This is a genomic window from Azospirillum sp. UENF 112521 (genome assembly GCF_058780665.1).
Window position 1 is genome coordinate 772,663 of the sequence record NZ_JBSNCI010000005.1, and the last position, 57,671, is coordinate 830,333.

Consider the following 57,671-nt stretch of genomic DNA (forward strand, 5'->3'; position numbering starts at 1 on the left):
CCAGCGGCCACGGCCCGGCCTGGGCCAACTCGCTGTTCGAGGACAATGCGGAGTTCGGACTCGGCCTGCGCGTCGCCATCGACGGCATGGCCGAACAGGCGCGCGACGCGCTGGCGCTGCTGTCCGCTCAACTGGAGCCCGGTCTTGTCACCGAACTGCTGGAGGCCGGCCAGACCGACGCCGCTGGCATCGCCGCCCAGCGCGCCCATGTCGTCACGCTGAGGACGCAGCTCGCACCGCTGAAGGACCCGCTGGCCCGTCGGCTTGAGCAGCTGGCCGACTATCTGGTCCGCAAATGCGTGTGGATCGTCGGCGGCGACGGCTGGGCCTACGACATCGGCTATGGCGGGCTCGACCATGCGCTGGCCTCGGGCCGCGACATCAACATCCTGGTGATGGACACGGAGGTCTATTCCAACACCGGCGGCCAGCAGTCCAAGGCGACGCCCATCGGCGCCTCGGCCAAGTTCGCCACCGCCGGCCGGTCGGCGGCCAAGAAGGATCTGGGGCTGATGGCGATGGCCTACGACCATGTCTATGTCGCCCGCACCGCCTTCGGTGCCCGCGACAGCCACACGCTGAACGCCCTGACGGAGGCCGAGGCCTATCGCGGCCCGTCGCTGGTGCTGGCCTACAGCCACTGCGTCGCCCACGGCTTCGAGCTGTCGCACGGGCTGGAGCATCAGAAGCTGGCGGTGGACAGCGGCCACTGGTCGCTCTACCGCCGCGACCCGCAGCGGCTGGCCGAGGGCAAGACTGCCCTGCAACTGGACAGCGGCGCCCCATCGGCTGGCCTCGCCGCCTTCATGGCCGGCGAATCCCGCTTCAGCGCGGTGGAGCGGGCCAACCCGGAGCGCTTCCACGCCCTGCTGGACGAAGCCGAGGCGGAGATCCGCCGCAAGCGCCACCTGTTCGAGCATATGGCGGGGTTCAAGGAGTGATACCCCGCCCCCTTGCGCCAGTTTCTCCGCTTGCTTGAAGGGGGCGCTTCCAGTTGAACCGTGGACGGCCATGACGGTGGATCCGGAATGGCCGCGCGCGGTCAGAATGCCGGTTCACCTGTCCGGTCCGCCGCAGGACCGCTCTGCCGCCATCCGTCGGCAGCCTTTCCTTTGTTCCTGTCCACCGGTCCGCAGAGGCACCGAAGCCGAGCACGGGAACCTGCCACGCCATAGCCAGAATCCGGGCGATTTCCCGCAGTAACAATTGCCTGCCTGTGGTAACTGTCATTGCGAACATCGCATGGAGATTAAGATACATGACGGATAGGAAAACCCATATCCGCAATCGACCACTTTCCGTTTTCAGGGAATTTCTGGAGAGCGAAACCGCTGGTGGCTTGCTCCTGATGGGAGCCGCCGCTGCTGCTCTTGTTGTCGCGAATTCTCCGTTGTCCACCGTTTATTTCCAGGCGCTTCATTCCTATGTGCTTGGATTGAGCATCGGGCATTGGATCAATGACGGTCTGATGGCGGTCTTCTTCCTGCTCGTGGGCCTGGAGATCAAACGCGAGATGCTGGATGGCCAGCTCTCCACATGGTCGCGCCGCATCCTGCCCGGCCTGGCGGCGGCGGGCGGCATGCTGTTTCCCGCTCTCATCTATGTGGCATTCAACCGCGGCAATCCGGAAACCATGAGCGGCTGGGCCATTCCCACCGCGACGGACATTGCCTTCGCCTTGGGAGTGTTGTCCCTGCTGGGGCCCCGCGTTCCGACATCGCTGAAGATTTTCCTGACGGCTCTCGCCATCATCGACGACCTCGGCGCCGTCGTCATCATCGCGCTGTTCTACACGGCGGAGCTGTCGCTGACGGCGCTCGGCATCGCAGCGGCCATTCTGGCCGTGCTTGTTCTCCTGAACCGGGCCGGAGTCGAAAAGCTTTGGCCCTACCTGATCCTCGGTGCCGGGCTATGGGGGGCCGTGCTGGCCTCCGGCATCCACGCGACGCTGGCCGGTGTCGCCCTGGCGCTGACCATCCCGCTGCGCCCGGCCCCGGGCCGGCCGGATGACATGCACTCGCCGCTTCACCGGCTGGAGCACGGCATCCATGGCTGGGTTGCGTTCTTCATCGTGCCGCTCTTCGGTTTCGCCAACGCCGGCGTGTCCTTTGCCGGCATGGAGGCCTCGATCCTGACCGAGCCTCTGCCGTTGGGCATCGCCCTCGGCCTGTTCCTGGGCAAGATGGTCGGTGTGTTCGGTACCGCTTGGATCACCGTGAGACTGGGCTTTGCCGACATGCCGGCGGATGCCTCGACCGTCCAGCTCTTCGGCGTGGCTCTGCTGTGCGGCATTGGCTTCACCATGAGCCTGTTCATCGGCGCGCTTGCCTTTCCGACCTCGCCGGAGCTTGGGGATGCGGTCAAGGTCGGCGTATTCGCCGGCTCGCTCCTCTCGGCGACGGCCGGAGCCGTTCTGCTGCGCTTCGCTCACCGGGAAATCCGGCCGATGACGGGGGCCGCCTGATCCACCATGCCGTCCGCCCCTCCATCGCATGAGGTGGAGGGGCCCCGCTCCGCCCTGGAGTGTGATCGGTGGTCGCACCATGCCGTCGCCTCGGGCCTGCTGTGGCAGCCTGCCGCCGCCCCGATGACGTTCATGGCGCCGTTTGCGCGGAGCCGACCCATCCTCCGCCGGGCCGTTTCTTATCGTGAGGTGTTTGCAACCCCGGACATAGACGGCCTTGTCACGGGAGCGCCAATGAACGACAGGATTCGTCATTACTGGGAGATCGTTCGTACAAGCCTCTGGCTGGTGCCGGTCCTGATGGGGTGCGCCGGGTTCGGACTGGCCGTCCTCCTGTTGTCCTGGGGGCGGGGCATCATCAGCAATGCCGGCGAATATTGGCTGATCTATGCCGGAGACATTGATAGCGCCCGTCAATTGCTGTCCGCGCTGCTGTCCGGCATGATCACGATGACCTCTCTGGTGGTCTCGATCACCATGGTCGTGCTGACGCTGGCGGCCGGCCAGATCGGTCCGCGTTTGATCCGCACCTTCATTCAGGATCGTACGACGCAGGGCGTGCTTGGCCTCTTCCTTGCGGACATCGTTTACCTGCTGGTGGTGTTCCGTACCATGGACGGGGAGCGGATCGACAGCGTCCCGCATTTGGCGGTGAGCGTGGGGACCGGTCTCACCACCCTTTGCCTGTTCGTGCTCCTCTATTACGTCCACAGTCTTGCCCGGTCGATCATCTACGACAACGTGGTGCAGAACGTGGCGTCGGAACTGTGCAGGATGGTGGATGCCCTGCTTCCCGAAAAGGCCGAACCGCCGATCCCAGCCGAAAGCCCCGGAACGGATTTCACGTGGCTCGCCCTGCATCAGGACGGCTATATCCAAACGCTCGATGCGGAGGCGCTTGTTACCGCGGCCCGACGGGCGGATGCCGTCGTTCGGATAGAGGTCCGACCCGGACATTTCATGATCGGCGGTGGCGAGCATATCGCCGTCTATCCGCCGGAAGCCTGCACGGACGACTTTTGCCGGGCCATCCGCTCCGCCTTCATCGTCGGGCCGGAGCGCACACCCACCCAGGATGTGGAGTTCGGCATTCGTCAGTTGGTGGAGATCGCGACCCGGGCCTTGTTTCCGGGCATCAACGACGTGTTTACCGCTCTTGCTGTGATCGACAACCTGTCCGCCGCGCTCGCGCATATCTTCGGCCGCGGGCTCGAACCATCGGTGTTGCGCGACGGTGACGGAGTGGTCCGTGTCATCAGGAACATTCCGGACTATGACAGCTTCGTCGGCGCCGCTTTCGATCAGATCCGGCAGGGAGGCAGCGGCAGTCCGGCGATCTTGATCCGGCTGGCGGAGGCGCTCGGAGAGCTTGCGGCACGGGTTCATGCGGAGGAGATGCGGGGCCCGCTGCTTGAGCAGCTCGACTCCGTGCTGGCGACGGGTGAGCAGACAATCTCCATCGATCGGGACCTTAGGATTCTAAAAGAGCGCTGCCGACAGGCCCGCGACCGTCTTTCGTGCTGACTATGAAGCCGTACCCGCTCATCGAACGGTAGAGGCTCGGGCACTTCCTTGCGCGGAAACCTGTCTGGACCCAGGGAAGGCTGAAGCGGGAACGGTGAAGCGCAGCATGAGGGGCGCGGTGTAAATGCCGCACCCTTTTCCCCTTGCTCCGCCCATTAATATATTAGTATATTGAACTCATCGCCCGTGCTTGCCCTCCTGGCGCCGGGCCCGGATTTTCAGCTCCCCTCAAGGATGCCCAGTCATGCGTTTCCTGACCCGTGACCAGCTTGCCGGCGGCGCGTTCGACGTCGCCCACACCGACGGCGCCCCAACCCTGCCCGTGACCATTCTCCAGGTGGGGGACGGCAATTTCCTGCGCGGCTTCGTCGATTGGATGGTCGATGTCGCCAACGGGCAGGGACTGACCAAGGCCGGCGTCGCCATCGCCCAGCCGCTGGACCAGGGCATCGCACCGCTGCTGAAGGCGCAGGACAACCTCTACACCGTCCTGCTGCGCGGCATCGAGAACGGGCAGGAGGTCGAATCCCGCCGCGTCGTCTCCTGCGTGTCGGAAGCGCTGAACCCCTATGCAGACTGGGCACGGATGGTCGAGCTGGCCGTGTCGCCGGCGCTGCGCTTCTTCGTCTCCAACACCACCGAGGCCGGCATCGCCGACCGTGAGGAAGCCTATGCGCCCGGCACCTGCCCGGACAGCTTCCCGGCCAAGGTCGCGGCCCTGCTGCATGCCCGCTACACGGCGCTGGGCGGCAGCGCCGACAGCGGTCTGGTCTTCCTGCCCTGCGAGCTGATCGAAGCCAACGGCACCAACCTGAAGCGCATCGTCCTCGCCCACGCCAAGCGCTGGGGCCTGGAGGCCGGCTTCGCCGACTGGATCGAGACGCACAACCACTTCCTGAACACGCTGGTCGACCGCATCGTCCCCGGCTACCCAAAGGACGAGGCCGCGGCGCTCAGCGCCAAGTGGGGCTATGAGGACAAGCTGGCCGTCGCCGCCGAGCCCTTCCATGTCTGGGTGATCGAGGGGCCGGCCCATCTGGCGGACGAGCTGCCGCTGCACAAGGCCGGCCTGAACGTGGTGTGGACTGACGATCTCCAGCCCTACCGCACCCGCAAGGTCCGCATCCTGAACGGCGCCCACACCGCCAGTGCGCTGGCCGCCTATTGCGCCGGGCTCGACACCGTCAAGTCGATGATGGACGACCCGACCGTCTCGGCCTACCTGAACACAGTGATGTTCGAGGAGATCGTCCCCTACGTGCCCTTGCCGGAGGCCGAGCGCCAGGATTACGCCCGCACCATCATGGAGCGCTTCGGCAATCCCTATATCCGGCACGAGCTGATCTCGATCACGCTGAACTCGGTGTCGAAGTGGCAGGTGCGCGTCCTGCCCAGCCTGAAGGACGCGGTGGCCCGCAACGGCTCGGCTCCGGCCGGCCTGTCCTTCTCGCTGGCGGCGCTGTTGCGCTTCTACCGCGGCGAGCTGTCCGGCGGCGCCTATGCCGGCACGCGCGAGGCCGGGTCCTACCCGATCAGCGACAATGCCGAGGTGATCGCCGCCATGAGCGCCGCCTGGGCGGCCAACGGCAGCGATCCGAAGGCGCTGGTTGCCGCCGTCCTGTCCGACGTCCGCCTGTGGAAGGAGGATCTGACCGCCGTCCCCGGCCTCGCCGCGCGGGTGGCCGACAGCCTCGCCGCCATCGAGGCGAAGGGCATGAAGGCCGCCATGGCCGATCTGGTCGCCGGCTGATCCGGCAGCTTTATTGTGGGAAAGCGGGGCGCGTCCATCGGGGCGCGCCCCGAAGGCATGACATCGATGACACCCCTTCTCAGCCGGCGTATCGCCGAACTGGAGCTTGACGCGGCCGTGCTGCGCCATCGCCTGTTGCATATCCCGCTCGCACTGCAAGAGGATTGCGGTCTGTGGGCAAGCCATAGGATCATCGGGCGTGAGGCGTTGAGCCTGTTCCGGGCGGTGCGCCAGGAGACGCGTGACAGCGGGGAGGATTGCGATCCGGCGCTCGGCCGGATCGAGGCCGCCTATCAGCTCGTTCACGACGCGATCCTGGCGCTGTCCGAACTGGCTCTTGCCGACCCGCCGACGCGGCACTGAAACGCCGCACTCCGATGCGTGAGGAAGACCGACGATGCAGACGACCGAAACCAGGAAGCGGACACGCCGCGGCACCCAGCGGGTGACGATGACCGACGTGGCCACCGCCGCCGATGTGTCGGCCAGCACCGTCTCGCTCTATCTCCGCCGGCCGGAGGCGGTGTCCCGCCATCTCGCCGAACGCATCGCGCGGGTGATCGACGAGATGGGCTATGTGCCCAATCTGGTCGCCGGCAGCCTCGCCGCCGCGCGCAGCCGCACCGTCGGCGTCATCCTGCCGTCCATCCTGAATTCCTTCTTCGCCGAGACCTACAACACGCTCCAGGGCATGTTCCAGGCGGCGCATTACCAGACCCTGCTCGGCGTCAGCGAGTTCAGCCCGGAGGAGGAGGAAAGCCTGATCCGCGCCTTCCTCGCCTGGTCGCCGGCGGCGATGGTGGTGACCGGCTTCCATCACACCGAACGGACGCGCGCCATGCTGGCCTCCTGCGGCGTGCCGGTGGTGGAGATGTGGGACATGCCCGGCCACCCCGGCGAGGCGGTCAACATCAGCGTCGGCTTCTCGCATTTCGAGGTCGGCCGCATGCAGACCAGCCACCTCTACGACCAGGGCAGCCGCAAGGTCGCCTACATCGGCGCCGCCGCCCACCAGGATCTGCGCGTCCGCAGCCGCACCGACGGCTACGAGGCCGAGGTGATGCGCCGCGGCCTGCACGATCCCATCGACTTCACCGTTCCCGACGCCGCGACGACGGAGGTCGGGCGCTGGCTGATCGACGAGATCCTGACCCGCCATTCCGACATCGACGGCGTCGTCTGCTCCAACGACGCGCTGGCTCTGGGCGTGCTGTTCGAGGTCACCCGCCGCGACCTGAAGGTGCCGGACGATCTGGCGGTGGTGGGATTCGGCGACCTTCCCTTCAGCAGTTCCTGCCCGCCGCCGCTGACCACCGTCCGCCCGCCCCAGCGTGAGATCGGCCGCCTCAGCGCCACGCAGATCCTGGCGGCGCTCGACGGTGTCCGCGTCACGCCGAAGCACCACAATCTCGACTGCGAACTGGTGGTCCGCGGCAGCACCCGGCCGGTGGTGGATGGGCCGGCAGCGAAGCGCTGACGTCCGCGCCTTGCCGTTTCCCGATTGCGAGTCATACCCTCGATTCCAGCTATGGCTTTCGGCGTAATCCCGCCGAGCCGCTCACTGGACGGGGGCAGGGTGCATGCGGACGCAAGGACGGGACGATACCGGCGGCTTTTCCGGCCGCACCGGGCGGTTGCGCCGGCTGATGCCGGGACTGGTGCTGCTGTTGGCCCTGGCGATCCCATTCTCCGAAGCGGCAGCCGCCAAGCCCGACCGGTTACAACGGCTGCTCGACCGTTTCCTGGCCGACGAGGAGTTGGACGGCGGCATCCTGCTGGTGTCGGGGCCGGACGGGCGGCGGCTGGTGGTGTCCGGCATCGCCGACCGCAAGGGCGGACGGCCGGTGACGGAAGACACCCGCTTCTACGTCGCCTCCGTCGGCAAAATGGCGACCGCCGCCGCCGTGCTGCAACAGGTGGAGGAGGGGCTGCTCTCGCTCGACCAGCCGGTGCGGGAACTGGCTTCCGACCTGCCGCTCGACAGGATCGCCAACGCCAACCGGGCGCGTCTGGTCCATCTGCTCGACCACAGCTCGGGCATTCCCGATTACATCACCGACGCCTATAAGGCGGATGAGGCGGCCAGGCCGGAACGGCTGCCGCGCGACGGCACCCTGCTCGCCTATGCGGCGGGGGAGAAGGCGACCGGTCCGGTCGGCGGGCATTACGAATACTCCAACAGCAACTATGTCCTGCTCGGCCACATCGCGTCGCGGCGCGACGGCGTTCCCTTCGCGCAGGTTCTGCGGACCCGCGTGCTGGAGCGGGCCGGAATGGCCTCGACCAGCGTCGGGGCCGATCCGCGTGACCGCAGCCTCGCCCATGGCTACACCGAGGAGGGCGACGTCAGCCGGCGGTCCTGGGCGGCGACCACCGGCGACGGGCCGCTGGTCACCACCGCCGGCGATCTGGAACGCTTCGTCTTCGCCCTGTTCCGCGACAACCGGCTGCTGGGGGCGGCGACCGTCCGCCGCATGCTGACCCCGTCGGAGAATGAGGACGGGCAGGGGCTGGGGGTGGCGCTGTGGAAGGACAGCTGGGGACGCGGCGCCGGCCATGACGGGCGCTATGACGGGTTCGAGGCCGATGTCCGCTATTACCCCGACCGCCGCACCGCGCTGATCTTCCTGACGAACGGCAACCAGCAGAGCGACGATGCCCTGCTGGATGCGGTGGCCGAGGAGGTGTTCGGCCCCTGAGCCGGCTGCGGTTGACGATTATTATTATCAATAGGATAGTAAATGTAGAAAAACACAACTTATTAAGCAGGGTGGACAGGCCCATGGCGCTCGGACTGCATGCTTCCCGTCGCAATTTTCTCGTCGGAGCCGGCCGGTTCGCCGGTGCCGCCGCCGCGGTCCGGCTCATGCCGGGTTCCGCTTTCGCTGCGGAGGCGGGCGCGGCCTATTGCCCGCCGCCGTCCGCTTGGTCAGATCTGGCGAAGGGGGTGAAGGGCGGGGTGCTGCGGCCGGAGGATCCGTTCTTCGCCGATATCTGCCGGCCCAACAACCTGCGCTATGGCGCCACCCTGCCGGCCGGCATCGCCCGCTGCTCGCGGCCGGAGGATGTCCAGGCCTGCATCGCCTGGGTGAAGCAGCAGGCCATGCCCTTCGCCGTGCGGTCAGGAGGCCACAATTACGCCGGCTTCTCCACCACGCCCGGCCTGCTGATCGACATGACGCTGATGGCCGGGGCGGAGCCGGTGAAGGGCTCCGACGGGCTGGTCAGGGTGCTGGGCGGCACGCTGAATTCCTACGTCTACAAGCAGATGGAGCGGCTGGGCCGCACCATCACCCATGGGCGCTGCGATTCGGTCGGTGCGGCCGGCTTCCTGCTCGGCGGCGGCATCGGCTTCAACATGCGCAAGTTCGGCATGGCGTCCGATCTGCTGCGGGGAACGGAGCTGGTCAAGGCCGACGGCAGCCATGTGAATGCCAATGCGGATAGCGAATCCGCCCTCTACTGGGCCTGCCGCGGCGGTGCCGGCGGGAATTTCGGCATCAACACCTCCTTCACCCTGGAAACCCGCCCGGCGGAGCCGGTGACGGTGTTCAATCTGGTCTGGACCAACAAGGATCTGCCGAAAATCCTGAAGCTCCTGCTGACCGAACTGGCGGCGGCGCCCGACGAGTTCGGCAGCAAGATCAACGTCACCATCCCGAGCTGGCAGGAGCGCTGCGCCAACGTGCCGCTGAAGCTGTCGATCCTCGGCCAGCTGCACAAATCCAAGACGACGCTGAAGGAAATCTTCAAATCCACCTGGGAGTCGATCGACTGGAGCCAGTCCAAGCTTGAGGAGAATGTGCCCTACTGGACGGGGCAGGATTTCCTGACCGAGACGACCTTCCCCTATTATTACCAGGAAAAATCCAGCTACATGAAGGCGGCGGACATCGGCGACGAGGCCATCGCCGCAATGTTCGACTGGGCGGCCAGGATGCCCGCCACCTCGATGCCGGTCGCCTTCAAGTTCTTCCAGGTCGGCGGCGCCATCAACCGCGTCGGCCCGACGGAGACCGCCTATGTCCACCGCGGCTATGACTGGCTGTTCTCGGTCGAGGCCAACTGGTGGCGGCCGACGGATTCGGTGCTGCTTGTCGAGCAGGCGCTGGAGTGGCAGCAGCGCTTTTATGACGACGTGAACCGCCGGACCAGAGCGCAAGGGGCGTTCCAGAACTTCCCCGATCCGTCGCTGGCCGACTGGCAGCGGGCCTATTACGGCGAGAATCTCGCCAAGCTGGCCGAGGTGAAGAAGGCGGTCGACCCGACCATGCTGTTCACCTTCGCCCAGGCGATCCGCCCGGCGTAACGTTCCAGGCCAGGGTTGCGGGTCAGTCGGCCCGCAGCCCCTGCGCCTGGAACTGTTTGCGCACCCGTTCCACCAGTTCGCGCGACGGCGGTTCGGTGTCGGTCAGCATGTATTTGCGCCCCAACGCCTTCCATTTGTGTTCGCCCATCTTGTGGAAGGGCAGCACATCGACCCGGTCGACCACGCCCAGCCCGGCGACGAACTCAGCCAGCCCGTCGATCTCGGCCGCGTCGTCGGTCAGGTTGGGAACCAGCACGTAGCGCAGCCAGATGCGCTTGTTCAGCCCGGCCAGCCGTTCGGCGAATTCCAGCGTCGGGCGCAACGGAACGCCGGTCAGATGGCGGTAGGTCTTCTCCGAAAAGGCCTTGATGTCGAGCAGGACGAGGTCGACGTCCTCCAGCAGATGGTCGTCGGCATGGTTGCCGAGGAAGCCGGAGGTGTCGAGGGCGGTGTGCAGCCCCAGCGCCTTCGCCCCGCGCAGGATGGCGGCGGTGAATTCCGGCTGCACCAGCGGCTCGCCGCCGCTCAGCGTCAATCCGCCATGGGCGCGCTGCAGGAAGGTGGCGTAGAGCGCGATGTCGTCGAGCACCTCCGCGGAGGTCGTCCGCGTCCCGTCATGCATGTGCTGGGTGTCGGGGTTGTGGCAGTAGAGGCAGCGCAGCGGGCACCCCGACATGAACAGCACATAGCGGATCCCCGGCCCGTCCACCGTGCCGCCGGTCTCGACCGAATGGATCCAGCCGGAAACGGAGCCGGGGCGGGTTTGGGGGAGGGGGGATGTCATAACCGATCCAATTTTAAAACTCTGTGCCCGGATATCCCCCTCTCCCCAGGGGGGAGAGGGGATTTTACCGGGATGAGTGGAACAGCCCTCAATGCTTGTCGTGGAACGTCCGGCTGATGACGTCGAGCTGCTGCTCGCGCGTCAGCTTGATGAAGTTCACGGCATAGCCGGACACCCGGATGGTCAGCTGCGGATACAGCTCCGGATGATCCATGGCGTGCAGCAGCGTCTCGCGGTCGAAGACGTTGACGTTGATGTGGTGGCCGCCCTGGGCGGCATAGCCGTCCAGCATGCCGACCAGATTGCTCACCCGCTCGTCTTCGGTCCGGCCGAGGGCGCCGGGGACGATGGTGAAGGTGTAGCTGATGCCGTCCTGCGCATGGGCGTAGGGCAGCTTCGCCACGCTGGCCATCGAGGCGATGGCGCCCTTCTTGTCCCGCCCATGCATCGGGTTGGCGCCCGGCGCGAAGGGCTGGCCGGCCTTGCGGCCGTCCGGCGTGTTGCCGGTCTTCTTGCCGTAGACCACGTTGGAGGTGATCGTCAGCACCGACTGGGTCGGCATGGCGTTGCGGTAGGGCTTCTGCTTGCGCAGCGCCGTCATGAAGCGCTCGACCGCCCACACCGCGATGTCGTCGACCCGGGCGTCGTTGTTGCCGAAGGCCGGATAGTCGCCGTCGATCTCGAAATCGGTGGCGAGGCCGTTGGCGTCGCGGATCACCTTCACCTTGGCGTGCTTGATCGCCGACAGGCTGTCGGCCACCACGCTGAGGCCGGCGATGCCGCAGGCCATGGTGCGCAGGATGTCGCGGTCGTGGAATGCCATCTCCATCCGCTCGTACATGTACTTGTCGTGCATGTAGTGGATGGCGTTCAGCGCGTTCATGTAGACCTTGGCCAGCCACTCCATCATCGGCTCGAAGCGGGCCATGACCTCGTCATAGTCCAGCACGTCGCCGGTGATGGGCGCGTAGGCCGGGGCGATCTGCTCGCCCGAAACCTCGTCCTTGCCGCCGTTGATGGCGTACATCAGCGTCTTGGCCAGATTGGCGCGGGCGCCGAAGAACTGCATCTGCTTGCCGATGCGCATGGCCGACACGCAGCAGGCGATGCCGTAATCGTCGCCCCAATAGCCGCGCATCAAATCGTCGCTCTCGTACTGGACCGAGCAGGTCTTGATCGAGGTGTCGGCGCAGAAGCGCTTGAAGCCATCCGGCAGCTTCTCCGACCACAGCACCGTCAGGTTCGGTTCCGGCGCCGGGCCCAGGTTGTGCAGGGTCTGCAGCATGCGGAAGTTGGTCTTGCTGACCAGCGTCCGGCCGTCCAGCCCCATGCCGCCCAGGCATTCCGTCACCCAGGTCGGGTCGCCCGAGAACAGCTGGTCGTATTCCGGCGTGCGCAGGAAGCGGACCAGACGCAGCTTCATGACGAAATGGTCGATCATCTCCTGGGCTTCCGCCTCGGTGATGACGCCGTCCTTGAGGTCGCGCTCGACGTAGATGTCGAGGAAGCTGGACACCCGGCCCAGCGACATGGCGGCACCGTTGGCTTCCTTGACCGCCGCCAGATAGGCCAGATAGGTCCACTGCACGGCTTCCCGCGCGGAGGCGGCCGGGCGCTTGACGTCGAAGCCGTAGGAGGCGGCCATCTCGACCAGCTCCTTCAGCGCGCGGATCTGCTCGGAGATCTCCTCGCGCAGGCGCAGCACGTCCTCGTCGATCCGGCTGACTTCCAGCGAGGCCAGCTGGGCCTTCTTGTCCTTGATCAGGAAATCGGCGCCGTACAGCGCCAGCCGGCGATAGTCGCCGATGATGCGGCCACGGCCATAGGCGTCGGGCAGGCCGGTGATGACGCCGGACTTGCGGCAGCGCAGCATCTCGGGCGTGTAGACATCGAACACGCCGTCATTGTGCGTCTTGCGCAGGACCGGGAACACCTCCTCCAGCTTCGGCGACGGGGTGTAGCCATAGGCCTCCAGCCCGGTCTTGACCATGCGCCAGCCGCCGAACGGCATGATGGCGCGCTTCAGCGGCTTGTCGGTCTGCAGGCCGACGATCACTTCCAGCTCGCGGTCGATATAGCCGGCGGCGTGCGAGGTGATCGAGGCGAAGACTTCGGTGTCGGCGTCCAGAACGCCGCCCTTGGCGGCGCGTTCCTGCTTCAGCAGGTCGGTGACCTTGGCGAACAGCGCGGTGGTGCGGGCGGTGGGACCGGCGACGAAGCCCGCGTCCCCTTCATAGGGGGTCAGGTTGCGCTGGATGAAATCGCGGACGTCGACCGAGCGGCGCCAGACGCCCGGGGCGAAGCCGCGCCAGGGGTCGGCGGCGGACTGCTGCTCCGTGGCCTGGGCAAGTCCGTCCATCAGCAGGGTGTCCATGATGACTCCTCAGAGATATAGCCGTCGGCGCGGGTCAATGGCCGTGTCGGCGGTCTCGTGGTGCCCGCGAACCGCGCGGGACGATTGGAAGCATAGGCGCAATCGGCGCCGGATTCGTTGATACACGTCATATTTTCAGACCGGGCGCGGGGCGGTCGATGCGATGACCGATGCCGTGCGTTGCGCCCGCTCTGTAGTTTTACTACATACTCCCGGACGGGCTTCCGGACAAGGCGGACAGGCCCGGCATTTTGTCGCAGGGCAGGGCTGGAGCGGTTGGAAACGCTCGGAAAGGAGAGGCCGCACCCGCGACGGAATCGGTCGTTCGCAGCGCTGTATATGTAGCTTTGCTACATGTGCTAGGCTGACCCGAAATCAGAAGGGAGCGTCCCCCACATGCTGGCGAGAATCGCCGCCGTCCGCGACCAGATCCGGCCTTCGGAACGCAAGCTGGCCGACTATGCGATGGCCCATCCGGGCGACGTCATCAACCTGTCCATGGCCGAACTGGCCGACCGGGTCGGGGTGAGCGAGCCGACGGTGGCGCGCTTCTGCGCGGCGCTGGGCTGCCGCGGCTTCCGGGAATTCAAGATCAAGCTGGCGCAGGACATCGCCGGCGGCATGCCGTTCCTGCATCAGGACCTGTCGGTGGGCGGGGAGCTCGATGCGGATGGGGGCGTGCCGGGGGCGGTGCTGGCCGGCAAGCTGTTCGACCGCACCATCGCCACGCTGATGCAGGTGCGCAACAACCTGCCGGCCGACGCGGTGGACCGCGCCGCCGACGTGCTGGCCTCGGCCCGGCGGATCGAGTTCTACGGCTCCGGCAACTCCGGCACGGTGGCGGAGGACATCCAGCGCAAGTTCTTCCGGCTGGGCATGCCGACCGTCGCCTACACCGACTCCCACGTCTATTTCGCCTCGGCCCTGACCCTGGCGAAGGGCGATGCCGTGGTTGCGGTGTCCAGCACCGGCCGCACCCGCGACATCCTCGATGCCGTGCAGAACGCCCGCAAGGCCGGGGCCGACGTGGTGGCCCTGACCCGCTCCGGGTCGCCGCTCGCCGACATGGCGACGGTCAGCCTCGTCGCCGACGTGGCCGACGATTTCGACATCCACTCGCCGATGACCGTGCGCATCGCCCATCTGGTGCTGGGCGACATCCTGTCCATCGCCGTCGCCCTGCGCATGGGCGACACGCTTCAGGAGCGGTTGAAGCGCCACGACCGTGCCGTGGATGCCCATGTGTCGGAGCGTTAGGCGGCAACGCAGTCCAAGCGGCAGGGGGATAGTTAAGACAGGTCAGAGGTTTTTGCGGACCGGAGCCGCAAGCCGGGCAATTCGACAAAAACCCCGAAAAAGGATGGAAGTCCTATAAGCTGTGGCAGGTCGAACCCATTCACGGAGGCCCGCCATGCCGCTCGACAGTCAGACCGCCGCCGATTGGGCCGGTTCGCCCGAGCGGATGGAACGACAGCCGGGGAACTGTCTCACGCCGTTCCACCGTCCCGGCGAGGCCCTGTCGCAACCAGGGGCAGGGCCCGATAGGACGCGGTGCGACATGGAACGACAGGCGGGGTCCTGTTCCACGCTGTTCCACCGTTCCGGCTGGAGTCTGTCCCGGGCGGGCAACGGCCCGGGTATGGAACGGACGCCGGAAACCTGTTTCACGCCGTTCCATCCCCAGGCCTGGACGGCCATCGCATCACCTGCCCGGCAGCTTCGCCCCTTCGCGGGCATAGACCTGGATCGGCCGGCAATCCTCGTCGAGCGTCACCACCAGCGAGCCCGGCTGGTCCTTCAGATACACCCAGGCATCCCAGCGGACGATCTTGTCGCGGTATTCGTCGCGATAGATGCCGTAATTCACGCCGCGGACGTTGCTCGCGGGCAGGCCAATGCCGGTCAGCACCGCGGCGGTCTGCGGGTTGCAGTCGTTGGTCACGTTGCTGTTGATGACCGAAAGCAGCGCCGGATCGGGCTGCGCCACCGGCGGCGGCGAGAGGGTGGAGGCGCAGGCGGAGACCAGCATCGTCAGCGCACCGGCTGCGGCGAAAGCCACGAAGTTCGGCGTTTTCATCGGGAAGGCACCATCCGTTTTCTTCGTCTTATCGGAAATATGGGTGCGGTTGCGCCGGCGTCGATTGCACGTTCGGCAAGTCTCCTGCGTCACGTTCGCCGACCTGCCGCCATCGCGGCGCGCGGCCCTTGCCTCCCGCCTACCTTTGGCGCAAGAGGGGGGCGAGAAAGTCCCCGTACCGTTCACGCTGTGGAGTGCGAAGCCCCATGACGATTGACCAGAGCGCCGCCATCCAGACCGCCGCCCCATTCACCCCCACCTGCGACCTGTTCGACCGCTTCAAGGACGACGCCCGCTATGTCCTGCCGGGCTTCCGCGACTTCGGCGCCGTCACCTGCTTCACCGGTGCGGTCGTCACCGTGAAGTGCCTGGAGGACAATTCCCGCGTCAAGGAGCTGCTGGCAACCCCCGGTGCCGGCCGCGTTCTGGTGGTGGACGGCGCCGGCAGCCTGCGCTGCGCCCTGATGGGCGACATGATCGCCGCGTCGGCGGTGAAGAACGGCTGGGCCGGCGTGGTGATCTGGGGCTGCGTCCGCGACGTGGCCGAACTGGCGGCCCTGCCGCTCGGCATCAAGGCGCTGGCGTCGATCCCGCGGGCCTCCACCCGCAGCGACCAGGGGCTGGTCGACGTGGCCGTAGACCTGCCGGGCGCCGCCGTCCGGCCGGGCGACATCCTGTTTGCCGACGAGGACGGCATCGTGCTGCTGACGCCGGAGCAGGCGGCCGCGCTGAAGTAAAGCGGGGAAGACGAAGTGGTCATACCAAGCGCCGGTAATACCAGTGCAAAAAGAATGGCAGCTTCGTCCTGTCCGCTTCACGTAAGCGGGGCGCCCCCTTGCACTTTCATTTAAGCAGGCATATAAACCCGACCTGAGTTCAAGCGGGCCGTCTCACGGTTCCCATCCAAGGGCCGGCCTTTCATTTATGAGGAACCCTGCCGTGCTCGAAGCCTACCGCCAGCACGCGGCCGAACGCGCCGCCCTCGGAATCCCGGCCCTGCCCCTGACCGCGAAGCAAACGTCGGAGCTGATCGACCTGCTGAAGGCCCCGCCGGCTGGTGAGGAGGCCTTCCTTCTCGACCTCATCACCCACCGCGTTCCGGCCGGCGTCGACGATGCCGCCCGCGTCAAGGCCGGCTTCCTGGCCGCCGTCGCCAAGGGCGCCGACAGCTCGCCGCTGATCTCCAAGGTCAAGGCCACCGAACTGCTGGGCACCATGCTCGGCGGCTTCAACGTCCAGCCGATGATCGACCTGCTGTCGGACGCCGAGTGCGGCAGCGCCGCGGCGGAAGGCCTGAAGAAGACCCTGCTGGTCTTCGACTTCTTCCACGACGTCAAGGAACTGGCCGACAAGGGCAACGCCAACGCCAAGTCGGTGCTGCAGTCCTGGGCCGATGCCGAGTGGTTCACCTCGCGTCCGGAAGTCCCGGCGTCGATGACGCTGACCGTCTTCAAGGTGTCGGGCGAGACCAACACCGACGACCTGTCGCCGGCCCCCGACGCCTGGAGCCGCCCGGACATCCCGCTGCACGCGCTCGCCATGCTGAAGAACCCGCGTCCGGGCATCGAAGCCGACGAGGCGGGCCAGCGCGGTCCGACCAAGCAGCTGGCCGAGCTGCAGAAGAAGGGCAACCTGATCGCCTATGTCGGCGACGTGGTCGGCACCGGCTCCTCGCGCAAGTCCGCCACCAACTCGGTGCTGTGGTTCACCGGCGAGGACATCCCGTTTGTCCCGAACAAGCGGTTCGGCGGCGTCTGCCTCGGCACCAAGATCGCCCCGATCTTCTTCAACACCATGGAAGACGCCGGCGCCCTGCCCATCGAACTCGACGTCAACAAGATGGAGATGGGCGACGTCATCGAGCTGCGCCCCTATGAGGGCAAGGCGCTGAAGAACGGCGAGGTCATCGCCGAGTTCACCGTGCGCTCCGAGGTGATCTTCGACGAGGTGCGTGCCGGCGGCCGCATTCCGCTGATCATCGGCCGCGGCCTGACCGCGCGGGCCCGCGAGGCGCTCGGCCTTCCGGCGTCGGAGCTGTTCCGCCAGCCGGCCTCCCCGGCCGACACCGGCAAGGGCTATACCCTGGCCCAGAAGATGGTCGGCCGCGCCTGCGGTCTGCCGGAAGGCAAGGGCGTCCGTCCGGGCACCTATTGCGAGCCGAAGATGACGACGGTCGGGTCGCAGGACACCACCGGCCCGATGACCCGCGACGAGCTGAAGGACCTGGCCTGCCTGGGTTTCTCGGCCGATCTGGTCATGCAGTCCTTCTGCCACACCGCCGCCTATCCGAAGCTGGTGGACGTCAAGACCCACCACGAGCTGCCGGACTTCATCTCTACCCGCGGCGGTGTGGCCCTGCGTCCGGGCGACGGCGTCATCCACTCCTGGCTGAACCGCCTGCTGTTGCCGGACACCGTCGGCACCGGCGGCGACAGCCACACCCGCTTCCCGATCGGCATCAGCTTCCCGGCCGGTTCCGGTCTGGTCGCCTTCGCCGCCGCCACCGGCGTGATGCCGCTGGACATGCCGGAATCGGTGCTGGTCCGCTTCAAGGGAGAGATGCAGCCGGGCGTCACCCTGCGTGACCTCGTCAACGCCATCCCGCTCTATGCGATCAAGGCCGGCCTGCTGACGGTCGAAAAGAAGGGCAAGAAGAACATCTTCTCCGGCCGCGTGCTGGAGATCGAAGGTCTGCCGGACCTGAAGGTCGAGCAGGCGTTCGAGCTGACCGACGCCTCGGCCGAGCGTTCGGCGGCGGGCTGCACCGTGCTCCTGAACAAGGAGCCGATCATCGAGTACATGACCTCCAACATCACGCTGATGAAGTGGATGATCGCCAACGGGTACGCCGATGCGCGCACCCTGGAGCGCCGCATCAAGGCGATGGAGACGTGGATCGCCGATCCGCAACTGCTGCGTCCCGACGCCGACGCCGACTATGCGGCGGTGATCGAGATCGATCTGGCCGACATCAAGGAGCCGATCCTGGCTTGCCCGAACGATCCGGACGACGTGAAGACGCTGTCCGAGGTCGCCGGCGACAAGATCGACGAGGTGTTCATCGGCTCCTGCATGACCAACATCGGCCACTTCCGCGCCGCCGGTAAGATCCTGAACGGGAACTCGGACATCCCGACCCGCCTGTGGATCGCCCCGCCGACGAAGATGGACGCGATGATGCTGACCGAGGAGGGCTACTACGCCACCCTCGGCAAGGCCGGCGCCCGCATGGAGATGCCCGGCTGCAGCTTGTGCATGGGCAACCAGGCGCAGGTCCGCAAGGGCTCGACCGCCGTCTCGACTTCGACCCGCAACTTCCCGAACCGTCTGGGCATCGACACCCGCGTCTACCTGTCGTCGGCCGAACTGGCCGCCGTCGCGGCGCTGCTGGGCAAGATCCCGACCACCGAGGAGTATCTGGCGCAGGTCGGCGTGGTGAACAAGTCGGCTGGCGACATCTACCGCTACATGAACTTCGACCAGATCCCGGCCTTCCAGGAAGTCGCGGACAAGGTCGCCGTTCCGGCCTGATGGCCGCAAGCAGCAGTCGGTAAAGGAAACCCCCGCCGGAGCGATCCGGCGGGGGTTTTTCTTGCCGGCATTGAAGGAAGTAGAGGTTAGGGCGCGCGATAGGCGCTTCGGTCCTCTGCGCGGGCCGGCTTTTCCAGATAAATGCCCTGCCGTGGGATGGCGATGTTGTCGAACTCGTCGGCGAGGCGATGGAGGGCGGCGCACATCTCGGCTCCCTGCATCGGCTCGCCGTGTCCGGTGATGACCAGTTCGGGGTCCAAGGCCGCCAACTGGGCGACCGACTCCCGTGCCTTATCCCATTCGACGGTGAAGTACATTGGCGGGCCGTGCATCTCCGCCCGCTGCACCGCGACGGCATAGGCCAATTCCTGCCCCGTGGTGACAAAGGCGTCGCCGACGATCATCGAGCGGTCCCGCTCCCGCCAGAAGGAGACATGGCCGACGCTGTGCCCCGGCGTGTGGATCCAGCGCCAGCCCGGCATTTCCGGCACCGACCCGTCCTCAGGCAAGGCACGCAGGCGCGACCCGACATCCACCGGCTTGCGCGGGTAGAAGCGGGCCAGCGCCGCCATCGCGCCGCCGCCGACCGACGGGTCGCCGGGCGGGTAGGCGGCCCGACCGTTCAAATAGGGGTGCTCCAGCGGGTGGGCGTAGACCGGAGCGTCCCATTCCTCCGCCAGATCCTCCAAAACCCCGACATGGTCGAAGTGGCCATGGGTCAGGACGATGGCGGCGGGTCTGGCATCACGGCCGAACCGTTCCGTCGCGGCGGCGCGGATGAAGCCCTTGGTGCCCGGCAACCCCGCGTCGATCAGCACCCAGCCGCCGTCGCCGGCTCCCGGCGGTCCCCAGAACACCACATTGACGATGCCGAGCCGCCGATAGGCGAGGTCGGGTGCGATCTCGTGCGTGTGGTCGTTGCGCAGCGCGTCGAGCGCCGGATCGATTGCGCTGCTGTCCTCCGACAAGGGAATCTGCGAGGCCATGGCTGTCACTCTCCCACCTATGTCCTTGGACAACAGCAGGGGGCTGCAGTTGTCCTGTTTTCCGGCTTCACATTGCCCAATCTGGCGATGGCGGCGAACGGTCGCGGTTCTCGTCGGAGCGCTGCGAAACCCATGATCGCGCTTTCAAAATCCTGTCGTATCGGTCAGAAAAGGAAACATGCCGTGGCCGGCGGAGATGGTCCGGCACAAAATGGTCATCCTGGGAGAACCAATCATGCGTCTCACCGTCCTTTCCTTCGTCAGCGCGACGGCACTGCTGGCCGGCTTCGGCACGGCGCAGGCCGACATCGTGATCGGCCTGGGCACGGCAACGACCGGCCCGGTCGCGGCGCTGGGCGAGCAGTCGGTGTACGGAGCCAAGCAGGCGGTCGCGGACATCAACGCCAAGGGCGGCGTGCTGGGGCAGAAGCTGGTGCTGAAGGTGGGCGACGATGCCTGCGACCCGCGTCAGGCGGTGGCCGTCGCCAACCAGTTCGTGCGCGAGAAGGTGACGGCGGTGGTCGGCCATCTCTGCTCCGGCGCCAGCATCCCGGCGGCCGACGTCTACCAGGAGGAAGGCGTGGTGATGGTCACTCCGACCGCCACCAACCCGCTGCTGACCGCCAAGGGCCATCCCAACATCTTCCGCGTCTGCGGCCGCGACGACCAGCAGGGCGTGGTTGCCGGCACCTATCTGGCCCAGACCTTCAAGGGCAAGAACGTCGCGGTGCTGGACGACAAGCAGGCCTACGGCAAGGGGTTGGCCGACGTCGTGGTGGAAACGCTGGAAAAGGCCGGCGGCAAGGTGGCCTATCGCGGGTCGGTCACGGCGGGTGAAAAGGACTTCTCGGCGCTGATCACCAGCCTGAAGGACAAGAACATCGATGCCGTCTACTATGGCGGCTACCATCCGGAACTGGGCCTGATCGTCCGTCAGGCGCAGGAACAGGGGATGAAGCCGCAGTTCATCGCCGGCGACGGGCTCAACAACCAGGAATACTGGTCGATCACCGGCCCGGCCGGCGAGGGCACGCTCTACACCGACAGCGCGTCGGCGGCCAGCGATCCGAAGGCGCAGGAGCTGATCGCCTCCTTCAAGAAGGCTGGCCTGCCGGAGCCGGGCAACTTCGCCTTCTACAGCTATGCCGCGGTCCAGGTGATCGCCGAAGGGCTCCAGAAGGCCGGCAGCACGGACAGCGGGAAGCTGGCGAAGACCCTGCATTCCGGCAGCTATGACACCGTCGTCGGTTCGGTGGAGTTCGACAAGAAGGGCGACATTACCAAGCCGAACTACGTCATGTATGTCTGGAACAACGGTCAGCCCAAGATGGTGGCCCAGAAGTAACCAGGGCAGGGAGCCGGCCCGCCATCATGCGTGGGCCGGCTCTTCTATTTCCAAAATTTCCTGAGCTATCATGTATTTTGTGATGAAGTCTTCGACGGGCATCGGGCGTCCGAAGTAATAGCCCTGGAAAACCGCGCAGCCGCGATCCTCCAGAAAGTCCCGCTCGGCCGCGGTTTCCACCCCTTCCGCCACAACCTTCAGGCCAAGGCGGCTGGCAATCGACAGCATCGTTTCCACCAGAACCGCATTGTGGCTGTTGCTGTCGACATCCTGGACGAAGGAGCGGTCGATCTTGATTTCCCGCACCGGCAACTGCTTCAGGTAGGACAGCGACGAAAAGCCGGTGCCGAAATCGTCCAGCGAGAAGGAGATGCCGAGAGCGGCAAGCTCCGACATCTTGGCGACGGTGTCGGCGCAGTCGCCGACCGCGATGCCTTCGGTGATCTCCAGCATAAGGCGGCGCGGGTCGGTCCGGGTGGCGCGCAGAGCGGCGATGACGCCGGCGCAAAAATTCGGCTGACGGAACTGGCGCGGGCTGATGTTGACCGACAGGTGGCAGTCGCTGCCGGCATCGGCCAGACGGCGAAGCACATGGCAGGCCTCCATCAGGACCCAATCGCCGATCGGCAGGATCAGGCCGGACTCCTCCGCCGCCGCGATGAAGGCGCCTGGGGCGACGAAGCCGCGTTGCGGATGATGCCAGCGGATCAGCGCTTCCGCCGCCACCAGCGTGCCGTCGGCGCTGGTCTGCGGTTGCAGGAATAGGGTGAATTCCCCGGCGTCGACCGCCTTGCGCAAATCCTGGAGCAGCAGCAGGCGGGCCTGGGCCTCGATCAGCATGGCGGGGTCATAGTCTCGGATGGTGTTCCGCCCGCCATCCTTGGCGGCATACATGGCGGTGTCCGCCTGCTTCAGCAGATCCTCAACCGACTCGTCCGGGGTCTTGGGGAAGACGGTCAGGCCGATGCTGGCGAAGATGCTGTGCTCGCAGCAGTCGAGCTGGAAGGGCTGGGCCACCGCCAGCCGGAGCTTTTCCGCCACCCGCGAGGCGATGGCGGTCGTCTCCTCCAGCGTGGCGGCGAGGTCGGGCAGCAGGATGACGAACTCGTCGCCGCTCAGCCGGCAGACCAGATCGCCCTTGCGCAGGGTGGCGTTGAGCCGCGCCGCCAGTTCGCGCAGCAGCATATCGCCGACGATGTGGCCGCGGGCGTCGTTCAGCCCCTTGAAGTCGTCCAGATCGAGGAACATCAGCGCACCACAGCGTGCGCCCAGTCGGGCCGCCCGCAGATGGACGTCGAGATGCTCCATCAGCAGGCGCCGGTTCGGCAGGTTGGTCAGCGGGTCGTAGAAGGCGAGATTTTCGATCTGCCGCTCCGCCTGCTTCCGCTCGGTGACGTCCATCACCACGGTCAGATAGCCGCGGACCGCGCCGCCGCTGTCGCGCAGCACGCTGGTGACGGTGGAAATCGAGATGCGGGCGCCGCCCTTGCGCACTCCGGTCCATTCGCCGGACTCGGGCCGGCCGCTGCACCGGGTGTGGGCGACCAGCGCCGCGAAATCCGCCTTGACCGGACGGTCGAGTTCGATGGACAGCCCGTCGGCGTGGACGCGCAGTTCGTCCGGGTCATAGAGGCGCGGCAGGTCGGGGCTGCCGATCATCTCCGCCGCGGGGTAGCCGAAGATGCGCTCCGCCTCGCGGTTGAAGACACGGACGACGCCGTCCAGCGTGGTGGCGATGATGCCGCAGGCGGCGCTTTCGAGGATGCCGGTGTTCAGCGACAGGCTGTCCTTCAGCGCCTCGCGGCTGGCATAGGTCTCTGTCACATCCTGGAAGACCATGACGACGCCGTGCAGCGTGCCGTCCCGGTCGCGGATGGGCGAGGCCATGTCGGCGATGTGGCTGCGGGTTCCATCGCACGCCACCAGAACGGTGTGGTTGGCAAGGCCGACCATGTCGCCGTTCTTCAGCACCTGCTCGACCGGCACCGGCACCCGCTGCCCCGTCTCAGCATTCTCGATGTCGAACACCTCGGTCACCGGCCGGCCGGCGGCCTCGCCCAAGGTCCAGCCGGTCAGCCGCTCCGCCACCGGGTTCATCAGGCTGACGCGGCCGGCGGTGTCGGTCGCGATCAGCCCGTCGCCGATGGACAGCAGGGTGACGCGGGCCTGCTCCTTTTCCCGCCAGAGGTCGCGCTCCGACTGGTGCAGGGCGTCATAGGGGTGATGCACCGCAGTCACGAACACCGCGCGGTACAGATACCAGTAGCCGATGACCTTGTAGACGTGGCCTGCCATGTTCGCGAGATCGTAGACGCTGAGGTAAAGCGTAAAGCACAGCTCGCTGATCGCGATGGCGATGGCGGCGATCACCATGCGGTGGACGTCGAGGGTGAGCGCGGTGCGCCGGCGACGGTAGAAGATCACTGCGGTCCCGGCATAGAGAAGGACCAGCAGATATTCGGCCGCAACCTTCAGCGGCGTCAGCCCTTCCCCGTCCACATAGGTGCGCGGCAGCAGGTCGGGGTGCCACAGCACCGCCCAGAAGATCGCGGCGCACGACAGCAGCACCCCGACGACCAGCGGATAGCGCAAGGCCGCCGAGTTCCCCGCTTCAGCCGTCCAGGGAAGGACGGCCGCCATCAGCAGGGCCAGCGCCGCCATCAGCCGGGCGCCGAGCCAGAAGGCGATGGCCTTTTCCGGGCCGGCCGGCGTCACGAAGTCGGGCATGCCGGTAAAGGACAACATATGCCCGAAATCGAGCAGCGCCACGCCGAGGAAGCAGGTGGAAAGAACCAGCAGGGCCCGCGGGGTGTCATCGTTCCGGGAGTGCCAGCCAATGGCGAAGATCAGGGTGGCGACTGAGATGGCGAAGGTTTCAAAGAAGGTGTGCAGCGGCAGGTAATGGGCCAACTCCACCGACCCCGGCACACGGGCGCCCTGAAGCACGAGCAGAAAGGGAACGGAGAGGGTAACGAGCATGCCGATGGCACCGGGGGGCTTGGCACGGCCTTGCACCGTCCCCGTCTGTTTTGGGACTGTTGCGGTCATTTCGCTCCCCCCGGCCACTGGATCGATCACCCGCCCCCGCCGACCTTGTACCTCTTTTGCGTATATTAGAGCTTAACGGCATTAGGGGTCCATACGCGGACAACCCCTACCGAACCGGACGCTTGGAACACCGTGAAACAGATTTCGGGTGCTGTTCCACTGTTCAACGCATCCGGGCCGCGTGGAGATGGGCCGTGTGGAGATAGGGCGGGTGGGGATCGCGAAGAGCTTGCGGAGAACGTGCATGGCGGCTTCTCCGGAATAGGGGAGGCGTGCGCATTGTATCTCATCGGTCGGAGCGCATGTGGGCACTTACAAAAAACGGGCAGCAAGACTCTGATCTGATTGAGAAATTTCCGGACTCGGCGCCCAGGGTTTGACGCCTCAGGTCCCACGCGGCGCAATCAAGAGGGACGGCGCGTCAGGTCGATTGCCCCGCGGTGCCGCCAACCTCTATCCTCGACCGGGTCGGGCCTGTCGACCACGCTTGATAAGGAATGCCGCATGTTCATCGCGATGAACCGTTTCAAGGTCCGCCATGGGGCCGAGCAGGAATTCGAGGAGGTCTGGCTGAACCGCGAGGTGCATCTGCACAAGGTGCCGGGCTTCGTCGAATTCCACATGCTGCGCGGGCCCGACCGGGACGATCACCGACTCTACTCCTCTCACACGGTTTGGGAATCCGAAGGCGCTTTCCAAGGCTGGACGCGGTCGGAGGCGTTCCGCAACGCCCATGGCAATGCCGGCGCCCGCAAGCCGCTTTATGTCGGGCCGCCGGAATTCGAAGGGTTCGAGGTCATCCAGACCGTGCCGCGCGATCCGAACGCCTGAACGAAACAAGCCTCAATTGTCGGGAGGAAGACCCATGCTGGATTTGGTGATCGAGCAGCGCCGCAAAAGCCTTGGCGGTTTCGAGGTGGGGCGGGTTCTGCCCTTCGTCCAACGGCGGATGGTCGGCCCCTTCGTCTTCTTCGACCATATGGGGCCGGTCGATTTCCAGCCCGGCCTTCCCCGCGACGTCGATGTGCGTCCCCACCCGCACATCGGCCTGTCCACCGTGACCTACCTGTTCGAGGGCGAGATCATGCACCGCGACAGCGTGGGCTCCGAACAGCCGATCCGGCCGGGCGAGGTGAACTGGATGACCGCCGGGCGCGGCATCACCCATTCCGAACGCTTCGAGCGTGCCCGGATGGAGGGCGGGACGATGCACGGCATCCAGGCCTGGGTCGCGCTGCCCGAAGCCGATGAGGAGACCGACCCGGCCTTTGCCCATTACGGCACCGGCGACCTGCCGCTGTTCGAGGAGGGCGGCGTGCGCGGCCGGCTGGTGTCGGGCGAGGCGTTCGGCGCCAGGACTGGGGTGAAGACCCATTCGCCGCTGTTCTACATCCATTGGGATCTCGCCCCCGGCGCCCGCGTCGCCTTGCCGGAGGACGGATGGCAGCGCGCGGCCTATGTGGTGGCGGGCGCTGTGGAGGCGGAGGGGCAGCGGTTCGAGGCTGGGCGGATGATCGTCTTCGCGCCCGGCCATCCGGCGGAGCTGACCGCCGCGACGCCGGCCATTGTGATGGCGGTCGGCGGCGAGCCGCTGGGGCAGCGCTTCATCGACTGGAACTTCGTGTCCTCGTCGAAGGAGCGGATCGAGCAGGCAAAGGCGGACTGGCGGGCCGGGCGGATGAAGCTGCCGGACCTCGACAACGGCGAGTTTATCCCGCTGCCGGAGATGCCGAAGCCGCCGGCGAATCCGATGTCGTGAGGGGGAACCCAATTCTCCCTCTCCCCCCTGGGGAGAGGGGCGGGGTGAGGGGGAGGCATGGGGAGGATTCTCGGGTACGGCACGCAGTGCGCCCCCCTCACCCTAACCCTCTCCCCGGGGGGGAAGAGGGGACTAAGGGGCGGGAGAGGGCGATCTGGGGTCAGACGTGGAAGCTCTCGCCGCAGCCGCAGCGGCCCTTCTCGTTCGGATTCTTGAAGACGAAGCCGGTCTGGAACTTGTCGTCGACATAGTCCATCTCGCTGCCGATCAGGAACATGACGGCGGCGGGGTCGATCAGGATGGTGACGCCCTTGTCCTCCACCACCTCGTCGAATTTCATCTTTTCCTTGGCATACTGAACGTCGTAGCTGAGGCCGGAGCAGCCGCGCGCCTTCACGCCGATGCGCAGGCCGACCATGTCGTCGGTGGCCTTGGACATCAGCGCCTTGACGCGCTCCGCGGCGGCGTCGGTGATCGTGAGCGCCTTGGGCAGGGGGCGGGCCATGGTGACGGTCTCCTAATGCGGCTCAGAACATATCCAGTTGCAGGCGGGCTTCCTCGGACATCATGCCCTGGTGCCACGGGGGCTCCCACACCAGCTCGATCTTGACCTCGTTGACGTCCTCGACGCCCAGAACGGCCTGACGGACCTGCTCGGGCAGTTCGCCGGCCACCGGACACATGGGGCTGGTCAGCGTCATATCAATCTCGACATTGCGCTGGCCATCCATGTCCACACGGTAGATCAGCCCCAGTTCCCAGATGTCGACCGGGATTTCCGGGTCGTAGCAGGTCTTGATGGCCGCCACGACGCGATCCATGATCTCCTCCCGCGGGTCGTAGCCCTCGGGCGGCTGGGGCATCGGGGCGAAGTCCTTGGATTCCGGAGCCTCGCTTGCAGCGTCGGCCTTCAACTGCGCCTCGGCTTCGGCCGGATTGGGAGCCATCGGGCGCTGGGTCAGGGCTTCATCGGGCATGTCGATCCCCTTCCGTCAAAACTGGTCGCTGGAGGCCGAAGCCTCGCCGTGGAGTGCCGCGTTCATGGCGTGCCAGGCCAGGGTCGCGCACTTCACCCGCACCGGGAACTGGCGCACGCCGGACATCACCATCAGCTTTTCCATCGTCTCGTCGTCGACACCCTCGGGGATGTCGGGCTCGTCCTGGGTGCACAGCTCGTGGAAGGCGTGGAACAGCTTTTCCGCTTCCGCCGCCGTCTTGCCATGCACCAGCTCCGTCATCATCGAGGCGCTGGCGGTGGAAATGGCGCAGCCGCGGCCCTGGAAGGCCACGTCGTCGACCACCCCGTCCTTCAGGGTCAGATAGACCATGAAGCGGTCGCCGCACATCGGGTTCTCGCCCTTCGCCTCGCGGTTGGCGTCGTCGGGATGGCGGAAGTTGCGGGGATGCTTGCCATGGTCCAGGATCACTTCCTGATACAGCTCGCGCAGATCGTCCATCATGCTCCGAAGAACTCCTTGACCGCCTGGAGGGATTGGACGAGGGCGTCGGCTTCCTCCCGGGTGTTGTAGAGGCCGAAGGAGGCGCGGACGGTCGGTCCGACGCCGAACCGCTCGGCCAGCGGCTCGGCGCAATGGCGGCCGACGCGCACGGCGACGCCATACTGGTCGACGATGGTGCCGACGTCGTGCGGGTGCACACCCTCCAGCGCGAAGGAGACGATCGGCCCCTTGCCGGGCGCGGTGCCGACGATGCGCAGCCCGTCGATCTGCGACAGCTGCTGGGTGGCGTATTGCAGCAGGTCGTGCTCGTGCGCGGCGATGGCGTCGCGGCCGAGAGCCTCGACATAATCGATGGCGGCGCCCAGCCCGATCACCTCGGTGATCGGCGGCGTGCCGGCCTCGAAGCGCGACGGCGGCGCCTTGAAGGTGGTGCTGTCGAAGCTGACGCTCTCGATCATGTCGCCGCCGCCCTGGTAGGGCGGCATCTTCTTCAGGAGGTCGTACTTGCCGTAGAGCACGCCGAGGCCGGTCGGGCCATACAGCTTGTGCGCGGTGAAGACGTAGAAGTCGGCATCGATGTCCTGCACGTCGACCGTGCCATGCACCACCGCCTGGCTGCCGTCGAACAGGACGGGCACGCCGCGCTCATGCGCCAGCCTGGCGATGGTCTTCGCCGGGGTGACGGTGCCCAGCACGTTGGAGCAGTGGGTGATCGCCACCAGCTTCGTGCGGTCGGACAGCAGGCTGCGGTAGGCGTCCATGTCGAGGACGCCGTCCTCGTCGCAGGGCACGACCTTGATGACGATCTTCTTCTCGGCCTGGAGCAGCTGCCACGGAACGATGTTCGCGTGATGCTCCATGATCGACAGGATGACCTCGTCGCCTTCGGTCAGGAAGGTGCGGCCATAGCTGGAGGCCACGAGGTTGATCGCCTCGGTCGAGCTGCGGGTGAAGACGATGCAGCGGTCGTTCGGCGCGTTCAGGAAGCGCGCGACCTTGGTGCGCACCGCCTCGAACTGGTCGGTCGCGGTCTGCGACAGGAAATGGACGCCGCGGTGGATGTTGGAATAATCCTCCTCCAGGAAGCGGGTCATGGCCTGGATGACCTGACGCGGCTTCTGGGCGGACGCCCCGCTGTCCAGATAGACCAGCGGCTTGCCGGGCTTTCCCTTCCTGGCGTGGACGCTGCGGGCGAGGATGGGGAAATCCTCCCGCACCCGCTGCACGTCGTAGGCTTGGTTCAGGATGGCATCGGACATGGTTACTTCTGCTCCTCCAGCCAGCCGGCCACGATCCCCTGGAAGGCGTCGCGGATCGACTCTTCGGCGATTTCCCCAAGGGATTCCGACAGGAAGGCGCCGATCAGAAGGCCCTGGGCGGTGTCGCGGTCGATGCCGCGGGCGCGCAGGTAGAACAGCGCGTCGTCGTCCAGCTCACCCGCGGTGCAGCCATGGCTGCACTTCACGTCGTCGGCATGGATTTCCAGTTCCGGCTTGCTGTCGATCTCGGCCCCGTCGGACAGCAGCAGGGCGCGGTTCAACTGGTAGCCGTCGGTCTTCTGCGCGCCGGGGCAGACGGTGATCTTGCCCTGGAACACCGCACGGGCGGTGTCGTCGATGACGCCCTTGTAGACCTCGCGGCTGGTGCCGTTGGGCTGGGCGTGGACGATCAGCGTGGTGGTGTCGGCATGCTGGGTGCCGCGGACCAGATAGCCGCCGCTGACATGGGTGCGGGCGTCGGTGCCGTCGAGGCGGCTGACCACCTCGTTGCGCGACAGCTTCGCGCCCGTGGTCAGGATGAAGTTGTCGTAGCAGCCGCCGGTCGCCACCGTCGCCGCGATGTGCGACAGGTGGATGGCGCCGCCGCCGTCACGCTGCGACTTGTAATGGTGCAGGGTGGCGCCCTCGCCGACGAAGACCTCGGTGACGTGATTGGCCAGCGTGGTGCCGGTGCCGCGGCCGACATGATGTTCGACCACCACCGCCTTGGAGCCCGCTTCCGCGATCAGCAGGCTGCGCGGGTGGCAGGAGGTCGCCTGCACCTCCGACCCGACCGAGACGAAGACCAGCTCGATGGGGCGTTCGACCTGGACGCCGGCCGGCACATGCAGGACGGGACCGTCGGCGAGATAGGCGCTGTTCAGCGCCACCAGCGGACGGTCGTCCGCCGCGGCGAGACGGCCGATATGGTCGGCCAGCAGGTCGGTGTGGCTGGTCAGGGCAGCGGCGATGCTCAGCAGTTCCACGCCCGGCGGCAGGCCCTCGACCGACGACAGGTCGCCGCGGAAACGGCCGTCGACGAAGACCAGACGCGGACCGTCCTGCCCCTCGGCCCTCACGGTCGGCAGCAGGTCAATGGCCGCCGCCGCCGGGGCGGCCGGCTGGAAGCTGGTCTTGGCGAGGTCGCGCAGGTTGGTGTAGCGCCAGCTCTCGTTTTTGATCGTCGGCAGGCCGACGGCGGCGAAGCGCTCGCGGCCGACGGCGCGCAGATCGGTCAGCCAGGACAGGCCGCTGCCGGGCAGGCCGGCGCCGACCTGATCGAGCGGTGCCAGGAGGGCCGGCGCCGTCGCCGGATCGGCGCCGCGCGTCGAGTAGGTCATCGGATGGAGAGGAGAGTGGTTGGCCGTCATCACGCTGCCTCGCTCGCGCCGAAGTCGCGGTAGCCGTTCTTCTCCAACTCCAGCGCCAGTTCCTTGCCGCCCGACTTGACGATGCGGCCGGCGGCCAGCACATGGACATGATCGGGAACGATGTAGTCGAGCAGGCGCTGGTAGTGCGTGATGACCAGCATCGAGCGCTCCGGCGAGCGCAGGGCGTTGACGCCCTCGGCGACGATCTTCAGCGCGTCGATGTCGAGGCCGCTGTCGGTCTCGTCGAGGATGGCGAATTTCGGTTCCAGCACCGCCATCTGCAGCGTCTCGTTGCGCTTCTTCTCACCGCCGGAGAAGCCGACATTGACCGCGCGCTTCAGCATCTCGTCCGACATGCCGAGCGCCTTGGTCTTCTCGCGGATCAGCTTCAGGAACTGCATGGCGTCGAGTTCCTTCTCGCCGCGATGCTTGCGGATGGCGTTGATCGCGGTCTTCAGGAAGGTGGTGTTGCCGACGCCGGGGATTTCGACCGGATACTGGAAAGCCAGGAAGACGCCCTCGGCCGCCCGCTCTTCCGGCTCCATCGCCAGCAGGTCCTTGCCGTAATAGGTGACCGAGCCCTCAGTGACCTCGTAGCCGTCGCGGCCGGCCAGCACGTAGGACATGGTGCTCTTGCCGGCGCCGTTCGGCCCCATGATGGCATGGACCTCGCCCGGGCGGATGGTCAGGTCGACGCCCTTGAGGATTTCCTTGCCGTCCACGGTGGCGTGCAGGTTCTTGATTTCGATCATCGTCTTTGCCTCTTTGTCTTCTTCAGGCCGCCGGCACGCCGTCCGGTCTTCACGTTCTCTTCGGTGGGTGGGACGCGCCCTTAGCCCACGCTGCCTTCCAGGCTGATGCCCACCAGCTTCTGCGCCTCCACGGCGAATTCCATGGGGAGTTCCTTCAGGACCTCCTTGCAGAAGCCGTTGACGATCAGCGACACCGCGTCCTCTTCCGAGATGCCGCGCTGGCGGCAGTAGAACAGCTGGTCCTCGCTGATCTTGGCCGTCGTCGCCTCATGCTCGATGCGGGCGGAGCGGTTGCGGCTCTCGATGTAGGGAACCGTGTGGGCGCCGCACTGGTCGCCGATCAGCAGGCTGTCGCACTGGGTGTGGTTGCGCGCACCCTCCGCCTTCGGCAGGATCTTCACGAGGCCGCGGTAGGTCTGCTGCGCCTTGCCGGCCGAGATGCCCTTCGACACGATCGTCGAGCGGGTGTTCTTGCCGATGTGGATCATCTTGGTGCCGGTGTCGGCCTGCTGGAAGTTGTTGGTGATGGCGACCGAATAGAACTCGCCCACCGAATTGTCGCCCTGCAGGATGCAGCTCGGATACTTCCAGGTGATCGCCGAGCCGGTCTCGACCTGCGTCCAGGAGATCTTGGAGTTCTTGCCGCGGCAGGCGCCGCGCTTGGTGACGAAGTTGTAGATGCCGCCGACGCCTTCGGCATTGCCGGGGTACCAGTTCTGGACGGTCGAGTACTTGATCGTCGCGTCGTCCATCGCCACCAGCTCGACCACCGCGGCATGCAACTGGTTCTCGTCGCGCTGGGGCGCCGTGCAGCCTTCCAGATAGCTGACATAGGCGCCTTCGTCGGCGATGATCAGCGTCCGCTCGAACTGGCCGGTGTTGGCCTGGTTGATGCGGAAATATGTGGATAGCTCCATCGGGCAGCGCACGCCCTTGGGGATGTAGACGAAGCTGCCGTCGGTGAAGACCGCGCAGTTCAGCGTCGCATAGTAGTTGTCGGTGTAGGGCACCACCGAGCCGAGATACTTCTTCACCAGCTCCGGGTGCTTCTGCACCGCCTCGGAGATCGCGCAGAAGATGATGCCCATCTCCTCCAGCTTCGCCTTGAAGGTGGTGGCGACCGACACGCTGTCGAACACGGCGTCCACGGCGATGGCCGGGCTCTTGCCCTCCGACCCTTCGACGCCGGCCAGGATCTCCTGCTCACGCAGCGGGATGCCCAGCTTCTCGTAGGTCTTCAGCAGTTCGGGATCGACCTCGTCCAGCGATTTCGGCCCAGCCTTCTTCTTCGGCGCCGCATAGTAATGCGCGTCCTGATAGTCGATGGGCGGGAAGCTGACGGCGGCCCACTGCGGCTCCTCCATCGTCTGCCAGACGCGGAACGCCTTCAAGCGCCAGTCCAGCAGCCACTCCGGCTCCTCCTTCTTGGCGGAGATGAAGCGGACGATGTCCTCGTTCAGGCCCTTCGGCGCGACGTCGGCCTCGATGTCGGTCGTGAAGCCGTACTTGTACTTCTGCTCCGTGACGGCGCGGACCTGCTCGACGGTTTCCGGTTGGGCGGCCATGGCTTTGCCTCGTCCTTCTCAAGAATGCTGTTCGGTGCGCGCCGTTCAGTGCGCAGGGCGGGCCGGCTGGGCGGCTGTGGAATTCGTTGCGGCTGCGGGAGCCGGGAAGGTGATCGGGACCATCATGTCGGCCAGCGACACCTCCTCCAGCGCGTTGCGGATGGCGCGGTTCACCTTTTCCCAACCGCCGCGCATGGGGCAAAGTTGCTCCACCCCGCACTGGCTGTCGGCGCCGTCGACGCAGGCGGTCAGCGCGATGGGACCGTCGAGCGCCGTGATGATTTCCGCGATGGAGATTGCATCGGCCGGCCGGCTCAGCGCATAACCGCCGGCGGCACCGCGCTGCGAGGTGGTGAGCCCGGCCGGTGTCATCGCCTTCATCAGCTTGGCGACGGTGGGAGCGGGAACGCCGGTGCGGTCGGCAAGATGGGCGACGGTATGGACCGTGCCGACCTGGCGCGCCATCTCGCTCAGCACGACGATGGCATAGTCGGTCAGCTTGCTCAGCCGGATCATGCCCACACCCCGTTTCACCCCGGTTTCCAATACAGGACCAATTTAGTCCTGATTGCTCCGGGGGGCAAGGGGCGTTTGTCGATAAAAGTGCAGGATTTCCGCGGCTTTCGCGGGTTTGCATGGCTGATGTGCCGGCAATACCCGTCAACACCGCTTGGTTATAGCGTGGCGCTCGTCCCCAGGCTACAGCGAAGCCGCAGGTCGGGGGACGCGATGCGGCGGTTTGCCGCAGGGTGGCAAAAGACCCCCCAATGCGGAAAACCCCGCGCCGTGGGCGGCGCGGGGTCGGTCCGGGTGGCGAAGGAAGCGGGGATCAGCCCGGCTTCTTCACCTCTTCGCGGGCGGCGTTGGTGGCTTCGGTGACGACGTCACGGACGTCCTCCTTGGCCAACTCGACCACCGTATTGGCGGCCGCCTGGGCGGCGCGGGTGCCGCGGTCCAGCGCGTCCATGGCGATGGCCTTGGCCCGCTCGGTCGCCTCGTCAGCATAGTCGCCGACCCACTGCTTCTCATAGCGGGTGCCGGGCAGGGCGGCGCCGATGGCCGCACCCAGCGCCACGCCCATGGCGCCGGCGACGATGGGATGGTCCTCGACGAGGTCCCAGAAGCCGGTCGACATATCGTGCGCGCGGTGGCGCAGATGGTCGGTCGACGGTGCCATGGAGGACAGGCGCGACACGCCGCGGCTGACATAGCCCTGCGACTGGCGCTGGGTGTGGAGGTCGCCCCGGCCGGATACGTGGCCCGACACAGGGTCGTTGTCCGAACCGCCCATCATGCCGCTGACGGTCCCGGACGCGCTGTCGTAGGCGGAGCTGACCGCACCCGAGGCGCTGTCATAGGCCGAGCTGGCGGCATTGCGGACGCTCTCGCCGGCATCGCTCAGCGTTTCGCGGGCATAGTCCACGGCGTCGCCCACGCGGTGTCGGGCGTTGCGGACCGTGCTGGAGCGGGCGATGCGGCGGTCGTAGCCGGTGCTGGACAGGGCCAGCCAGCCCAGACCGATGCCGACCAGCGCCAGCGGGATCGGGTTGCTGGTGACGCTGTCCAGCACAGACCCGGAGGACTGGGACTGCCGGCGATTGTAATGGACGGTCTGGCCGCTTTCGTAACGGTCGGTCCGGTGCAGGTTGGCGCGCTGGGACGGGGTGTCCGGCGTCGACGGCGAATAGGTGTGCTTCATGGAATTCTCCATCAGGGTTTGGGGAGACCACCGCGTCAGACTGTCGCGCAGACGGGATGTCCGGTCGCGCAGCGCATCGACGGTGCCGCCGATGCGCGCGCGGCTGGCGCGGATGTCGCCCTCCAGGGCGTCGAGATCCTTCGATTGACGTTCGTCGTCCGTCATCGGCCGGCCCCTCAGCGGGCAAGCTGGGATTTCGCCCAGCGCTTGTCCTCGTCCAGCGTGTTCATGGTGCGGCGGGGGCGGAGGTTGGCGGGGCTCAGCCGGTTCTTGCCGACGTAAGCCAGGATGCCGCCCACCGCCAGAACCACCACGCCCACGATCAGCGCGGACAGCCACGGGGCCAGGACGTTGGACAGGCCGAGAACCGCGGAGGCAAGCAGGACCAGGACGCCGGCGAAGGCGACCAGTCCGCCGACGGCGATGAAGGCCACGCCACCGGCGGCCTCTGTGGCCTTGTCGGTCAGCTCGGCCTTCGCCAACGCGATCTCGGATCGGGCGAGGTTGGCGGATTCGCGGGCGAGATCGGCGAACAGGCCGGCAAGCGGCCGGTCCTGCCGCGGATCCCGCGGCTCGTCATAGCGGTTCTCGGCGGCGCTCATGGACGCTGACCCTGCGGCTTGGAGGTGGAGGAGGAGGCTCCGGCAGGGCCGCCGTGGCTGCCGCCCTGGACACCGCCGCCCTGGACGCCGCCAATGCCGGCGGTGCCGGAGTTGACGGTGCTGGCGGCGGCACCCGACACGCCGGCCGGCGTGCCGATGGTGCTGGTGCCGAGAGCGGTGTCAGCCGACGGCGCGGCGCCGTGGCCGGTGACCGAGGCCGGAGCGGTGGACAGCGGCATGCCGATGCGGCCGGCGGCCGGCTTCGGCTCACCCAGGCGCTCCGACCCGCGTTCGGAGTCCATGCGGCCGGCGAGGTGGCCGGTGTTCACGCTGGACGAGCCCGTCGTCGGGGTGTCGGCGCTGTGGGACGGGGTGCTGCGGCTGACGGGCTCGCCGATGCCGCCGGCCATGCCGCGGCTGGGCGTCGTGTCGCGGCCCGTGTCGCGGCCAGTGTCGCGATTGCGGTCGCGGCCGGTATCGCGACCGGCGTCGTAGGAGGCGCCGCGGGCGGTGCGCACGGTCTGCGACGGGTGCGCGTTGCCGCGAAGCGAGGTCGAGGCGCGGTGCATGCGGCGGTCGCTGGAGCTTTTCAGGAAGCGCGCGGCGAGGAAGCCGACGGCGAAGGCGGCGCCGATGAACACCTCGGGCTGGCGGCGGGCGAAGCCTTCGACCTCGCCGACGATGTCGTCGACCGAGGCGTCGCGCAGCATGTCGGCGACACGTTCGACGCGGCTGGCCGCCTGCTCGGCGTAATCGGCGACCACGCCGCCATTTTCCTCGTTCAGCTGCTCGGCGGCCTTGTGCAGGGCGTTGGCGACGCCACCCAGCTGATCGGCGGCGCGGCCGGTCTGCTGTTCCAGCAGCGAGCGGATGCGGCCCTGGGCGTTGCCCAGCGTCTCGCGCCCGGTGGACATCACGTCGTCGGCCGCGCGGTTGACGGTCTTCTTCATCTCATCGACGCTGCCGCCGATGTTGGAGCTGCCGGCAGCGAAATTTCCGGTCGACGAGCTTCCAGCGGTAGAACTTCCGGTGGTGGAGCCGGTCGGGGTCGGTCCGCCGGTGCCGGTCATGTCGCGGTTCGGCATCTTGTCTTTCCTCCTCGGGGATTCCGGTATTCCGTGGCTCCGCGCCTGCGGTATCGAACCGCCCGTTGCGGAAGCGGGTGTCGGGAAGTGAAACACCGCCCAAGCCTTCGGGGTTCCACGCACGCACCGCGCGAAATGGACAGTTTCTGCGATTGTGCTAAACTTTGCCGCGAACAAGTTGGTTCGGCCGGACCGGGGGGGGCGGCATGAGCGTTTTCAGCGTGGTGGCCGACGGTCAGGCCGGCCTTTTCCGCCTGCAGCAGGCCAGGAAACCCTGGGAGAAGGAACTGCAGGCCAAGGACGCCCACGGCCAGCTCGCCCAGAAGGCGGAGCGTGCGCAGGCGCTGACCCAGGCCGCGACCAAATGGCAGAGCGACCATGCCAGCGCCCAGGCGGCTCTGGAGGAGGCGAGGCGGGTCGGCGGGCCCAAGCAGGCGGCTGCCGCGCGGCTTGAGCAGGTCGAACGCAAGATCGAACAGTTGAAACTGGCGATGCGCTTTGCCCAGGGCGATCCGCAGAAGCTGGCGACCCTGGCGCGGGAAGCGACGCTGCTGGCGCGCGAGGCCGGGCGCGCCGCCAAGGAGTATGGGGCCGGCATCAAGGCCGCGGCGGAGTTGGGGTTGCCCGGCGATGCCACCGGCGGCGCCACGATGCTGTCGTCGGAGACGACGATCACCCGCACGACCACCAGCCTGACCCTGCAACAGACCGAGGTGACGCTGACCATCGGCTTCTCGACGGGGGACGGGGCGTCGGCCGCCGCCGGTTCCGCGGAAAGTACCGCCGACCTGATGGCGGCCGATGCCGGCGCCGATTCGGATGCGCAGTCGGCGGGGGCGGCGGAGATGCGGGACGGCAAGTTGCCCGCCGACATCGCCCGCCTGGTGGAGGATGTGCTGTCGGGCCTGGGCAATGGCGGGATGACCGGCGCCGTCCCGTCCGACACCGATCAGTCCGACACCGATCCATCAGGGGCCGATCAGTCCGACACCGATCCGGCCGCTCCTGGCCAGCCTGCCGGCAGTCACCCAGCCGCGGCGTCGGCCGGCACCGGCGGGCGAAGCGCGATGATTCAGCAGCTGATGTCCGACAACGCCTTGAAGATGTCGCGCTACCGCGAGGCGGACACCTTCGGCCAGCGGGTTGAGGGGGTGCTTGCCACCTCCAAGCGCATCATCGGCGAGGCGAAGGCCGCCAACATGCTGGACGAGTCGGAAAAGCGTCGGCGCGAGCGGCGGGAAGGCTTCAAGGCCGACGACAAGATGGTCGAAGCCGCCCAGAAGGAGGTCAACGCCCTGCGCGCCGCGGCGCTCGGGTCGGCCAAGGAGCTTGGGCAGGCGGTCGGGGCCAGCGGGGCGCCCGATAACGCTGCCGATGGGGCAGATGGCGCGGCCCTGTCGACGGCCGCCGCTTCGGCCAACCAGCCGGCAACGGTGCTGAATATGCTGGCGTGAGCGCGGCCGGCCCGGTGCCGGCCGCCTGCTACCATTTCTCCATACGCTGCGGTGCGACATTGTGTTGACCGGGTCAATCGGAAGACGCGATAACCGATGACAAAGACTCCCGGAGAGGAGTCTGCGAACCGAGCGCAAGAGAATGGGACACGCAACGAGATGAGCAACTGGATCCGCCGTGGCGGCCTCGAAATCGCCCGCCCGCTGTACGACTTCATCAATGACGAGGCGCTGCCGGGAACCGGTGTCGACGCCGACCGTCTCTGGACCGGCCTCGACCAGCTCCTGCACGAGTTGGCGCCGCGCAATAAGGCTCTGCTGGACAAACGCGACAGCCTGCAGGCGCAGATCGACGGGTGGCACACCGCCCGTCGCGGCAAGCTCTTCGATCAGGCCGACTACGAGTCCTTCCTGCGCGAGATCGGCTATCTGGTGCCGGAGGGCGGCGACTTCGCGGTCGGCACCGGCAATGTCGATCCGGAGATCGCCTATCTCGCCGGCCCGCAGCTGGTGGTCCCGATCACCAACGCCCGCTATGCCCTGAACGCCGCCAACGCGCGCTGGGGCAGCCTGTACGACGCGCTGTACGGCACCGACGCCATCCCCGGCACCCCGGCGGCCGGCGGCTATGACGCCGCCCGCGGCGCGCAGGTGATCGCCTGGGCCCGCAAGTTCCTCGACGACAGCGTTCCGCTGGCCGACGCCAGCCATGTCGATGCCGTCGGCTATGCCGTCGAGGGCGACGCGCTGGCGGTGACCCTGAAGGACGGGCGCAAGACCGGCTTGAAGGACAAGGCCGCCTTCGTCGGCTGGCAGGGCGAGGCCTCGGCGCCGTCGGCCGTGCTGCTGGTCCAGAACGGCACCCACATCGAGATCCGCATCGACCGCAGCAGCGTGATCGGCAAGGACGATGCCGCCGGTGTCGCCGACGTCGTGCTGGAAGCGGCGCTGTCGACCATCCAGGACTGCGAGGATTCCGTCGCCGCCGTGGATGCGGAGGACAAGGTCGTCGCTTACCGCAACTGGCTGGGCCTGATGAAGGGCACGCTGGAGGCCAGCTTCCCCAAGGGCGACAGAACCGTCGTCCGCAAGCTGAACCCGGATCGCACCTACACCACGCCGACCGGCAGCGTCACCCTGCATGGCCGCAGCCTGCTGCTGGTCCGCAACGTCGGCCATCTGATGACCATCGACATGGTCAAGTTGGCCGACGGCAGCGAGGCGCCGGAAGGCATCCTCGACGGCGTCTTCACCTCGCTGATCGCCCTGCACGATCTGAAGGCTGAGGGGGGCTTGCGCAACAGCCGCGCCGGCTCGGTCTACATCGTGAAGCCGAAGATGCACGGGCCGGAAGAGGTCGCCTTCGCCGACGAGCTGTTCGGCCGCGTCGAGGATCTGCTGGGCATGGCCCGCAACACCCTCAAGGTCGGCATCATGGACGAGGAGCGCCGCACCAGCGTCAACCTCAAGGAGTGCATCCGCGCCGCCAAGGACCGGGTGGTGTTCATCAACACCGGCTTCCTCGACCGCACCGGCGACGAGATCCACACCTCGATGGAGGCCGGCCCGGTTGTCCGCAAGGCGGCGATGAAGGCCACCAAGTGGATCTCCGCCTATGAGGACAACAATGTCGATGTCGGGCTGCGCGCCGGGCTGAAGGGCCGCGCCCAGATCGGCAAGGGCATGTGGGCGATGCCCGACCTGATGGCCGACATGCTGGTCGCCAAGATCGGCCATCCGAAGGCCGGCGCCAACACCGCCTGGGTGCCGTCGCCGACCGCCGCCACCCTGCACGCCACCCACTATCACGCGGTGAATGTGGCCGAGGTGCAGGACCAGCTGGCCAAGCGGCAGGCCGCAGCATTGTCCGACATCCTGACCATCCCGCTGGCCGACCGCCCCAACTGGTCGGAGGACGAGGTCCGGCAGGAGCTGGAGAACAACGCCCAGGGCATCCTCGGCTATGTGGTGCGCTGGATCGACCAGGGCGTCGGCTGCTCCAAGGTGCCGGACATCCACGATGTCGGGCTGATGGAAGACCGCGCCACCCTGCGCATCTCCAGCCAGCATATCGCCAACTGGCTGCACCACGGCATCTGCACCGAGGCCCAGGTGATGGAGGTCATGAAGCGCATGGCCGCCGTCGTCGACAAGCAGAATGCCGGCGACCCGCTGTACAAGCCGATGGCCGGCAACTTCGACGGCAGCATCGCCTTCCAGGCCGCCTGCGATCTGGTGTTCAAGGGCCGCGTCCAGCCGAACGGCTACACCGAGCCGGTGCTGCATGCGCGCCGCCGTCAGGTGAAGGCGGCCGGCTGAGGCCGGTCTTCGCTGCGGGGGGCGTCGCTCCCCGCAGCACTTATTTCGAGTGGCCGATTTCCAGAACCCGCACCGCCACCTGCTTGGTGTAGGGGCTGGCGGCGAAATACTCGTAGCGGACCGCATTCTCCGCGACGAATTCCTGGAACGCCCGGTACTCGTCGTCGCGCCAGCTGCGGTTGCCGATATACTCGTCGAAGACGATGATCGTTCCCGGCCGCACCCGGTCCGCCAGCGCGGTCAGCACGGTGCGGGCCGAGGCGTAGATGTCGCTGTCGACATTGACCAAGCGCACCGGTCCCGGATGGGCGGCGAGGAAGGGCGGCAGGCTGTCCTCGAACCACCCAACATGCAGCCGGGCGTTGTCACGCACCGGCGGCAGCTGGCTGCCGGTGGTCAGCACGCCGCGGGGGGAGTTGACCCAGCCCTCCGGCAGGCCCTCGAACGAATCGAAGCCGTGGACCTCCTGGCCCGCCGCGTCGGCAATGTGGTCGAGCGAGGTTCCGCGCCGGACGCCGAACTCCAGCACCAGACCGGGCGTGGCGGCGCATGCGACCGCATGACGCAGCAGCCGGCCGCTGTTGCCGAACAGCCGGAAGTCGGCGGAGAGCTTCGGCAGCAGCGCCTTGACCCCGTCCGGCAGTGGGCGGCGCTTCGGATTGTCGCCGACCTCCGCCTGCTCCACCGCGTCGGCCTCGGCATCCCGGCCAAGCAGCCGCAGGGTGGCGGCGAGATAGCCCCAGTATTTGCCGGCGGCACCGCCGCAGCGGGTGGCGCGGCGCAGCCGGCGCAGGGACTCGTCGGGGCCATGGTCGTGCAGGGCCTGGGCATGGCTGCCGAACCAGCCTGCGGCGTGCTCGGGATCGTCGGCCAGCAGCGCGTTGAAATGGGCCAGCGCCTCCCCGTCACGCCCGAGATAGGCCGCGGCGGTGGCGGCCTCGAAGCGGATGTCGGGGGAGAGGTCGCCGGCGGCCAGCGCCTCGCGCGTCACGGCAATCGCGTCGGTGTAGCGGGCGTCGCGGCGCAACGCTCCGGCCAGCGCCGCCGTCAGGTCGGGGCGTCCGGGGGTGACGCGCAGGGCGCGCTCCAGCAGGGTGACGGCCGGGAAGGGGGCGTTGTCGGCCTGATGGGCCCTGGCGAGAAGCGCCAGCCGGTCGGCGTCTCCGGGGCTGTCGGCCAAGACCCGGCGCAGGCAGGCGATGGCGGCGGCCGGACCGCGATGGCCGAGATGGGCCAATCCCAGCAGATGAAGCCGCTCGGTCCCGGAGGACGAGGGGGCGCCGCGGAGCAGGCGCAGGGCGGGGCGGTAACGGCGCGCGTTGATCAGGGCGCGCGCCTCGTCCAGTACGGTATCAGCGGTCAAAATGACTCGTCGTCAGGGCAGCCTGCGGAAGGTCCAGACCGACGCCGGGGGCAGGTTCCGGGCGATCCAGGCATGGCGCCGCGGCTTCAGCCGCAGCCGCCGGATCAGTTCCGGATTGACCGGGGCGAAGGGACCGTAGGTGAATTGCACGAAAACGCCGTCGGGCGCCAGCACGGAAAAGGCGCCGCGCACGATCCGCGCCTGCACCGACAGCGGCATGGCGATCAGCGGCAGGCCGGAGACCACCGCGTCGCAGCTCTCCCAGCCATGGGCCCGGACGATGCGGTGCACCCGCGTCGCGTCGCCGCGCACCACCGTGGCGCTGGGGTGCAGCATCGACAGATGATCGGCGAAGGCGGGGTCGAGTTCCACCATCAGCAGATTGTCGGGCGTGACGCCATGGGCCAGCAGCGCCGAGGTGACGGGACCGGTGCCCGGCCCCAGCTCCACCACCCGCCGCGTGGGGCTGCACTGGGCGGCCTTCGCCATCGCCCGGCACAGTTCAGGTCCACTTGGAGTTACCGATGCGACCTTCAGTGGTGAGCGAATCCAGCGCTCGACAAAAAGCTTGCGCTCAGCAAGTGACATCGATCGACCTCCCAACAGACGCCCGATCAAATCCTCGGCTCTGCGTAACCCCTTTCTACTAAGTTACGTTTCATTGCGCCAGCCGAATGGATTTTGAACGATCGTTTAACAAAACGATTAAACTTGTGTGTCTGTTTGTTAACAGTTCGCCAATAGGATTGTATGTGTACGGCGCTGTGGCGGGCCGCCCTTTCGGTTGGGAACCATTCCGGGGAAGGGACCGGACGCTTGCCGCGCCAGTGAAGCCGGGCCAACCGGCACCTTAAGCCCGTACGGGAGGAGCACAACCTTGAATAGATTGCTTCTGCGCCACAAGATACCCGGCGCGGTGGTCGGGTCGGCGGTGCTGACGGCGGTGCTGCTTGGCAGCTTCGCCTATTCCGCGGCCACCGACCGTCTGCGCACCGCGGCACAGGACAAGCTGGTGGCGCTGGCGGATGCCCGCGCCGCCAGCGTCCAGTCCTATCTGGAAGGGTTGGAGGGCGACATCGTCCTCACCGCCAACACGCGCTCGATGCGGGACGCGGCGGTGGCGCTGGGCAATGGCTGGAGGATCGAGGGCGACCGCGGCGACCCCGGCACCCTGCTGCGCAAGCGCTATGTCGACGACAACCCCAACCCGCCGGCCGAGCGCTACAAGATGGAGAAGCCGGAGGGCAGCACCATGTACGACATGGCGCATCTCAGGCTCCATTCCTGGATGACCGACCTGATGCTGCGCCGCGGGCTGGCCGACGTCCTGCTGCTGTCGCAGGATGGAACCGTCCTCTACAGCGCCGCGAAGGGCGGCGACTTCGGCAAGCCGGCCGCCGACGGTCCGCTTGCCGCGCTGGCCGACTCGGTAAAGCGCGATCCCAAGCCGGACGAGGCCCGCACCGCCGATTTCAGCGCCTATGCGCCGGCCGGCGGCGCCCCGTCGGCCTTCCTCGCGACGCCGGTGGCGCTGCGCCAGCCGGATGGCAGCGTGCAGATGCTGGCGACCCTGGTTTTCCGCATCGAGCCGAGCGGGCTCGACCGCATCATGCGCGCCACCGGCGGGATGGGGGACAGCGGCGACACCTTCCTGGTCGGCGAGGACGGCAAGCTGCGCAGCACGCCGCGATTTGCGACGGGGCCGGCGGTGCTGAAGCCCTATGAGGGCGGCGCCATGGGCGTCATCAGGAACGATGCCGACCACACCGGCGTGGTCGAGGCGGCCAACATCTCCGGCGACCGTCCCGCCCTGACCGCCTATCGCCCGATGACGCACAACGGCGTCCAGTGGCTGGTGCTGGCGGAGGCCGGCGTCGACGAGATTCTGGCGCCGGTCAAGTCGATGCGCGACAACATGATCGGCGCCGGGGCGGCTCTGCTGCTGGTCATCTGCCTGGGCGGCATGCTGTTCGCCCGCGGCATCACCCGCCCGCTGTCGTCGATGTGCGATGCCATGCAGCGGCTGGCCCAGGGCGAGCGTGCGCTGGCCGTGCCGGCGCAGGACCGCCATGACGAGATCGGCCGGATGGCCGGGGCCATGCAGGTCTTCAAGGAGGCGCTGATCAAGGCCGACGACCTTCATGCCGAACAGGAGCGGGTCCGCGCGCTGCGCGAGGAACGCACCCGCCAGCTGGAACGGGTGACCGATGGGTTCGATGCGCGGGTCGGCGGCATCGTCCGCGCGGTGGCCAGCGCCGCCGGCGGGCTGGAGGCGACGGCCAGATCGATGAGCGACGGCGCCGACCGCACTTTGCACGAGGCGACCAGCGTCGCCGCGGCTGCCGACCAGACGGCGAGCAATGTCGGGACGGTGGCCTCGGCGGCCAACCAGCTGCGCGCCTCCATCGGCGACATCGGCCGCCACATCGAGGAGTCGGGCCGGATCACCCAGGCCGCCATCGGCGCCGCCGCGCAGGCCGGCGAAACCATGCGCGCCGTGGTGGAGACCGCCGGCCGCATCGGCACCGTCGTTCAGTTGATCCACGACATCGCGGCGCAGACCAACCTGCTGGCGCTGAACGCCACCATCGAGGCGGCACGGGCGGGGGAGGCGGGCAAGGGCTTCGCCGTCGTCGCCAACGAGGTCAAGCATCTGGCCGCGCAGACCGCCAAGGCCACCGACGAGATCGGCAGCCAGATCGGCACCATGCAGTCGGTGACGGACGGTGCCGCGGCCTCCATCGGCCAGATCGCGACGGTGATCGAGGACATGGGCCGCATCTCCAGCATCGTCGCCGGCGCCATCGAGGAGCAGGGCACCGCGACGATGGACATCGCCGCCAACGCCGAACAGGCCGCCAAGGCGACGCAATCGGTCACCGCGATCATAGACGGGGTGGCGCGGTCCGCCGACACGACCAAGACGGTTGCCGGCGAGGTGCTGGTCTCGTCCCAGGATCTGACCCGGCAGGCCGGGCATCTCCGGACGGAGATCGAGCGCTTCCTGGCCGACATCAAGGCCGCGTGAGGGACCGGCCCTGCCGGCGGCAGCGAAGCCGGCGGGGCCTGTTCTCCTTTTCTTCTCACTGTGCCGTTGACAGAGCCGCAACGGCCGGGGCACCGTTGCGGGGCCGGAAGGACCGGGAACCAGGGGACCAGACCAGGACATGCCGACGCTCGCACCCGATCACTCGGATCTGTTCGACGATACGGGCAAGCCGCCCCGGCTGCTGGAACTCGATGTCGCCAGGATCATGCGCAACCCGAGCATGCCGCGCCGCCATTTCGACCCGCAGGACATGCAGGGGCTGGCCGACTCGATCGCGCATTACGGGCTGAAGCAGCCGGTGCTGGTGCAGGAGGTCGTGGGCGGCCATCGCCTGGTCGCCGGGGAGCGGCGGCTGCGGGCGCATGAGATGCTGGGGCTGGCGACCATCTATGCGCTGGTCACCTCCGGCAATCCGGACGAGCTGACGCTGGTGGAGAATGTCCAGCGCGTCGACCTCGACGCGCTGGAACTGGCGGAGGCGCTGGCGCGGCTGATCGACCGCTTCGGCTACACCCAGGAACAGCTGGGCCGCATCATCGGCAAGAGCCAGAGCAACGTCAGCCACACATTGCGGCTGAACAGCCTGCCGGAGACGATCAAGCAGGAATATGCCGCCGCCCACCATGACGTGTCCCGCTCCACCCTGATCGAAATCGCCTGGATCAAGGATCTGGACGAGCAGATCGCCCTGTGGGAGCAGGTGAAGGCCGGCGACGGGACGGTGCAGGCGGCCCGCAGCCGCAAGGACGCCGCCAAGGAACCGTCACTGCGCACCATGTCGGCGGTCGGCCGCTTCCTCGACGCGCTGCGCCGCGCCACCGCCCGGCTGGGCGATCCGCGTGAGCACCGCGCCTATGTCGACGACATGCAGCGCCGTGAACTGATCAGCCTGCGCCGGCGCATCGACCTGCTGCTGGGCGACGATCCGTCGGTCGATTGACGGCGGGATCCGCCGTGAAAAGCGCAACTCCACCTTTCGGTGGAGTTGCGCCGTCGACTCCCGTTACGGACGGTTGGGATAGAGGCCCACGGTGGCGATGCAGACGGTCTGTCCGATTGCTGGCGACTGGGTGCTGACCTTCTGGGTCGCACCGGCTGCGGCGGGGGCGACCGCCACTGTGCCGCCGGTGATGCCGGTGTTCGGGACGGTGATGCTGCCGCTGGCCGTGCCCGCCACTTTGGCGCCGGTGCCCGGACCGGTGGTGTTGTACGGCCCCGTCAGCGTGATGCCACTGCCGCCATCGTCCAAGACGGTGCCGCCGAGATAGACGGTGCCCGAGGTGGGAGCCGACACCGGGGTGCCGCCGGTGGTGATGGGAACGCTCACGGTGCCGGTGAACGGAACCGTGGTCGAGCCCCCCGACCCGCCGCCGGTGCCGGTGAAAGTTGCGGTGTGGGTATGCGGTTGCAGCGGGACCTGCGCCGCCGAAAGCAGCAGTTCCTGCTGGCCGACCTTGGCGCCGATGTTGATGGTCGCCAGGCCGGGGCCGGTGCCGGAACCGATGGCGGCACGGCCGCGCAGGTCGGGGACGGCGAAGAGATCGGCATTGTTGCCGCCGTAGCGATAGCCGATCAGCGCGAACAGCGCTTGGTTCTCCCGGACGGCCAAGGTCCGGCCGTCGGCCGTGACATAGCCCTGCGGGCACCAATCGAAGGAGTAGGTGCAGATCGTGCCGATATAGGGTTCGACGTTACACGCGACGGCCGGCGCGCTGAAGAGCGCCATGCCGCTCGCAATGGCAAAACCGGCGGAGAGTAACATCTTTCTCATGATAAGTCCTTTTGCGCTCGGATTGCTTTAAGAGATATTTTTGCTACCGATGAGGATAAAAAGTGATGATTGTCGTGCATATTCGCGCATATCCGATGGAGACATTCAAATTGAAATTATAAAAATTGCGTGCTCATAACTTTTTCGCGAAAATAGCGCGAATCATGGTCTTGAAAGTTGTGTCTTATCGAAAAATTGGAGCCTTCAGGCAGGCGCACGGCTCCAAGGCCACCCCCATAAGGGACGGGCAGCCATCTCCGACGCCTGAAGGCGCGAAGGAGAGCAGACGCGCTACAGGACTTGCGTGTTCAGCCTGACTGCCCGAGTTCCGAATCGGAAGATTTCCGACTGTGCGACGGTTAATCGTTCAGGAACGGGTTGTACAGCCGCTCCTCGCCGAAGCTCGACATCGGTCCGTGGCCGGGGATGAAGGCGATGTCGTCGCCGTAGGGGAACAGCTTGTCGCGGATCGAGGCGATCAGGTCGCCGTGGTTGCCCTTGGGGAAGTCGGTGCGGCCGACGGAGCCCTGGAACAGCACGTCGCCGACGATGGCGAGCTTCGACGGCACATGGACGAACACGACATGGCCGGGTGTGTGGCCGGGGCAGTGGCGCACCTCCAGCGTCTGGTTGCCGACGGTCACCGTGTCGCCCTCCTCCAGCCAGCGGCCGGGGGTGAAGGAGCGCACCGGCGGGAAGCCGAACATCTGGCTCTGCATCGGCATGCCGTCGATCCAGAACTGGTCGTCGCGGTGCGGGCCCTCGATGGGCAGCGTCAGCTTGTCGGCCAGGTCGGCGACGGCGCCGGCATGGTCGATGTGGCCATGGGTGACGAGGATCTTCTCCAGCGTCACGCCCTTCGCCTTCACGGCGGCCAGGATGCGGTCAAGGTCGCCGCCGGGATCGATGGCGGCACCCTTCATCGTCTCGGGGCACCAGAGCACCGTGCAGTTCTGCTGGAACGGGGTGACCGGAACGATGGCGTACTGCATGGCCTGACCTTCGGTTCTGCGGGAAAATGGCGGAATGATCCTATGGGCGGGGTGACCTTAACGCGCCCGCGACGGATGCCGCAAACCATTCGCGCGTCAATTCGATTCCGATTTTCTGCGATCCGATCTAAGGTCCGCGGGTTCCGGCCGCAAGTTACGCCCTGGGGTGGAATAACGGACCGGTACGAAATGTTAACCACCGAAGCTTTAGATCGGGGCGGACCACCCAACCGCCGCCGCCATAATACGGATTCCGCCGGAATGCTGTCGCAGAAAGCCAAATACGCGTTGCGTGCCCTGATCATGCTGGCGGAGAAGGACAATGGCGACCTGATCCTGATCGCCGACATTGCGGAGCGCGAGAACATCCCGCGCAAGTTCCTGGAAGCGATCCTGGTCGAGTTGCGCAAGGAAGGCATCCTGTTCGCCAAGCGCGGCAAGAGCGGCGGCTACCGGCTTGCCCGCCCGGCCGCGGAGATCACCTTCGGCGAGGTGATCCGCCTGATCGACGGCCATCTGGCGCCGATTCCCTGCGCCAGCAAGGCGTCCTTCCGGCCGTGCGAGGATTGCATCGATACCGAGACCTGCTCGGTGCGCTGGCTGATGGTCCAGGTCCGCGACGCCACCGCCGCCGTGCTCGACAACCAGACGCTGGCCGACGCCCTGCGTCATCGCCAGTCCACCGGCACCATCGCCGCCAATTTCGACATCTGACGCTCTCCGCTCCGCAGGGGCCGGCCCGCCTGAAATCGCATTTGAGGCGGCGACCGGCCGCCCTTATGGTTGGGCGACCAAAGGATTGGGAGGAATGAGCATGTCCGACGAAAAGGTTGCCGTCATCACCGCCGGCGGCAGCGGCATGGGTGCGGCCTCGGCGCGCCGGCTGGCGGCCGACGGCTTCAAGGTCGCGATCCTGTCCTCCTCCGGCAAGGGCGAGGCTCTGGCCGGGGAGTTGGGCGGCATCGGGGTGACCGGGTCGAACCAGTCGAACGACGATCTGAAGCGGCTGGTCGATGCGACGATGGAGCGCTGGGGCCGCATCGACGCGCTGGTCAACAGCGCCGGCCATGGTCCGCGCGGCGCCCTGCTGGAGATCAGCGACGAGGACTGGCACCGCGGCATCGAGGTCTATTTCCTCAACGTCGTGCGGGCGGTCCGGCTGGTGGCGCCGATCATGGTCGGGCAGAAGGGCGGCTCCATCGTCAACATCTCCACCGCCTGGGCGTTCGAGCCGAGCGCCATGTTCCCGACCTCCGCCGTCGCGCGGGCCGGTCTGGCCGCCTACACCAAGCTCTTCGCCGAGCAGTATGCGGCGGAGAATGTGCGGATGAACAACGTCCTGCCGGGCTGGATCGACAGCCTGCCCGCGACCGAGGAGCGGCGCCAGAGCGTGCCGATGCAGCGCTACGGCAGCAGCGAGGAGATCGCCGCCACGGTGGCCTTCCTGGCCTCGCCGGGCGCCGGCTACATCACCGGCCAGAACATCCGGGTCGATGGCGGGCTGACGCGGTCGGTGTGATCGGGGGTGGCCCGACCTGGGACAGCGGAAACGAAAAAGGGCCGGCGAAATGCCGGCCCTTCTTTCTTGGGAAGCTCCCGCCAGCTCAGTCGGCGAACGGGTCCGTCATCAGGATGGTGTCGTCGCGTTCCGGGCTGGTCGACAGCAGGGCGACCGGGGCCTGGATCAGCTCCTCGATGTGGCGGACATACTTGACCGCCTGGGCCGGCAGCTCCGCCCAGGAGCGGGCTCCGCGGGTGGTGTCCTTCCAGCCTTCGAAGGTCTCGTAGATCGGCTCGACGCGGGCCTGGGAGCCGGCGTTCGACGGGTAATAGTCGAGTTCCTGGCCATCCAGGCGGTAGCCGACGCAGACCTTGATCTCGTCGAAGCCGTCCAGAACGTCGAGCTTGGTCAGGGCGATGCCGTCGATGCCGCCGGTCTTGACCGCCTGGCGGACCATGACGGCGTCGAACCAGCCGCAGCGGCGCTTGCGCCCGGTGACGACGCCGAACTCCTTGCCCTTCTGGCCGATCAGCTCGCCGATCTCGTCCTTCAGCTCGGTCGGGAAGGGGCCGGAGCCGACGCGGGTGGTGTAGGCCTTGCAGATGCCCAGCACATAGCCGACGGCGCGCGGGCCCATGCCGCTGCCGGCGGCGGCGTTGCCGGCCACCGTGTTGGAGGAGGTGACGTACGGGTAGGTGCCGTGGTCGATGTCCAGCATCGTGCCCTGGGCGCCCTCGAACAGGATGCGCTTGCCGGCGCGGCGCAACTCGTCCAGCTGCTTCCAGACGACGGCGGCGTAGGGCAGGACCTGCGGGGCGATCTCGCGCAGCGGCTCCAGGATGTCGGCCGGGGTCATCTCCGGCGCGCCCAGCGCGCGGAACAGCGCGTTGTGGTGGGCGAGCAGGGCGTCGACCTTCTCCACCAGCACGGCGTCGTCGGTCAGGTCGCACAGGCGGATGGCGCGGCGGGCGACCTTGTCCTCATAGGCCGGGCCGATGCCGCGGCCGGTGGTGCCGATCTTGCCGGCGCCCTTGGCCTCTTCGCGCGCCTTGTCGAGTGCGCTGTGCACCGGCAGGATCAGCGGCACGTTCTCGGCGACGATCAGGTTTTCCGGGTTGACGGTGACGCCCTTTTCCTTGATCGCGTTGACTTCGCGGATGAAGGCCCAGGGGTCGAAGACGACGCCGTTGCCGATGACCGACAGCTTGCTCTGGCGCACCACGCCGGACGGCAGCAGGCTCAGCTTGTATTCGACGCCGTTGATCACCAGCGTGTGGCCGGCGTTGTGACCGCCCTGGAAGCGCACCACCACATCGGCCCGGCTGGACAGCCAGTCGACGATCTTGCCCTTGCCCTCGTCGCCCCACTGGGCGCCGACCACCGCAACGTTGGCCATCTCTCGTCTCCGCAAAACTTCAAAAAGGAACCGCTCAGCCTCCCGATCCACCGCAGGGTACCATCCGCGCGGCGTGGGGGCCCGTTCACCCTGAACCCAACTCGCTTGAACCCAACTTCCGTGAACGCAAGTCGTTTGAACCCAGGGTCACCCGACCGGCTTGACGTCCCCGCCAACCAGCCAATGGCCGCAATGGAGCCGTCTGGCTTCCGCGGCCGCATCGGCCACCGGGGCAAGCCCGGCGACCGTCACCCATCCGTCGGCCCGCAGCCTGCGCGCCGTTTCCCAGCCGCTGCCATGCGGCACATAGACCCGGCCCGGGGCCTTGGCCGCCGGAACCGCGCGCAGCAGCGTATCCATGTACAGCGTGAAGCCGGTCGCCGGCTCGCCGCGGTCTTCCCCCTGGGCGCCGGCGCGGTAGCGCCCGCCCTGGCCCAGCTCGCCCGCGGCGCGGGAGAACAGGGTGAAGCTGAGGCCGGTCTGGTACTCGAAGCCGCGATGCTCCACCAGATCGATGGTCACCGTCAGGTCCGGCATCGCCGCGCGCAGCAGGGCCAGCGTGTCGGTCAGCCGGCGGCGGTCCTTCTCGGCCCCCTCCGGCAGCGGCAGGGCGGCCAGCGCCTGCATGGCGCGGTCGGCGGGACCGGACGCGCTCATCAGCGTTTCCAGCAGCGAGGCGGCAGGGCCGCCGACGGCCGCCACGGCAGCCGAGTCCTTGCGGTCGAGTGCGGCGCGCAGCTGCCGGATCTCGTCCTCGCCCAGCCCTAGGCCGGCGCAGATGCGCGACACCATGGTCGGCACGCAGAGATCGACCGACAGGTGCGGCACGCCGATGGCGGTCAGCGCCTGGACGGCAAGCAGGACCACCTCGGCATCGGCCTCGGCCTCCAGCGCGCCGATCAGCTCGACGCCGACCTGGGTGAACTGGCGTTCGGGGCGCAGCTGCGATCCCTTCACCCGCAGCACCTGGCCCGCGTAGCACAGGCGCAGCGGCCGGGCCTCGTTCTTCAGGCGGGTGGTGGCGATGCGGGCGATCTGGGGGGTGATGTCGGCGCGGACCGCCATCATCCGCTGCGAATGCGGGTCCATCAGCCGGAAGGTTTGCTTGGACATCGCGGCACCGGGGCCGGAGAGCAGGTTCTCTTCGAACTCGACCAGCGGCGGATCGACGCGGCGGTAGCCCTGCGCGGCGAATTCCGCCAGCAGGCGTTCGACGGCGGCCGCCTCATGCGCCGCTTCGGACGGCAGCACGTCGTGCAGTCCGGCGGGAAGCAGGGCGGAGCTCAGTGCGTCGGCGGGCATGACCAGCGTGTCTCGTTGCAGGCAGGGAAAGGGATGCCGCGGCTGATGTCGGGCACACGGGGCGGGCTAATACCCGACCCCCGCGCCGCATGCAAACGGAAAAGCCCCGCACCGTGGCGGTATCTCCCCTGCGCGTGCGAATCCGCAGGCTGTGGCCGGACAAAGTGTCGCCGCCGGCGGCGGTCCGGGCAAGTGCGAGAGGCGGGCGGGGAGGGGGTCAGCCGGCGTCGGCGGGGCCGGCATCCTCGTCGAGCGGGAACGCCGTGTCGCTATCCGGCGCCATCGGCGTGACGACGGCGAAGCTGCTGCCGTCGTTCTTCGGGCGCAGCACCGTCAGGGGGCTGCCGACCACCAGGAAATGGATGATCTCGGCGATGTTGGTGGCGTGGTCGCCGATGCGCTCCAGATTCTTCGCCATGAACAGCAGATGCGTGCAGGGCGTGATGTTGCGCGGGTCCTCCATCATGTAGGTGAGGACCTCGCGGAACAGGCTGGTGTAGAGGTCGTCCAGCTCCTCGTCGCGCTCCCAGGCGGCGATGGCCTTGTCGACGTCGCGCTCGATATAGGCGTCGAGCACCTCCTTCAGGATCGCCTCGACCAGCCGGCCCATGCGCGGGATGCCGGCGGCCGGCCGCACCACCGGCACCTGGGCCAGCGCCAGCGACCGCTTGGCGACGTTGGCGGCATAGTCGCCGATGCGCTCCAGATCGGCCGAGACCTTCAGGGCCGAGACGATCTCGCGCAGGTCCTGGGCCATCGGCTGGCGCAGCGCCAGCAGCCGCACCGCCTCGGCGTCGATGTCGCGCTCGTAGGCGTCGAGCCGGGCATCGGCCTGCATCACCTGGGAGGCCAGCCCGACGTCGCGGCGGGTCACCGCCTTCACCGCGGCCTCCACCTGGGCTTCCGCCACGCCGCCCATCTGGGTGACGAGGTTGGACAGACGCTGCAATTCCTGCGCGAAGGAGCGGACGATGTGTTCGGTACCCATGTTCGGTCGCGACGCTCCAATGATGTCCGTCCCATCCGGCGGGACCCGGAAGGCCGCCACGCGCGGGAGGTGTATATTAGCCGGTGGTCATGACGGCGTTGTGGCGGGAGTATTTCACTTTCTTGACAATAGGATGTCGCCGGGATGACGGGAATTTACCGGCGGCATCGCTGTGATCGGAAGCGGCGGCGGCGTATTGGATTTGAAGTACCCCGGTAACTTCGTTAAAGGAAACAGCAGCTATAGTGATGCCGTCCGTAGGGGGTACAGCCCCCTGCACTGACCGGGAGGCCGTTTTTCCATGTCCGTCGCCATGTCCGTTGCCATGTCCGTCGCGTTTCAGATGCCCGTCCGCTCCGCCGTTGCCGGAACCCTGCTTCTGCTGGCTGCATCGCCGCTGGCGCTCGCCGCGGATCCGGCTCCGGCCCCGGCCGCACCCACCGCATTGGTTGAGGATGTGTCGGACGGCGTCGACGGCGTGCAGCCGATGGACTATCTGGCGGCAGGCCGCACGCTCACGTTGAAGGCCGGGCAAACGCTGACGCTGAGCTATCTGGAATCCTGCGTCAACGAGACGATCACCGGCGGTTCGGTGACGGTCGGCGCCCGCGAATTGGCGGTGCAGGGCGGCAGCATCGACCGCCACACGCTGCCCTGCGACGGCGGCAAGCTGCTGCTGGCTTCCAACGAGGCAGGAAAGGCGGGGGTGACCGTCTTCCGCAGCGCCCCCATCGCCCTGGCGGGCATGAAGGCGCCGCTGCCCAAGCCGGACCTGACCCTGTTCAAGACCCATCCGGTGCTGATCCTGTCGGCGCCCGGCCCGGTCACCATCGACCGGCTGGACGTGCAGGGCATCGCGCTGAGCACGGTCAATGTTCCCGGCACCACGCTGGACACCGCCAAGAGCGGCGCCGGGCTGGAACCGGGCGGGCTCTACAAGATCGCCGCCGGGCAGAAGTCCTTCACCGTGAAGATCGACGAGAAGGCCGCGGCCGGCGGCGGTCCGGCGCTCGGCCGGCTGATCCGCTTCTGAGCGGCGGGCGCGGCCGTTGAACGCGATAAGGCTGCCCCGGCGCGCCCGGCTGGTCCTGCTCGGCGCGGTGGCGCCGGCGGTCGCGTCGCTTCTGGTGCTGGCGGCCTCGTCCATGCTGCAGGGGCCGTCGATCGACAGCCTCTATTGGTTGCGGGAGCGGGTGCATGGTCCCCGGCCGGCCCCCGACCCCTCGCCGGTGGTGGTGGTCGGCATCGACGAGGAGACCTACCGCCGCCCGCCGTTCGCCGGCACGCCGCAGGCGCTGTGGGGGCCGCGGCTGGGCACCGTCCTCGGTGCCCTGCTGGATGGCGGGGCGGCGGCCATCGGCCTCGACCTCGTCCACCCGACCTCGGTCGAGACGCTGATCCCGGGCTTCGAGCGCGATTACCTGCTGACGCTCCGCCGCGGCGGCAAAGAGGGGCGGCTGGTGCTGGCCAAGGTCCAGCATCAAAGCGACCCGCTGATGCCCTACCGCGGCTATACGATCGCCGCCGGGGTGAACAATGTCCGCTCGGTCAATCTGGTGGAGGATGCCGACGGCGTGCTGCGCCGGGTTCCGCTGACGCTGTCCGTCGCCGGACCCGACGGCCAGCCGAAGGCCGAGCCCGGCATGGCGGTCGAGGTCGCCTCCCGCGCGCTGAAGGCGCCGCTGGAGCGGGGGGCCGACGGCTCGGCCACGCTGGCCGGCTACCGGGTGCCGGGCGGGGAGGGCAACCGGCTGCTGGTCAACCACGCCACCGCCGCCGGGGCCATCCCGACCTATTCGCTGGCCGACCTCCATGCCTGCGCCGAAGCCGGCAAGGCCGACTTCTTCGCCAGGCACTTCAAGGGCAAGGCGGTGATGGTCGGCACCGTGTTGGATGTCGAGGACCGCAAGCTGTCCTCCAACCGCTGGGTCACCAAGCCGGAGGGGATGAACCTTCCCGAACGCTGCACCCTGCCGGTGATGAGCGAGCTGTATGTCGCCGGCCGCACCCGCGACAGCATTCCCGGCGTCTACATCCACGCCGCCGCCATCTCCAACCTGATGGCGCACGACGCGCTGGAGGAAACCGGCCGGCCGGCCGCCGCTGCCCTGGTCCTGCTGCTGGCCGGTCTGGCCGCGGTGGTGACGCTGGCGACCCGGCCAGCGGTGGCCGCGGCCGGGCTGCTCCTGCTGCTGGCGGGGTGGAGCGGGGTGGCGGTGCAGGCCTTCCAGGGCGGGCTGGTGCTGCCCTACCTGCAGGCGGCGCTGGCGGCGCTTCTGGTCTTCCCGCTGGCGCTCGGCTTCCGTTTCGCCGTGCTCGACCGTGACCAGCGGCACATCCGCAACGCCTTCAAGCTCTACCTGCCCGGATCGCTGATCGACGACATGATCGCGTCGGGCCAGTCGCCCAGCCTGGGCGGGGAAGAGCGCGACCTGTCCATCCTGTTCTGCGACATCGCCGGTTTCACCAGGATGTCGGAGGGGATGGAGCCGGAAGCGCTGGTCGCCGTGCTGAACCGCTATTTCACGGTGATGACCGACATCATCGAGGCGCATGGCGGCTTCGTCGACAAATACATCGGCGATGCCGTGCTGGCGGTGTTCGGCGCCCCCTATGCCATCGACAACCATGCCCGCGCCGCGGTGTCGGCCGCGCTGGCGATGCGTCAGGCGATGGCGGACGACCCGACCCTGCTGGCGACGGCCAGCGGGCGCGGCTCCAACCGCACCGGCATCGCCACCGGTCCGGCGCTGATCGGCAACATCGGCTCGCCGCGCCGCTTCAACTACACGGTGATGGGCGACACGGTGAATCTGGCCTCGCGGCTGGAGGGCGCCAACAAATACTACAACTCCGTGCTGATGGTCAGCGGCGAGACCGTGCGCAACCATGGCGACCCGGAGGCCTTCCGCGCGCTCGACATCGTGCAGGTCGTCGGCCGCAGCGAACCGGTCGAGGTGTTCGAGCCGCTGTCCGAGGCCCGCCGTGCCGATCCCGAGGACCGCGCCCAGCGCGCCGCCTACGCCTCCGCCCTGGACCATTGGCGCGCCGGCCGGTTCGAGGCCGCCGCCGCCGGGTTCCGCGCGCTGGTGGCCGTCGACGGTGCGGCACTGGCGATGCTGCACAAGGCCGAAAAGCGCATCGGACAAACGGCCGGTCCGGACTGGGCCGGCGTGACCGCCCTAACCGACAAATAGCTTTGCGACGACGATCCGTGTCCCGAACCGCCAATTCCGCCATGCTCATTTCCGCGCCTCCCGGCCTCCGGCGGCTCGTCCGCCTGTCCGCCCTGTTGCTGGCCGGTGCAGCCGCTCCGTTGCCGGCGCTGGCCCAGGCGGTACCGCCGGTGCTGCCGCCGTCGCTCGATCCCAACCGGCTGGAGCAGCGCTTCGAGCGTCCGGCCGTGCCGCAATCCTCGCCGGAGATCGAGATGCCGGCGCCGGAGAAGGCACCGCCGCCGCGCGATGCCGAACGCATCTCCTTGACGCTGACCGAGATCCGCATCGACGGCAACAGCGTCTATGACGGCGACAGCCTGTCGGCCCTGTGGCGCGACAAGCTGGGCAAGCCGGTGACGCTGGCCGATCTCTATGCCATCCGCGACGCCATCACCGCGCGCTACCGCAACGACGGCTATGTGCTGTCCCAGGCGGTGGTGCCGGCCCAGCGAATCCGCGACGGCGTGGTCCGCCTGCAGGTGGTGGAGGGATATGTCGACGAGGTGGTCGTCCAGGGCGAGGCAAAGGACCGGCTCGGCCTGCTGCGGCAGTTGGGGGAGAAGATCAAGGCCTCCCGCCCGCTGCGCATGGCCGACATGGAGCGCTACGTCCTGCTGGCCGACGATCTGCCCGGCGTCGCGGTGAAGACGGTGCTGGAGGCGTCGCCCGACACCCCCGGTGCCTCGCGCCTGACCCTGGCGCTGGAGCGCACGCCCTTCAACGGCTTCCTGTCGCTGGACAACCGCGGCACCCGCTCCATCGGCCCGATGCAGCTGACCGGCCTCGCCACCGTCGAGGATCAGCTCGGCCTGTTCGAGCGGACCACTGCGCAGGGCATCGTCACCCCACAGATCCGCGAACTGCGCTTCTTCGACGTCGGGCAGCTGGTGCCGGTGGATGCCGAGGGCACGACGGTGGAGTATGGCGTCCGCCGATCCTGGTCGCAGCCCGGCGACAGCGTGCGGCCGCTCGACCTGTACAGCCTGACCACCTCCGCCCGGGTGGCGGTGTCGCATCCCTTCATCCGCAGCCGGTCGGAAACCCTGCGCGCCGGCCTCAGCGTCACCATCCGCGACAGCCGCACCGACGTGCTGGGCGCCGAGCTGTCGCAGGATCGGCTGCGCATTGTCGCCGCCAACATCTCCTACGATTTCGCCGACGGCTGGGGCGGCTCGAACCTGCTGACGGCGGAGCTGTCCAAGGGGCTCGACATCCTCAACGCCACGGAATCCGGCAGCGCCAACCTGACCCGCAGTGGCGGGCGCAGCGATTTCCGCAAGCTGCTGCTGTCGGCCCAGCGCAACCAGCCCCTGACCGACCAACTGATCCTCGCCCTGTCCGGCGAGGCGCAATACAGCCCGGACCAGCTGCTGTCGTCGGAGGAATACGGGCTTGGCGGCAAGCAGTATGGCCGCGCCTTCGACCCCTCGGAAATCACCGGCGACAGCGGCTTCGCCGGCCGGGCGGAGCTGCAATACATCCTTCCGGTCCAGGAGGACGGGCTGGATTACGCGGTCGCCTATGGCTTCGGCGATTATGGCGCGGTTTACAATTACGAAGGTGGCACGCGCCATGGCCGCCGGTCCCTCGCCTCGACCGGCGTCGGCCTGCGCTTCGGCGTTTTCCAGCGCATCGATGCCAGCGTGGAACTGGCCAAGCCGTTCATCACCACGCCGTTCAGCACGCAGGACCGCGCCCCGCGAGCTTTCTTCACACTTTCCACCAGATTCTGAGGCGGTCCGCCTCCGAACCAAGCCGGTTCCAACCCGATGTCCAACGACCGCCGCGCGGCCGGCCTGTTACGGCCAACCGGCGGCGGCAAGCGCCTGCGTAGGCGGTATCGTCAGATCAGCTCGACCCGCTGGGCGACCGGCGCATCCTCCGACCCGACGGCCAGATAGCGCACGTCCTCGCCATCGGCGACGATGTCCAGGCCGGACTGGCGCAGGGTGGCACGGTCGAAATAGACGGTGGCGCCGTCTTCCCACGGCTCGATCAGGCCGGACTGGCTGTCCAGATTGTACCAGCGCACCGTCCCATAGGCCATCGTGGCCGGACCGGCGGGCTCGGCATGGCGCTCGCGCCGTTCGCGCTGCGGCTTCGGCGGACGGACGAAGCCCTCGCCGCCATCCTCAGGCTGCGGACCCTGTCCGGCGGCCTGGCCGGCCGGCTGCCCCATCGGCTGGCCCATGGGCTGGGACGCCGAGGCGGTGGCGCGCGGCGGGCGCTGGTTGCGGGCACGCGGGGCGGGCGGGGTTTCCGGCGGCGTGGCGGAGTGAATGGCGACGACCTGGGGCCCCTTGGCGCCCTGGGCCAGATCGCAGACGACCGTCGTGCCCTCGACCGGGTTGGGCAGGGAGGCGGCGGCCAGGACCGAAGCGTGCAAGAAAGCCTCGCCGGAGCCATCGGCAAGGCGGACGAACCCAAAACCCTTTTCCGGCTTGAACCACTTTACCGTCGCGGTGACGTTCGTCGCGGTGACGTTCTTCAACTCTTCGCTCAAGACAGGTCCCTTTCACGTCCTGTAGCCGGGGGAGGGGCGGCCCTGACGCTGAACTGGGCGCGGCACCGCTGT

At 67.5% G+C, this 57,671-nt stretch carries 47 protein-coding genes (1 of these 47 running past the window's edge); 23 read left to right on the plus strand and 24 right to left on the minus strand.

Annotated features, from left to right (window positions below):
- The 8 genes from nifJ to ACWPN8_RS28240 all read left to right on the plus strand — a co-directional run.
- Positions 1-941, plus strand: partial view of a pyruvate:ferredoxin (flavodoxin) oxidoreductase gene (gene nifJ / locus ACWPN8_RS28205; protein WP_492243148.1) — the 3' end only. Its footprint begins 2,659 nt before the window's first position; only the last 941 of its 3,600 coding nucleotides appear in the window; the start codon falls outside the window, past its left edge; it ends in the stop codon at positions 939-941.
- 317 nt (positions 942-1,258) lie between these two features.
- Positions 1,259-2,464, plus strand: a complete 1,206-nt coding sequence (nhaA, locus tag ACWPN8_RS28210) for a Na+/H+ antiporter NhaA (RefSeq protein WP_109451812.1) — start codon at positions 1,259-1,261, stop codon at positions 2,462-2,464.
- Positions 2,465-2,698: 234 nt separating this feature from the next.
- Entirely contained in the window at positions 2,699-3,988 is a 1,290-nt protein-coding gene (locus ACWPN8_RS28215) for a DUF2254 domain-containing protein (RefSeq protein WP_492243149.1), read from the plus strand.
- A 244-nt stretch (positions 3,989-4,232) separates the two neighbouring features.
- Positions 4,233-5,738, plus strand: coding sequence for a tagaturonate reductase (locus tag ACWPN8_RS28220; RefSeq protein WP_492243150.1), 1,506 nt, complete (start codon positions 4,233-4,235; stop codon positions 5,736-5,738).
- Positions 5,739-5,804: 66 nt separating this feature from the next.
- A complete protein-coding gene (locus ACWPN8_RS28225) occupies positions 5,805-6,101 on the plus strand; it encodes a hypothetical protein (protein ID WP_109453314.1) in 297 nt (98 codons plus the stop codon).
- A 34-nt stretch (positions 6,102-6,135) separates the two neighbouring features.
- Positions 6,136-7,215: a LacI family DNA-binding transcriptional regulator gene (locus ACWPN8_RS28230; RefSeq protein ID WP_492243151.1), complete on the plus strand. Its 1,080-nt coding sequence runs from the start codon at positions 6,136-6,138 to the stop codon at positions 7,213-7,215.
- A 103-nt stretch (positions 7,216-7,318) separates the two neighbouring features.
- Positions 7,319-8,437 (plus strand): serine hydrolase domain-containing protein, encoded by a 1,119-nt coding sequence (locus ACWPN8_RS28235; RefSeq protein WP_492243152.1) that lies wholly within the window; start codon positions 7,319-7,321, stop codon positions 8,435-8,437.
- Between the two features lie 83 nt (positions 8,438-8,520).
- Positions 8,521-10,047 (plus strand): FAD-binding oxidoreductase, encoded by a 1,527-nt coding sequence (locus tag ACWPN8_RS28240; protein ID WP_492243153.1) that lies wholly within the window; start codon positions 8,521-8,523, stop codon positions 10,045-10,047.
- A gap of 22 nt (positions 10,048-10,069) precedes the next feature.
- On the opposite strand, the gene pflA is transcribed toward ACWPN8_RS28240, so the two are convergent.
- Both pflA and pflB read right to left on the minus strand, forming a co-directional pair.
- On the minus strand, positions 10,070-10,831 hold the full coding sequence (gene pflA / locus ACWPN8_RS28245; RefSeq protein WP_492243154.1) for a pyruvate formate-lyase-activating protein: 762 nt from the start codon (positions 10,829-10,831) through the stop codon (positions 10,070-10,072).
- Between the two features lie 88 nt (positions 10,832-10,919).
- Positions 10,920-13,205: a formate C-acetyltransferase gene (pflB, locus tag ACWPN8_RS28250; protein ID WP_492243155.1), complete on the minus strand. Its 2,286-nt coding sequence runs from the start codon at positions 13,203-13,205 to the stop codon at positions 10,920-10,922.
- Positions 13,206-13,601: 396 nt separating this feature from the next.
- Here pflB and ACWPN8_RS28255 point away from each other — a divergent pair, with 396 nt between their 5' ends.
- Complete coding sequence (locus ACWPN8_RS28255; RefSeq protein WP_492243156.1) at positions 13,602-14,462, plus strand: MurR/RpiR family transcriptional regulator; 861 nt, start codon at positions 13,602-13,604, stop codon at positions 14,460-14,462.
- Between the two features lie 445 nt (positions 14,463-14,907).
- Here the strand turns inward: ACWPN8_RS28255 and ACWPN8_RS28260 are convergent, their stop codons facing one another.
- Positions 14,908-15,282 (minus strand): hypothetical protein, encoded by a 375-nt coding sequence (locus tag ACWPN8_RS28260; RefSeq protein ID WP_109451827.1) that lies wholly within the window; start codon positions 15,280-15,282, stop codon positions 14,908-14,910.
- 206 nt (positions 15,283-15,488) lie between these two features.
- Between ACWPN8_RS28260 and rraA the strand changes: the two genes are divergently transcribed.
- Together rraA and acnB are read left to right on the plus strand one after the other, a co-directional pair.
- Positions 15,489-16,019 carry a ribonuclease E activity regulator RraA gene (gene rraA, locus ACWPN8_RS28265; RefSeq protein WP_492243157.1) on the plus strand — a complete coding sequence of 177 codons (531 nt, stop codon included), beginning with the start codon at positions 15,489-15,491 and terminating at the stop codon, positions 16,017-16,019.
- Between the two features lie 202 nt (positions 16,020-16,221).
- Complete coding sequence (acnB, locus tag ACWPN8_RS28270; protein WP_492243158.1) at positions 16,222-18,813, plus strand: bifunctional aconitate hydratase 2/2-methylisocitrate dehydratase; 2,592 nt, start codon at positions 16,222-16,224, stop codon at positions 18,811-18,813.
- 86 nt (positions 18,814-18,899) lie between these two features.
- On the opposite strand, the gene ACWPN8_RS28275 is transcribed toward acnB, so the two are convergent.
- Positions 18,900-19,799, minus strand: coding sequence for an MBL fold metallo-hydrolase (locus ACWPN8_RS28275; protein ID WP_492243159.1), 900 nt, complete (start codon positions 19,797-19,799; stop codon positions 18,900-18,902).
- A gap of 235 nt (positions 19,800-20,034) precedes the next feature.
- Here ACWPN8_RS28275 and ACWPN8_RS28280 point away from each other — a divergent pair, with 235 nt between their 5' ends.
- Positions 20,035-21,144, plus strand: a complete 1,110-nt coding sequence (locus ACWPN8_RS28280; protein WP_109453316.1) for a branched-chain amino acid ABC transporter substrate-binding protein — start codon at positions 20,035-20,037, stop codon at positions 21,142-21,144.
- Positions 21,145-21,168: 24 nt separating this feature from the next.
- On the opposite strand, the gene ACWPN8_RS28285 is transcribed toward ACWPN8_RS28280, so the two are convergent.
- Positions 21,169-24,123 carry an EAL domain-containing protein gene (locus ACWPN8_RS28285; RefSeq protein WP_492243160.1) on the minus strand — a complete coding sequence of 985 codons (2,955 nt, stop codon included), beginning with the start codon at positions 24,121-24,123 and terminating at the stop codon, positions 21,169-21,171.
- Positions 24,124-24,696: 573 nt separating this feature from the next.
- Between ACWPN8_RS28285 and hmuQ the strand changes: the two genes are divergently transcribed.
- On the plus strand, positions 24,697-25,023 hold the full coding sequence (hmuQ, locus tag ACWPN8_RS28290; RefSeq protein WP_098738183.1) for a heme-degrading protein HmuQ: 327 nt from the start codon (positions 24,697-24,699) through the stop codon (positions 25,021-25,023).
- A 34-nt stretch (positions 25,024-25,057) separates the two neighbouring features.
- Positions 25,058-25,951: a pirin family protein gene (locus ACWPN8_RS28295; protein WP_492243161.1), complete on the plus strand. Its 894-nt coding sequence runs from the start codon at positions 25,058-25,060 to the stop codon at positions 25,949-25,951.
- Positions 25,952-26,111: 160 nt separating this feature from the next.
- On the opposite strand, the gene ACWPN8_RS28300 is transcribed toward ACWPN8_RS28295, so the two are convergent.
- From ACWPN8_RS28300 to ACWPN8_RS28350, 11 genes are all read right to left on the minus strand, one after another.
- A complete protein-coding gene (locus tag ACWPN8_RS28300) occupies positions 26,112-26,456 on the minus strand; it encodes a HesB/IscA family protein (protein WP_098738185.1) in 345 nt (114 codons plus the stop codon).
- 22 nt (positions 26,457-26,478) lie between these two features.
- Positions 26,479-26,928, minus strand: a complete 450-nt coding sequence (locus ACWPN8_RS28305) for an iron-sulfur cluster assembly protein (protein ID WP_109451839.1) — start codon at positions 26,926-26,928, stop codon at positions 26,479-26,481.
- A 15-nt stretch (positions 26,929-26,943) separates the two neighbouring features.
- Positions 26,944-27,411 (minus strand): Fe-S cluster assembly sulfur transfer protein SufU, encoded by a 468-nt coding sequence (gene sufU, locus ACWPN8_RS28310; RefSeq protein WP_098738187.1) that lies wholly within the window; start codon positions 27,409-27,411, stop codon positions 26,944-26,946.
- The gene (locus ACWPN8_RS28315; RefSeq protein WP_492243162.1) at positions 27,408-28,670 is read right to left on the minus strand and encodes an aminotransferase class V-fold PLP-dependent enzyme; all 1,263 of its coding nucleotides are present in this window, start codon (positions 28,668-28,670) and stop codon (positions 27,408-27,410) included. Before ACWPN8_RS28315 ends, sufU begins: the two co-directional genes overlap by 4 nt.
- Before the next feature lie 2 nt (positions 28,671-28,672).
- Complete coding sequence (gene sufD / locus ACWPN8_RS28320) at positions 28,673-30,040, minus strand: Fe-S cluster assembly protein SufD (protein WP_247873322.1); 1,368 nt, start codon at positions 30,038-30,040, stop codon at positions 28,673-28,675.
- Positions 30,040-30,792, minus strand: a complete 753-nt coding sequence (gene sufC / locus ACWPN8_RS28325) for a Fe-S cluster assembly ATPase SufC (protein ID WP_098738189.1) — start codon at positions 30,790-30,792, stop codon at positions 30,040-30,042. The genes sufD and sufC overlap by 1 nt, the downstream gene beginning before the upstream one ends.
- A gap of 80 nt (positions 30,793-30,872) precedes the next feature.
- Positions 30,873-32,357: a Fe-S cluster assembly protein SufB gene (sufB, locus tag ACWPN8_RS28330; protein ID WP_109451843.1), complete on the minus strand. Its 1,485-nt coding sequence runs from the start codon at positions 32,355-32,357 to the stop codon at positions 30,873-30,875.
- Between the two features lie 45 nt (positions 32,358-32,402).
- Positions 32,403-32,873, minus strand: coding sequence for an SUF system Fe-S cluster assembly regulator (locus tag ACWPN8_RS28335; protein ID WP_109451845.1), 471 nt, complete (start codon positions 32,871-32,873; stop codon positions 32,403-32,405).
- A 313-nt stretch (positions 32,874-33,186) separates the two neighbouring features.
- Entirely contained in the window at positions 33,187-34,221 is a 1,035-nt protein-coding gene (locus ACWPN8_RS28340; RefSeq protein WP_492243163.1) for a hypothetical protein, read from the minus strand.
- Positions 34,222-34,232: 11 nt separating this feature from the next.
- Positions 34,233-34,658, minus strand: a complete 426-nt coding sequence (locus ACWPN8_RS28345) for a phage holin family protein (RefSeq protein WP_109451849.1) — start codon at positions 34,656-34,658, stop codon at positions 34,233-34,235.
- Positions 34,655-35,743: a hypothetical protein gene (locus ACWPN8_RS28350; protein ID WP_492243164.1), complete on the minus strand. Its 1,089-nt coding sequence runs from the start codon at positions 35,741-35,743 to the stop codon at positions 34,655-34,657. The genes ACWPN8_RS28345 and ACWPN8_RS28350 overlap by 4 nt, the downstream gene beginning before the upstream one ends.
- 206 nt (positions 35,744-35,949) lie before the next feature.
- Between ACWPN8_RS28350 and ACWPN8_RS28355 the strand changes: the two genes are divergently transcribed.
- Together ACWPN8_RS28355 and ACWPN8_RS28360 are read left to right on the plus strand one after the other, a co-directional pair.
- Positions 35,950-37,197 carry a hypothetical protein gene (locus ACWPN8_RS28355; protein ID WP_492243165.1) on the plus strand — a complete coding sequence of 416 codons (1,248 nt, stop codon included), beginning with the start codon at positions 35,950-35,952 and terminating at the stop codon, positions 37,195-37,197.
- 159 nt (positions 37,198-37,356) lie between these two features.
- Positions 37,357-39,516, plus strand: coding sequence for a malate synthase G (locus ACWPN8_RS28360; RefSeq protein WP_492243166.1), 2,160 nt, complete (start codon positions 37,357-37,359; stop codon positions 39,514-39,516).
- A 40-nt stretch (positions 39,517-39,556) separates the two neighbouring features.
- On the opposite strand, the gene ACWPN8_RS28365 is transcribed toward ACWPN8_RS28360, so the two are convergent.
- Entirely contained in the window at positions 39,557-40,879 is a 1,323-nt protein-coding gene (locus ACWPN8_RS28365; RefSeq protein WP_492243167.1) for a class I SAM-dependent methyltransferase, read from the minus strand.
- A 12-nt stretch (positions 40,880-40,891) separates the two neighbouring features.
- Positions 40,892-41,368 (minus strand): class I SAM-dependent methyltransferase, encoded by a 477-nt coding sequence (locus ACWPN8_RS28370; protein ID WP_109451857.1) that lies wholly within the window; start codon positions 41,366-41,368, stop codon positions 40,892-40,894.
- 388 nt (positions 41,369-41,756) lie between these two features.
- Here ACWPN8_RS28370 and ACWPN8_RS28375 point away from each other — a divergent pair, with 388 nt between their 5' ends.
- Together ACWPN8_RS28375 and ACWPN8_RS28380 are read left to right on the plus strand one after the other, a co-directional pair.
- A complete protein-coding gene (locus ACWPN8_RS28375; RefSeq protein ID WP_492243168.1) occupies positions 41,757-43,907 on the plus strand; it encodes a methyl-accepting chemotaxis protein in 2,151 nt (716 codons plus the stop codon).
- A 139-nt stretch (positions 43,908-44,046) separates the two neighbouring features.
- Complete coding sequence (locus ACWPN8_RS28380; RefSeq protein ID WP_109451861.1) at positions 44,047-44,868, plus strand: ParB/RepB/Spo0J family partition protein; 822 nt, start codon at positions 44,047-44,049, stop codon at positions 44,866-44,868.
- A 63-nt stretch (positions 44,869-44,931) separates the two neighbouring features.
- On the opposite strand, the gene ACWPN8_RS28385 is transcribed toward ACWPN8_RS28380, so the two are convergent.
- Positions 44,932-45,699: a phage tail protein gene (locus ACWPN8_RS28385; RefSeq protein WP_492243169.1), complete on the minus strand. Its 768-nt coding sequence runs from the start codon at positions 45,697-45,699 to the stop codon at positions 44,932-44,934.
- Between the two features lie 359 nt (positions 45,700-46,058).
- Positions 46,059-46,691 (minus strand): MBL fold metallo-hydrolase, encoded by a 633-nt coding sequence (locus ACWPN8_RS28390; protein ID WP_109451442.1) that lies wholly within the window; start codon positions 46,689-46,691, stop codon positions 46,059-46,061.
- Positions 46,692-46,952: 261 nt separating this feature from the next.
- Here ACWPN8_RS28390 and ACWPN8_RS28395 point away from each other — a divergent pair, with 261 nt between their 5' ends.
- Entirely contained in the window at positions 46,953-47,405 is a 453-nt protein-coding gene (locus ACWPN8_RS28395; protein WP_098738201.1) for an RrF2 family transcriptional regulator, read from the plus strand.
- Positions 47,406-47,505: 100 nt separating this feature from the next.
- Complete coding sequence (locus ACWPN8_RS28400) at positions 47,506-48,210, plus strand: SDR family oxidoreductase (protein WP_109453261.1); 705 nt, start codon at positions 47,506-47,508, stop codon at positions 48,208-48,210.
- An 85-nt stretch (positions 48,211-48,295) separates the two neighbouring features.
- Here ACWPN8_RS28400 and ACWPN8_RS28405 read toward each other — a convergent pair whose 3' ends face one another.
- From ACWPN8_RS28405 to phoU, 3 genes are all read right to left on the minus strand, one after another.
- Positions 48,296-49,588: an adenylosuccinate synthase gene (locus tag ACWPN8_RS28405; protein WP_109451440.1), complete on the minus strand. Its 1,293-nt coding sequence runs from the start codon at positions 49,586-49,588 to the stop codon at positions 48,296-48,298.
- Positions 49,589-49,735: 147 nt separating this feature from the next.
- Positions 49,736-50,890, minus strand: coding sequence for an ATP phosphoribosyltransferase regulatory subunit (locus ACWPN8_RS28410; RefSeq protein WP_109451438.1), 1,155 nt, complete (start codon positions 50,888-50,890; stop codon positions 49,736-49,738).
- A 217-nt stretch (positions 50,891-51,107) separates the two neighbouring features.
- Positions 51,108-51,878, minus strand: coding sequence for a phosphate signaling complex protein PhoU (gene phoU / locus ACWPN8_RS28415; RefSeq protein ID WP_109451432.1), 771 nt, complete (start codon positions 51,876-51,878; stop codon positions 51,108-51,110).
- A 301-nt stretch (positions 51,879-52,179) separates the two neighbouring features.
- Between phoU and ACWPN8_RS28420 the strand changes: the two genes are divergently transcribed.
- Genes ACWPN8_RS28420 through ACWPN8_RS28430 form a run of 3 tightly spaced genes read left to right on the plus strand, consistent with a single transcriptional unit; the run spans position 52,180 to position 56,829 of the window.
- Complete coding sequence (locus ACWPN8_RS28420) at positions 52,180-52,911, plus strand: hypothetical protein (protein WP_492243170.1); 732 nt, start codon at positions 52,180-52,182, stop codon at positions 52,909-52,911.
- A gap of 16 nt (positions 52,912-52,927) precedes the next feature.
- Positions 52,928-55,075, plus strand: a complete 2,148-nt coding sequence (locus tag ACWPN8_RS28425; RefSeq protein ID WP_492243171.1) for a CHASE2 domain-containing protein — start codon at positions 52,928-52,930, stop codon at positions 55,073-55,075.
- 41 nt (positions 55,076-55,116) lie between these two features.
- Positions 55,117-56,829 (plus strand): ShlB/FhaC/HecB family hemolysin secretion/activation protein, encoded by a 1,713-nt coding sequence (locus ACWPN8_RS28430; RefSeq protein ID WP_492243172.1) that lies wholly within the window; start codon positions 55,117-55,119, stop codon positions 56,827-56,829.
- A 110-nt stretch (positions 56,830-56,939) separates the two neighbouring features.
- On the opposite strand, the gene ACWPN8_RS28435 is transcribed toward ACWPN8_RS28430, so the two are convergent.
- On the minus strand, positions 56,940-57,599 hold the full coding sequence (locus ACWPN8_RS28435) for a cold-shock protein (protein WP_492243173.1): 660 nt from the start codon (positions 57,597-57,599) through the stop codon (positions 56,940-56,942).
- Between the last annotated feature and the right edge of the window lie 72 nt (positions 57,600-57,671).

Bases quoted from the DNA above. Each gene is read 5' to 3' on its own strand.
- nhaA (WP_109451812.1), top strand. From the start codon at position 1,259: ATGACGGATAGGAAAACCCATATCCGCAATCGACCACTTTCCGTTTTC.
- ACWPN8_RS28215 (WP_492243149.1), top strand. From the start codon at position 2,699: ATGAACGACAGGATTCGTCATTACTGGGAGATCGTTCGTACAAGCCTC.
- ACWPN8_RS28220 (WP_492243150.1), top strand. From the start codon at position 4,233: ATGCGTTTCCTGACCCGTGACCAGCTTGCCGGCGGCGCGTTCGACGTC.
- ACWPN8_RS28225 (WP_109453314.1), top strand. From the start codon at position 5,805: ATGACACCCCTTCTCAGCCGGCGTATCGCCGAACTGGAGCTTGACGCG.
- ACWPN8_RS28230 (WP_492243151.1), top strand. From the start codon at position 6,136: ATGCAGACGACCGAAACCAGGAAGCGGACACGCCGCGGCACCCAGCGG.
- ACWPN8_RS28235 (WP_492243152.1), top strand. From the start codon at position 7,319: ATGCGGACGCAAGGACGGGACGATACCGGCGGCTTTTCCGGCCGCACC.
- ACWPN8_RS28240 (WP_492243153.1), top strand. From the start codon at position 8,521: ATGGCGCTCGGACTGCATGCTTCCCGTCGCAATTTTCTCGTCGGAGCC.
- pflA (WP_492243154.1), bottom strand. From the start codon at position 10,831: ATGACATCCCCCCTCCCCCAAACCCGCCCCGGCTCCGTTTCCGGCTGG.
- pflB (WP_492243155.1), bottom strand. From the start codon at position 13,205: ATGGACACCCTGCTGATGGACGGACTTGCCCAGGCCACGGAGCAGCAG.
- ACWPN8_RS28255 (WP_492243156.1), top strand. From the start codon at position 13,602: ATGCTGGCGAGAATCGCCGCCGTCCGCGACCAGATCCGGCCTTCGGAA.
- ACWPN8_RS28260 (WP_109451827.1), bottom strand. From the start codon at position 15,282: ATGAAAACGCCGAACTTCGTGGCTTTCGCCGCAGCCGGTGCGCTGACG.
- rraA (WP_492243157.1), top strand. From the start codon at position 15,489: ATGACGATTGACCAGAGCGCCGCCATCCAGACCGCCGCCCCATTCACC.
- ACWPN8_RS28275 (WP_492243159.1), bottom strand. From the start codon at position 19,799: ATGGCCTCGCAGATTCCCTTGTCGGAGGACAGCAGCGCAATCGATCCG.
- ACWPN8_RS28280 (WP_109453316.1), top strand. From the start codon at position 20,035: ATGCGTCTCACCGTCCTTTCCTTCGTCAGCGCGACGGCACTGCTGGCC.
- ACWPN8_RS28285 (WP_492243160.1), bottom strand. From the start codon at position 24,123: ATGCTCGTTACCCTCTCCGTTCCCTTTCTGCTCGTGCTTCAGGGCGCC.
- hmuQ (WP_098738183.1), top strand. From the start codon at position 24,697: ATGTTCATCGCGATGAACCGTTTCAAGGTCCGCCATGGGGCCGAGCAG.
- ACWPN8_RS28295 (WP_492243161.1), top strand. From the start codon at position 25,058: ATGCTGGATTTGGTGATCGAGCAGCGCCGCAAAAGCCTTGGCGGTTTC.
- ACWPN8_RS28300 (WP_098738185.1), bottom strand. From the start codon at position 26,456: ATGGCCCGCCCCCTGCCCAAGGCGCTCACGATCACCGACGCCGCCGCG.
- ACWPN8_RS28305 (WP_109451839.1), bottom strand. From the start codon at position 26,928: ATGCCCGATGAAGCCCTGACCCAGCGCCCGATGGCTCCCAATCCGGCC.
- sufU (WP_098738187.1), bottom strand. From the start codon at position 27,411: ATGATGGACGATCTGCGCGAGCTGTATCAGGAAGTGATCCTGGACCAT.
- ACWPN8_RS28315 (WP_492243162.1), bottom strand. From the start codon at position 28,670: ATGTCCGATGCCATCCTGAACCAAGCCTACGACGTGCAGCGGGTGCGG.
- sufD (WP_247873322.1), bottom strand. From the start codon at position 30,040: ATGACGGCCAACCACTCTCCTCTCCATCCGATGACCTACTCGACGCGC.
- sufC (WP_098738189.1), bottom strand. From the start codon at position 30,792: ATGATCGAAATCAAGAACCTGCACGCCACCGTGGACGGCAAGGAAATC.
- sufB (WP_109451843.1), bottom strand. From the start codon at position 32,357: ATGGCCGCCCAACCGGAAACCGTCGAGCAGGTCCGCGCCGTCACGGAG.
- ACWPN8_RS28335 (WP_109451845.1), bottom strand. From the start codon at position 32,873: ATGATCCGGCTGAGCAAGCTGACCGACTATGCCATCGTCGTGCTGAGC.
- ACWPN8_RS28340 (WP_492243163.1), bottom strand. From the start codon at position 34,221: ATGACGGACGACGAACGTCAATCGAAGGATCTCGACGCCCTGGAGGGC.
- ACWPN8_RS28345 (WP_109451849.1), bottom strand. From the start codon at position 34,658: ATGAGCGCCGCCGAGAACCGCTATGACGAGCCGCGGGATCCGCGGCAG.
- ACWPN8_RS28350 (WP_492243164.1), bottom strand. From the start codon at position 35,743: ATGCCGAACCGCGACATGACCGGCACCGGCGGACCGACCCCGACCGGC.
- ACWPN8_RS28355 (WP_492243165.1), top strand. From the start codon at position 35,950: ATGAGCGTTTTCAGCGTGGTGGCCGACGGTCAGGCCGGCCTTTTCCGC.
- ACWPN8_RS28360 (WP_492243166.1), top strand. From the start codon at position 37,357: ATGAGCAACTGGATCCGCCGTGGCGGCCTCGAAATCGCCCGCCCGCTG.
- ACWPN8_RS28370 (WP_109451857.1), bottom strand. From the start codon at position 41,368: ATGGCGAAGGCCGCCCAGTGCAGCCCCACGCGGCGGGTGGTGGAGCTG.
- ACWPN8_RS28380 (WP_109451861.1), top strand. From the start codon at position 44,047: ATGCCGACGCTCGCACCCGATCACTCGGATCTGTTCGACGATACGGGC.
- ACWPN8_RS28385 (WP_492243169.1), bottom strand. From the start codon at position 45,699: ATGAGAAAGATGTTACTCTCCGCCGGTTTTGCCATTGCGAGCGGCATG.
- ACWPN8_RS28390 (WP_109451442.1), bottom strand. From the start codon at position 46,691: ATGCAGTACGCCATCGTTCCGGTCACCCCGTTCCAGCAGAACTGCACG.
- ACWPN8_RS28395 (WP_098738201.1), top strand. From the start codon at position 46,953: ATGCTGTCGCAGAAAGCCAAATACGCGTTGCGTGCCCTGATCATGCTG.
- ACWPN8_RS28400 (WP_109453261.1), top strand. From the start codon at position 47,506: ATGTCCGACGAAAAGGTTGCCGTCATCACCGCCGGCGGCAGCGGCATG.
- ACWPN8_RS28405 (WP_109451440.1), bottom strand. From the start codon at position 49,588: ATGGCCAACGTTGCGGTGGTCGGCGCCCAGTGGGGCGACGAGGGCAAG.
- ACWPN8_RS28410 (WP_109451438.1), bottom strand. From the start codon at position 50,890: ATGCCCGCCGACGCACTGAGCTCCGCCCTGCTTCCCGCCGGACTGCAC.
- phoU (WP_109451432.1), bottom strand. From the start codon at position 51,878: ATGGGTACCGAACACATCGTCCGCTCCTTCGCGCAGGAATTGCAGCGT.
- ACWPN8_RS28420 (WP_492243170.1), top strand. From the start codon at position 52,180: ATGTCCGTCGCCATGTCCGTTGCCATGTCCGTCGCGTTTCAGATGCCC.
- ACWPN8_RS28430 (WP_492243172.1), top strand. From the start codon at position 55,117: ATGCTCATTTCCGCGCCTCCCGGCCTCCGGCGGCTCGTCCGCCTGTCC.